60 protein-coding genes (2 of these 60 only partly in view) are annotated in these 55,258 nt (G+C 64.0%); 19 read left to right on the plus strand and 41 right to left on the minus strand.

The features are described 5' to 3' along the window. The 6 genes in view from flgG to flgB are tightly spaced (at most 49 nt apart) and all read right to left on the minus strand, a layout consistent with a single transcriptional unit that may run on beyond the window. Positions 1–12, minus strand: partial view of a flagellar basal-body rod protein FlgG gene (gene flgG / locus J7347_RS08125; protein WP_067682169.1) — the 5' portion only. The gene continues 777 nt to the left of window position 1, outside the view; the window shows 12 of its 789 coding nt (coding positions 1–12); its start codon is at positions 10–12; its stop codon lies off the left edge, out of view. Positions 13–45: 33 nt separating this feature from the next. Continuing rightward, positions 46–786, minus strand: a complete 741-nt coding sequence (flgF, locus tag J7347_RS08130; RefSeq protein ID WP_209161600.1) for a flagellar basal body rod protein FlgF — start codon at positions 784–786, stop codon at positions 46–48. A 49-nt stretch (positions 787–835) separates the two neighbouring features. Beyond that, a complete protein-coding gene (locus J7347_RS08135) occupies positions 836–1,648 on the minus strand; it encodes a flagellar hook basal-body protein (RefSeq protein ID WP_067682164.1) in 813 nt (270 codons plus the stop codon). Positions 1,649–1,676: 28 nt separating this feature from the next. Further along, positions 1,677–1,976: a flagellar hook capping FlgD N-terminal domain-containing protein gene (locus tag J7347_RS08140; RefSeq protein ID WP_209161735.1), complete on the minus strand. Its 300-nt coding sequence runs from the start codon at positions 1,974–1,976 to the stop codon at positions 1,677–1,679. Beyond that, positions 1,976–2,380: a flagellar basal body rod protein FlgC gene (gene flgC / locus J7347_RS08145; RefSeq protein ID WP_067682947.1), complete on the minus strand. Its 405-nt coding sequence runs from the start codon at positions 2,378–2,380 to the stop codon at positions 1,976–1,978. Before flgC ends, J7347_RS08140 begins: the two co-directional genes overlap by 1 nt. A 3-nt stretch (positions 2,381–2,383) precedes the next feature. Beyond that, on the minus strand, positions 2,384–2,731 hold the full coding sequence (gene flgB / locus J7347_RS08150) for a flagellar basal body rod protein FlgB (RefSeq protein ID WP_067682945.1): 348 nt from the start codon (positions 2,729–2,731) through the stop codon (positions 2,384–2,386). A gap of 252 nt (positions 2,732–2,983) precedes the next feature. Here flgB and J7347_RS08155 point away from each other — a divergent pair, with 252 nt between their 5' ends. The 8 genes from J7347_RS08155 (at position 2,984) to J7347_RS08190 (ending at position 9,218) form a co-directional block, all read left to right on the plus strand. Next, positions 2,984–3,691 (plus strand): MotA/TolQ/ExbB proton channel family protein, encoded by a 708-nt coding sequence (locus J7347_RS08155; RefSeq protein ID WP_067682943.1) that lies wholly within the window; start codon positions 2,984–2,986, stop codon positions 3,689–3,691. After that, positions 3,688–4,113, plus strand: coding sequence for a hypothetical protein (locus tag J7347_RS08160; protein WP_209161601.1), 426 nt, complete (start codon positions 3,688–3,690; stop codon positions 4,111–4,113). The genes J7347_RS08155 and J7347_RS08160 overlap by 4 nt, the downstream gene beginning before the upstream one ends. Positions 4,114–4,184: 71 nt before the next feature. Further along, entirely contained in the window at positions 4,185–4,733 is a 549-nt protein-coding gene (locus tag J7347_RS08165) for a flagella basal body P-ring formation protein FlgA (RefSeq protein WP_067682939.1), read from the plus strand. 79 nt (positions 4,734–4,812) lie between these two features. After that, positions 4,813–5,097, plus strand: coding sequence for a flagellar biosynthesis anti-sigma factor FlgM (locus J7347_RS08170; RefSeq protein WP_209161602.1), 285 nt, complete (start codon positions 4,813–4,815; stop codon positions 5,095–5,097). Beyond that, positions 5,094–5,429 (plus strand): hypothetical protein, encoded by a 336-nt coding sequence (locus J7347_RS08175; RefSeq protein ID WP_245173905.1) that lies wholly within the window; start codon positions 5,094–5,096, stop codon positions 5,427–5,429. Before J7347_RS08170 ends, J7347_RS08175 begins: the two co-directional genes overlap by 4 nt. Before the next feature lie 71 nt (positions 5,430–5,500). Beyond that, positions 5,501–6,361, plus strand: a complete 861-nt coding sequence (locus tag J7347_RS08180; protein ID WP_348521588.1) for a transglycosylase SLT domain-containing protein — start codon at positions 5,501–5,503, stop codon at positions 6,359–6,361. After that, positions 6,358–8,484 (plus strand): flagellar biosynthesis protein FlhA, encoded by a 2,127-nt coding sequence (locus J7347_RS08185; RefSeq protein WP_209161603.1) that lies wholly within the window; start codon positions 6,358–6,360, stop codon positions 8,482–8,484. Before J7347_RS08180 ends, J7347_RS08185 begins: the two co-directional genes overlap by 4 nt. After that, the gene (locus J7347_RS08190) at positions 8,481–9,218 is read left to right on the plus strand and encodes a sigma-70 family RNA polymerase sigma factor (RefSeq protein ID WP_209161604.1); all 738 of its coding nucleotides are present in this window, start codon (positions 8,481–8,483) and stop codon (positions 9,216–9,218) included. Before J7347_RS08185 ends, J7347_RS08190 begins: the two co-directional genes overlap by 4 nt. Before the next feature lie 4 nt (positions 9,219–9,222). Here J7347_RS08190 and J7347_RS08195 read toward each other — a convergent pair whose 3' ends face one another. From J7347_RS08195 to J7347_RS08285, 19 genes are all read right to left on the minus strand, one after another. After that, positions 9,223–9,861: a LuxR C-terminal-related transcriptional regulator gene (locus tag J7347_RS08195; protein ID WP_209161605.1), complete on the minus strand. Its 639-nt coding sequence runs from the start codon at positions 9,859–9,861 to the stop codon at positions 9,223–9,225. 168 nt (positions 9,862–10,029) lie between these two features. Then, positions 10,030–10,398: a flagellar protein FliS gene (locus tag J7347_RS08200; RefSeq protein ID WP_209161606.1), complete on the minus strand. Its 369-nt coding sequence runs from the start codon at positions 10,396–10,398 to the stop codon at positions 10,030–10,032. A 1-nt stretch (position 10,399) separates the two neighbouring features. Continuing rightward, a complete protein-coding gene (gene fliD / locus J7347_RS08205) occupies positions 10,400–11,761 on the minus strand; it encodes a flagellar filament capping protein FliD (RefSeq protein WP_245173907.1) in 1,362 nt (453 codons plus the stop codon). Positions 11,762–11,823: 62 nt separating this feature from the next. After that, the gene (locus J7347_RS08210) at positions 11,824–12,990 is read right to left on the minus strand and encodes an EscU/YscU/HrcU family type III secretion system export apparatus switch protein (RefSeq protein ID WP_209161608.1); all 1,167 of its coding nucleotides are present in this window, start codon (positions 12,988–12,990) and stop codon (positions 11,824–11,826) included. Further along, complete coding sequence (gene fliR, locus J7347_RS08215) at positions 12,987–13,772, minus strand: flagellar biosynthetic protein FliR (RefSeq protein WP_067682918.1); 786 nt, start codon at positions 13,770–13,772, stop codon at positions 12,987–12,989. Before fliR ends, J7347_RS08210 begins: the two co-directional genes overlap by 4 nt. A 10-nt stretch (positions 13,773–13,782) precedes the next feature. Beyond that, positions 13,783–14,055: a flagellar biosynthetic protein FliQ gene (locus J7347_RS08220; protein WP_067682916.1), complete on the minus strand. Its 273-nt coding sequence runs from the start codon at positions 14,053–14,055 to the stop codon at positions 13,783–13,785. 7 nt (positions 14,056–14,062) lie between these two features. Then, positions 14,063–14,851, minus strand: a complete 789-nt coding sequence (gene fliP, locus J7347_RS08225) for a flagellar type III secretion system pore protein FliP (RefSeq protein ID WP_067682915.1) — start codon at positions 14,849–14,851, stop codon at positions 14,063–14,065. After that, complete coding sequence (locus tag J7347_RS08230) at positions 14,848–15,153, minus strand: flagellar biosynthetic protein FliO (RefSeq protein ID WP_209161609.1); 306 nt, start codon at positions 15,151–15,153, stop codon at positions 14,848–14,850. Before J7347_RS08230 ends, fliP begins: the two co-directional genes overlap by 4 nt. Beyond that, positions 15,153–15,476 (minus strand): flagellar motor switch protein FliN, encoded by a 324-nt coding sequence (gene fliN / locus J7347_RS08235; protein ID WP_067682911.1) that lies wholly within the window; start codon positions 15,474–15,476, stop codon positions 15,153–15,155. Before fliN ends, J7347_RS08230 begins: the two co-directional genes overlap by 1 nt. A gap of 1 nt (position 15,477) precedes the next feature. After that, entirely contained in the window at positions 15,478–16,320 is an 843-nt protein-coding gene (locus J7347_RS08240) for a FliM/FliN family flagellar motor C-terminal domain-containing protein (protein WP_209161610.1), read from the minus strand. Positions 16,321–16,382: 62 nt separating this feature from the next. Beyond that, positions 16,383–16,967, minus strand: coding sequence for a flagellar basal body-associated FliL family protein (locus J7347_RS08245; protein WP_209161611.1), 585 nt, complete (start codon positions 16,965–16,967; stop codon positions 16,383–16,385). A gap of 35 nt (positions 16,968–17,002) precedes the next feature. Beyond that, entirely contained in the window at positions 17,003–18,769 is a 1,767-nt protein-coding gene (locus J7347_RS08250; RefSeq protein WP_209161612.1) for a hypothetical protein, read from the minus strand. A gap of 66 nt (positions 18,770–18,835) precedes the next feature. Beyond that, positions 18,836–19,222 (minus strand): hypothetical protein, encoded by a 387-nt coding sequence (locus J7347_RS08255; RefSeq protein WP_067682903.1) that lies wholly within the window; start codon positions 19,220–19,222, stop codon positions 18,836–18,838. Next, positions 19,212–20,546, minus strand: coding sequence for a FliI/YscN family ATPase (locus J7347_RS08260; protein WP_209161613.1), 1,335 nt, complete (start codon positions 20,544–20,546; stop codon positions 19,212–19,214). Before J7347_RS08260 ends, J7347_RS08255 begins: the two co-directional genes overlap by 11 nt. After that, complete coding sequence (locus J7347_RS08265) at positions 20,534–21,112, minus strand: FliH/SctL family protein (RefSeq protein WP_245173908.1); 579 nt, start codon at positions 21,110–21,112, stop codon at positions 20,534–20,536. Before J7347_RS08265 ends, J7347_RS08260 begins: the two co-directional genes overlap by 13 nt. After that, positions 21,105–22,163, minus strand: coding sequence for a flagellar motor switch protein FliG (gene fliG / locus J7347_RS08270; RefSeq protein WP_209161615.1), 1,059 nt, complete (start codon positions 22,161–22,163; stop codon positions 21,105–21,107). Before fliG ends, J7347_RS08265 begins: the two co-directional genes overlap by 8 nt. Beyond that, on the minus strand, positions 22,160–23,785 hold the full coding sequence (fliF, locus tag J7347_RS08275; RefSeq protein ID WP_209161616.1) for a flagellar basal-body MS-ring/collar protein FliF: 1,626 nt from the start codon (positions 23,783–23,785) through the stop codon (positions 22,160–22,162). The genes fliG and fliF overlap by 4 nt, the downstream gene beginning before the upstream one ends. A gap of 3 nt (positions 23,786–23,788) precedes the next feature. Beyond that, the gene (gene fliE / locus J7347_RS08280; RefSeq protein ID WP_067682895.1) at positions 23,789–24,169 is read right to left on the minus strand and encodes a flagellar hook-basal body complex protein FliE; all 381 of its coding nucleotides are present in this window, start codon (positions 24,167–24,169) and stop codon (positions 23,789–23,791) included. Continuing rightward, a complete protein-coding gene (locus J7347_RS08285; protein ID WP_209161617.1) occupies positions 24,166–25,452 on the minus strand; it encodes a sigma 54-interacting transcriptional regulator in 1,287 nt (428 codons plus the stop codon). The genes fliE and J7347_RS08285 overlap by 4 nt, the downstream gene beginning before the upstream one ends. A 219-nt stretch (positions 25,453–25,671) precedes the next feature. Between J7347_RS08285 and J7347_RS08290 the strand changes: the two genes are divergently transcribed. The 4 genes from J7347_RS08290 (at position 25,672) to J7347_RS08305 (ending at position 29,737) form a co-directional block, all read left to right on the plus strand. After that, the gene (locus J7347_RS08290) at positions 25,672–26,496 is read left to right on the plus strand and encodes a flagellin (protein ID WP_209161618.1); all 825 of its coding nucleotides are present in this window, start codon (positions 25,672–25,674) and stop codon (positions 26,494–26,496) included. A gap of 407 nt (positions 26,497–26,903) precedes the next feature. After that, positions 26,904–27,728, plus strand: a complete 825-nt coding sequence (locus J7347_RS08295; RefSeq protein ID WP_209161619.1) for a flagellin — start codon at positions 26,904–26,906, stop codon at positions 27,726–27,728. 178 nt (positions 27,729–27,906) lie between these two features. Then, positions 27,907–28,473: a PilZ domain-containing protein gene (locus J7347_RS08300; RefSeq protein ID WP_209161620.1), complete on the plus strand. Its 567-nt coding sequence runs from the start codon at positions 27,907–27,909 to the stop codon at positions 28,471–28,473. Between the two features lie 115 nt (positions 28,474–28,588). Next, positions 28,589–29,737, plus strand: coding sequence for a CaiB/BaiF CoA-transferase family protein (locus J7347_RS08305; protein ID WP_209161621.1), 1,149 nt, complete (start codon positions 28,589–28,591; stop codon positions 29,735–29,737). Between the two features lie 7 nt (positions 29,738–29,744). Here J7347_RS08305 and ligD read toward each other — a convergent pair whose 3' ends face one another. The 12 genes from ligD to J7347_RS08365 all read right to left on the minus strand — a co-directional run bounded on the left by ligD (position 29,745) and on the right by J7347_RS08365 (position 41,580). After that, positions 29,745–32,255, minus strand: a complete 2,511-nt coding sequence (gene ligD, locus J7347_RS08310) for a DNA ligase D (protein WP_209161622.1) — start codon at positions 32,253–32,255, stop codon at positions 29,745–29,747. 1 nt (position 32,256) lies between these two features. Next, positions 32,257–33,093: a Ku protein gene (locus J7347_RS08315; protein ID WP_209161623.1), complete on the minus strand. Its 837-nt coding sequence runs from the start codon at positions 33,091–33,093 to the stop codon at positions 32,257–32,259. An 83-nt stretch (positions 33,094–33,176) separates the two neighbouring features. Then, positions 33,177–33,482 carry a hypothetical protein gene (locus tag J7347_RS08320; protein WP_209161624.1) on the minus strand — a complete coding sequence of 102 codons (306 nt, stop codon included), beginning with the start codon at positions 33,480–33,482 and terminating at the stop codon, positions 33,177–33,179. After that, on the minus strand, positions 33,479–34,489 hold the full coding sequence (locus J7347_RS08325) for a response regulator (protein ID WP_209161625.1): 1,011 nt from the start codon (positions 34,487–34,489) through the stop codon (positions 33,479–33,481). Before J7347_RS08325 ends, J7347_RS08320 begins: the two co-directional genes overlap by 4 nt. A 32-nt stretch (positions 34,490–34,521) precedes the next feature. Further along, positions 34,522–34,962, minus strand: coding sequence for a chemotaxis protein CheW (locus tag J7347_RS08330; protein ID WP_209161626.1), 441 nt, complete (start codon positions 34,960–34,962; stop codon positions 34,522–34,524). 49 nt (positions 34,963–35,011) lie between these two features. Next, a complete protein-coding gene (locus J7347_RS08335; protein WP_209161627.1) occupies positions 35,012–35,374 on the minus strand; it encodes a response regulator in 363 nt (120 codons plus the stop codon). 28 nt (positions 35,375–35,402) lie between these two features. After that, entirely contained in the window at positions 35,403–35,954 is a 552-nt protein-coding gene (locus J7347_RS08340; protein WP_209161628.1) for a chemotaxis protein CheD, read from the minus strand. Further along, the gene (locus J7347_RS08345; protein WP_209161629.1) at positions 35,951–36,985 is read right to left on the minus strand and encodes a chemotaxis response regulator protein-glutamate methylesterase; all 1,035 of its coding nucleotides are present in this window, start codon (positions 36,983–36,985) and stop codon (positions 35,951–35,953) included. The genes J7347_RS08340 and J7347_RS08345 overlap by 4 nt, the downstream gene beginning before the upstream one ends. After that, the gene (locus tag J7347_RS08350) at positions 36,985–37,842 is read right to left on the minus strand and encodes a CheR family methyltransferase (protein WP_209161630.1); all 858 of its coding nucleotides are present in this window, start codon (positions 37,840–37,842) and stop codon (positions 36,985–36,987) included. The genes J7347_RS08345 and J7347_RS08350 overlap by 1 nt, the downstream gene beginning before the upstream one ends. Continuing rightward, entirely contained in the window at positions 37,839–40,118 is a 2,280-nt protein-coding gene (locus tag J7347_RS08355; RefSeq protein WP_209161631.1) for a chemotaxis protein CheA, read from the minus strand. The genes J7347_RS08350 and J7347_RS08355 overlap by 4 nt, the downstream gene beginning before the upstream one ends. A 16-nt stretch (positions 40,119–40,134) precedes the next feature. Further along, positions 40,135–40,395, minus strand: coding sequence for an STAS domain-containing protein (locus J7347_RS08360; RefSeq protein ID WP_209161632.1), 261 nt, complete (start codon positions 40,393–40,395; stop codon positions 40,135–40,137). A 60-nt stretch (positions 40,396–40,455) separates the two neighbouring features. Then, positions 40,456–41,580: a methyl-accepting chemotaxis protein gene (locus J7347_RS08365; protein ID WP_348521589.1), complete on the minus strand. Its 1,125-nt coding sequence runs from the start codon at positions 41,578–41,580 to the stop codon at positions 40,456–40,458. A gap of 54 nt (positions 41,581–41,634) precedes the next feature. On the opposite strand from J7347_RS08365, the gene J7347_RS13480 reads away from it, so the two are divergent. Then, positions 41,635–41,922, plus strand: coding sequence for a hypothetical protein (locus tag J7347_RS13480; RefSeq protein ID WP_348521590.1), 288 nt, complete (start codon positions 41,635–41,637; stop codon positions 41,920–41,922). Between the two features lie 281 nt (positions 41,923–42,203). Here the strand turns inward: J7347_RS13480 and J7347_RS08370 are convergent, their stop codons facing one another. Then, entirely contained in the window at positions 42,204–43,787 is a 1,584-nt protein-coding gene (locus J7347_RS08370; protein ID WP_245173972.1) for an acyl-CoA dehydrogenase family protein, read from the minus strand. Between the two features lie 208 nt (positions 43,788–43,995). On the opposite strand from J7347_RS08370, the gene J7347_RS08375 reads away from it, so the two are divergent. The 4 genes from J7347_RS08375 to J7347_RS08390 are packed head-to-tail and all read left to right on the plus strand — an operon-like array spanning position 43,996 to position 48,845. After that, positions 43,996–45,237: a CoA transferase gene (locus J7347_RS08375; RefSeq protein WP_209161635.1), complete on the plus strand. Its 1,242-nt coding sequence runs from the start codon at positions 43,996–43,998 to the stop codon at positions 45,235–45,237. Between the two features lie 27 nt (positions 45,238–45,264). Then, on the plus strand, positions 45,265–46,500 hold the full coding sequence (locus J7347_RS08380; RefSeq protein ID WP_067684133.1) for an acetyl-CoA C-acetyltransferase: 1,236 nt from the start codon (positions 45,265–45,267) through the stop codon (positions 46,498–46,500). A gap of 50 nt (positions 46,501–46,550) precedes the next feature. Continuing rightward, positions 46,551–47,762: an acyl-CoA dehydrogenase family protein gene (locus tag J7347_RS08385; RefSeq protein WP_209161636.1), complete on the plus strand. Its 1,212-nt coding sequence runs from the start codon at positions 46,551–46,553 to the stop codon at positions 47,760–47,762. A gap of 12 nt (positions 47,763–47,774) precedes the next feature. Continuing rightward, complete coding sequence (locus J7347_RS08390) at positions 47,775–48,845, plus strand: acyl-CoA dehydrogenase family protein (protein WP_209161637.1); 1,071 nt, start codon at positions 47,775–47,777, stop codon at positions 48,843–48,845. A 19-nt stretch (positions 48,846–48,864) separates the two neighbouring features. On the opposite strand, the gene J7347_RS08395 is transcribed toward J7347_RS08390, so the two are convergent. Then, entirely contained in the window at positions 48,865–50,544 is a 1,680-nt protein-coding gene (locus J7347_RS08395) for a class I adenylate-forming enzyme family protein (RefSeq protein ID WP_245173909.1), read from the minus strand. A 266-nt stretch (positions 50,545–50,810) separates the two neighbouring features. Here J7347_RS08395 and J7347_RS08400 point away from each other — a divergent pair, with 266 nt between their 5' ends. Together J7347_RS08400 and J7347_RS08405 are read left to right on the plus strand one after the other, a co-directional pair. After that, a complete protein-coding gene (locus J7347_RS08400; RefSeq protein ID WP_209161638.1) occupies positions 50,811–52,046 on the plus strand; it encodes a serine hydrolase domain-containing protein in 1,236 nt (411 codons plus the stop codon). Between the two features lie 156 nt (positions 52,047–52,202). Continuing rightward, a complete protein-coding gene (locus J7347_RS08405; protein WP_209161639.1) occupies positions 52,203–53,504 on the plus strand; it encodes an MFS transporter in 1,302 nt (433 codons plus the stop codon). Positions 53,505–53,540: 36 nt separating this feature from the next. Here the strand turns inward: J7347_RS08405 and J7347_RS08410 are convergent, their stop codons facing one another. Together J7347_RS08410 and J7347_RS08415 are read right to left on the minus strand one after the other, a co-directional pair. Beyond that, the gene (locus J7347_RS08410) at positions 53,541–54,947 is read right to left on the minus strand and encodes an efflux transporter outer membrane subunit (RefSeq protein ID WP_348521591.1); all 1,407 of its coding nucleotides are present in this window, start codon (positions 54,945–54,947) and stop codon (positions 53,541–53,543) included. Next, positions 54,944–55,258, minus strand: the 3' portion of a protein-coding gene (locus tag J7347_RS08415; protein ID WP_209161640.1) for an efflux RND transporter periplasmic adaptor subunit. The gene runs 711 nt beyond the window's last position; only the last 315 of its 1,026 coding nucleotides appear in the window; its start codon lies beyond the right edge, outside the window; its stop codon occupies positions 54,944–54,946. The genes J7347_RS08410 and J7347_RS08415 overlap by 4 nt, the downstream gene beginning before the upstream one ends.

Genomic DNA, 55,258 nt, shown 5'->3' on the forward strand with positions numbered 1-55,258 from the left:
TGATGTGGGCATTGTCTAATCCCTTTTCGAAATGTCCGGGGTCGATTAACCGAGGCGCATCAGTTGCGCGCCGCTCTGGTCGAGATCCTTGGCGGTGGAGAGGAGCTTGCTGCGCATTGCGAACAGGCGCTGCGCATCGATCATGTCGACCAGGACCTCGGTCGATTTGACATTGGATTGTTCGAGGGCGCCGACCTGGACCGTGGCTTCCTGGTCGGTCGGCAGGATGCCGCCGCCTTCCACTCGAAACAGGCCGTCCAGCCCCTTCGCGATCGGCGAGCCCTGCCAGGTGGCGAGCTTGATCCGGCCCACTTCGGCGGGCGGCGCATCGGGCGCGGCCAGATTGGCGACCGTGATCGTGCCATCGGGCGAAATCTCAGGATTGGCGCCCGGAGGGATCGTGATCGGCCCGGTCTCGCCCATGACCGTGCGCCCGTCCCCATTGACCAGCAGGCCGGTGGCCGAAACCGAGAGATCGCCGCGGCGGGTATAGGCTTCGGTGCCGTCTTCGGCCTGCACCGCCATTAAGGCTTCGTTGGCGATCGCGATATCGAGCGACTTGCCCGTTTCTATGAATTCGCCCTGTGCCATGTCCGCCCCGCGCACGGCTGCGGTCTGCATGGCGCGCGCTTCGTTGGGCATGCCCTGCAAGGTGACGGGGCGCTGATCGAGCAATTCGGCGCGGAAGCCCAACGTGTTGGCGTTCGCCATATTGCTGGCGACCACGCGCTGGCGATCCATCGACGCTTTCATGCCGGACAAGGCGGTGTAGATCAGGCGATCCATTGATAATCTCCGATTGCGGGAGCCCGGTCAGCCGGGCTCCCGCGAAGGATCAGGTCCGCAGGTTGATGACGGTCTGCGAGATCTGGGTGGCGGTATCGATCGCCTTGGCATTGGCCTGGAAGTTGCGCTGGGCGGTGATCAGCCCGACGAGTTCTTCCGCGATATCCACGTTCGAACGCTCCAGCGCGCCCGATGCGATCTTGCCGAACGCACCCGATCCGCCCGTGCCGTAAACCGCCCCGCCCGAAAGGCCGGTGGCTTCCCAATTGGCATCGCCCACCTTCTTGAGGCCGGTCGGTGCGATGAAGCTGCCGAGAGCGATCGCGCCCACGGGTTCGGACGTGCCGTCCGCATAAGACGCCGAGACGATCCCGACTTCATTCACCGTGACCCCAACGAAATCGGAACCGTCCGCGTTCTGAGCCGGCAGGACCGCGTCCTGCAGCGTGTTGATATCGGGATCGCCATTTCCGTCCAGCGCGAACAATTGCAGCCTGTTGTTGGAGGAATCCACAATTTCGCCTTCGCCGTTGAGCGAGAACGATCCCGCTCGGGTATATTGCGTCGTATCGTCGATGGGAGAGCGGGTGGTGAAGAAACCGTCGCCGGTGATCGCCAGGTCGAGCGCGGAACCGGTCTGTTCCACCGGGCCGAGCGCGAAGTTCTGCGTGATCGACTTCACCGAAGCCCCGATCCCCTGGATCATCTTGGGATTGCTGAGCGAGGTGCCCGCGACGATTTCGGAAAACTCGGTCCGGCTGCGCTTGAAGCCGTAGGTTTCCGAGTTGGCGATGTTGTGCGCCAGCGTGCCGAGCGAGGTCTGCGCGTTCTTGAGGCCGTTCAGCGAGGTATAAAAGGACATCGAATTACTCCTGTCGGAAAAAGGGGGCTCAGAGGCCGGAAGCGGATTGAGCGGATTCGGTGGTGACGATCAGCTGGTCGAGCTTGTCCGCGATCCGCTCGAGCATTTCGTTGGTTTCGGCCGACCCGGCGAGCGCGGAAAACTGCGCCATCTGCGCCAGCATGTCCTTGTTATCGACCGGTTCGAACGGATCCTGCTGCTGCATCTGCACGGTCAGCAGCTTGAGGAAATCGCCCTGGCCGAGCGCGTCCATGCCGCGGCCCTGCGTCTGACCCAGCGTGCTGGATGCCGCATTGGAGATTGCGGGGTTGTTGGAGATGGCAACCATCACTTCATCCTCATCGTTTCAAGCATCAGCTGCTTGGCGGTCGAGAGAGCCTCGACCATGTTGGAGTATTGGCGCGAGGCTTCGAGCATCTCGACCATTTCGGCGTTCTCATCGACCGGGGCTTCCCAGACGTCGCCGTTCTCGTCGGCCAGGGGATGGCCGGGATCGTGGCGGCGGATCGGCGCGACATCTTCGCGCACCACGCCGCCCACGCGAACCGACGACATGCCGGTGGCGTTGTTCAATTCTTCGGCGAAGACGGTGCGCATGGGGCGATAGGCTTCCGCCTCGCTGCCCGCGACCGAGCCGGCGTTGGCGAGGTTGGAGGCCGCCGTGTTCATACGGACGAGCTGCGCGGACATGGCGCGGTGGCCCATGTCGAAGAAGGAGGTTGGACCGGCCATCTCTTATTCTCCCCTGATCGCGCGCGTGACGGTTTCGACCCGTCCACGCAGGAAGTTGAGCGTGGCGGTGTAGGCGACGGCGTTTTCCGCAAAGGCGGTCTGCTCGGTCGCCATTTCGACGGTATTGCCATCGAGGCTCGCCATGGTGGGGATGCGGTACTTGACCGCGCCTTCACTGGCGCGCTCCGCTTCCACGCCGCCGAGACGCGCCTGAAGCGCGCTGCCGAAATCGACGTCGCGCGCTTTGTAGCCCGGCGTCGCCGCGTTCGCGATGTTGGAGCCCAGCACGCTCATGCGCTGCGACCGGATTTCCAGGGCAGCGCCGTGGATACCGAACAGTCCTTCGCTCATATGTGCCTCCCGAATGATGCCCGAACGAGCCAGGCGCGATTGATTACGCGAAAGGGGTAAGCAACAGGCGTGCCAAACCCTGCCACGGGCAGTGAAAGCGGCATTCGGCAAGGAGAAACGGCAAGGGTTTGCCGGAAGGCGGCAAATGTCGGCCACGGGGTAAATCGCCCGTTTTCCGGGCCGTTCTTCCTCCCGAGATTTTGTCGCGTACGTCCAATCGCGTACGTTCAGGGGGCAGGGAGATCGCCCGTCATGCAACACTGGTTCGATCCCATCGCGATCGCTATCGTTTTTCTGGGTACGCTGGCCGCGGCCGTGCTGCGCTGTGGGCTCGTCGATGCGCGTTTCGCGCTCGCCACCCTGCGCAGCCTGACGCAGCCCGCCTTCGATCCCGTCAAGGCCAAGGCCGAAGTCGCCAAGCAGCTCAACGATATCGCCACCGACGGATTCCTTCGGGCCGAGGCCCATCAGTTCGGTGACACGGAATTCGACCGGCTTGCCGAAATCATGATCAGCCAGCGTTCGGCGGAATCGCTCCACGGGGAACATACCAAATATCGCCTCCGCCGTGCCGACGTGGCCAACCGCGCGACCCGCTTCCTCGACTGCGCTGCGGAACTCGCGCCGGTCATGGGTCTTGCAGGTACCCTGATCGCGCTCGGATCGGCGCGCGGCGGCGCGGTCGTGACCGAAGCGGTCGCCGGAGCACCGGCGAGCGGCCTGGTCGATTCCATCGCCATGGCGGTCGTGACGACGCTTTATGGCCTTCTTGCTGCCAATTTCCTGTTCGCCCCCCTTTCAAACGCCGTCCAGCGGCGCGCCCGGGCTGAAGAGCGCGACCGCGATGCCGTGCTCGACTGGCTCGAAAAGGGCGTGCGCCGCATCGACAGGGGCGCCGCCTCTCTGGACAAGAAAAGCGATACCAAACCGGGCAAGGGCAGCGAGGCGAAGGCCGCATGATCGCGCGTCTGGGATCGGGCTGGCAGACGATCACCGCCGATCTGGCGTTGATCCTGTTTCTGGTGACCGCGCAGGCAAGCATCGCCGATGCGGAACGCCCAAGCGCGCCCCCTGCCCCCTCGGTTGCGAAGAGCGAGACCAAACCGCTCGTGCCGCACGCCGTCGAAGGATCGGGCACTGCGGTATTCCGTCCCGGCACCGGGCTCGACCTTGCTGCATGGCTGGCCGAAACCCATACCGACGACCGCCAGAGCGTGACTGCGATTGTGCGCTTTCCTGCAGACGGACGCGCCGCCGCGCTCGACCGGGCGGAAACGCTGATGACGGCGCTGGACGCTGCGGGCGCACGTGCCCGTCTGGTCGTCGAACCTGCGCGAGAAGCCGAAAGCCTGGTCGTCATAGGCTATGAAGGCGCGCCCTGACCGAATTCGATCGAAGCTGGCACGTCTCTTGCTGTAATCCGCGCATATCCCTTTCACGCAAAGGATCAGACATGCGCCTTCTCCATTCCCGTTTCCGGCATGCCGCCATCGGCGCTGCCATTTTCGCCGCGCCTGCGTTTGCTGCCACCCCGATGGATCTTTCGATCATCGACCGCGCGGTGGCGGATTTCACCGGCGCGGCCCAGGGCCAGCCGGGCGGCGCCAAGCTGCCGGTCGATCGCCGCCTGCGTCTCGATCCCTGCGACGGTCCGCTCGATCTCAGCTGGTTCGGGCGCGATCAACGCTCGGTCCAGGTGGTCTGCCCGCAGCGCGGCTGGAAGATATACGTCGCCGTCGATGGGGCGTCGTCGGCCCCCGTCTACGGCAACGGCTACGGCAATGGCCAAGCACGATCCGCTTCGGGGCAGACGCTGGTCAATCGCGGCGAAGGCGTGACGATCCTCGCACGCGGCAGCGGCTTTACTCTGACCCGCCAGGGCGAAGCTTTGGAGTCCGGCGCACAGGGCGATTGGATCAAGATCCGCCCGGTCGGCGACAAGAAGGCGACCCTGCGCGCGCAGGTCTTGCGGCCGGGTCAGGTCGGCATGGAATTGCCGTAGCGGCAAAAAAGATTGCCGGGCCGTTAAAATCGGTTCGGCGGTGCCGTTCTACTGATCGAACAGACAGCGGAGCGTTACCATGCGTATCGGATCAGTGGACCTTTCGGGAGTTATAGCGCGTACCAACGCGAACGTGACTCCCGCTGCCCGCGCCGCCTCTACTCAGAATGCGGCCAGCGACACCCGTGGGGCCCAGGCCCCGATCTCGACCTCGGTTTCGAATGCCGGACCTTCCGCGCCGATCGATCAGGATCGCGTAAAGGAAATCCGCAAGGCGCTCGAAACCGATAGCTACCCTCTCGTTCCCGCCGAGATCGCCGATGCGCTGATCGCGGCCGAACTTTACGGAAAGATCGCACGATGAGCCGCACCAAGGAAGTGATTGCCACGCTGCGGCAAATGATTGCCCTTCTCGAAGGCGAACGGCAGGCGCTTGCCGCCATGGATCTCGACCGGATTTCGAACTGCACGTCCGGCAAGCTGCAAATCTGCGAAAAGCTGGAAGCGGTGGAACGCGGCGACTTGGACGAGGAATGCCTTGGCCTGCTCGACGCGGTCAAGCGCCTCAACGAGATCAACCGTCGCCTGCGCAATCTGATCGCGACGAACGTGCAGAGCCGCCTCAGCGCGCTCACCGGTTCGGGCCAGGCCTATGCCGCGGCGCCGCGCACCGCCTATCTGGCGGCCCACGCCTGATCCCTTCCGCCCATCAGGCGATTTGGCACGTCTTTTGCTGACATGTCCCGGCAACCAAACCGGGAGGCCCTGTGCCAACTATCAGTCCAGTTCAGACCAGCAGCGTCCAGTCCGCGATCTCGCGGGCGTCGCAGCGCACCGGAGTCGATTTCGACTATCTGGTGGCGCAGGCGCGCCTGGAATCGGGGCTCGATCCGTCCGCCAAGGCGCGCACCTCCAGCGCGTCGGGCCTCTACCAATTCATCGATTCCACCTGGCTTAGCACGCTCGACCGGCATGGCGCGAAGCATGGCATGGCCTGGGCGGACGATGCGATCGGTCCCGGCGGCCGCGTCGCCGATCCCGCCACGCGATCGCACCTGCTCTCGCTTCGCTACGATGCCGACACCGCATCGCTCATGGCGGCGGAGCTGACGCGCGACAACGCCAACGGCCTGCGCGCGCATCTGGGGCGCGAGCCGCAGCCGCCCGAACTCTACCTTGCCCATTTCCTCGGCCTTGGCGGCGCGCAGCGCTTCCTCGGCGCCCTCGACAGCAATCCGAACCAGTCCGCCGCCGCGCTGATGCCGCAGGCGGCAAGCGCCAATCGGTCGATCTTCTATTCGGGCGGTGCCCCGCGCTCGGTCGGCGAAGTCATGCAGGTGATGCGCGACAAGGTCGCCGCCGCTTACGGGCAGGAGGGCTTCCCGCAGACCTTCTCCGCCAGTCAGCCGCAATTTGCAGGGTTCGTGCCGCCTGCCAGCTATACCGCGCACAGCGCAGCCTTCGCCAATGGCGGCAAGGCGCCCGCACCGGCTCCGTCCGGCCCAGTCCAGCGCGCCTCCATGGCGGATACGCTGCGCGCCACCTTCGCCGGCAGCGATCCCATCTCCAACCGCGCGACCGAAAAAGTCGCCGCGGCCTACGGTAAATTCAAGGCCTTCGGATTATGACATTGCGCACCGCCTTCAGCCCGGCGCTCGCGCTGCCGATCGGGATCCTCACCATCATCCTGTTGATGGTGATGCCGATCCCGGCGATCCTGCTCGACCTCTTCTTCGTACTCAACATCGCGCTGTCGGTCTCCGTCCTGATGGCGGCGATGAATGCGCAGAAGCCGCTCGATTTCTCCTCCTTCCCATCGGTGCTGCTGTTCGCGACGCTGCTGAGGCTCGCGCTCAACGTCGCCTCGACCCGCATCGTGCTCCTGAATGGGCATGAAGGCGGCGCGGCGGCGGGCAAGGTGATCGAGGCATTCGGCGAATTTCTGATCGGCGGCAATTTCGCCGTGGGCATCTTCGTCTTCCTGATCCTGATGATCATCAATCTGATGGTCGTCACGAAGGGCGCGGGCCGCGTGTCGGAAGTGTCGGCGCGCTTCACGCTCGATGCCCTCCCCGGCAAGCAGATGGCGATCGACAGCGATCTGGCCGCAGGGCTGATGACCGCCGAAGAGGCCAAGGCCCGTCGGCGCGAAGTCGCGACAGAGGCCGATTTCTACGGTTCGATGGACGGTGCCAGCAAGTTCGTGAAGGGCGATGCGGTCGCAGCCCTGTTGATCCTGCTTATCAACGTCATCGCAGGGCTGGTGCTCGGCATGACCAGCCACGGCCTGTCCGCGGGCGAAGCGGGCGCGCTCTACGTGACGCTGGCCGTCGGCGATGCGCTGGTCGCCTCGGTCCCGGCTCTCCTCCTCTCGATCGCCGCCGCCGTGATCGTGACTCGCGTTTCCGACACGCGCGACCTTACCGGACAGATCGGCGGCCAGTTCGCCGACCCCAAGATCTGGCTGCCGGTCGCTTGCATCCTGTTCGCCATAGGCTGCATCCCGGCCATGCCGCAGATGATCTTTCTGCCCCTGTCAGGCGGGGCCTTCCTGCTCTGGCGCGGCCTGAAGAACCGCAAAGCGATCCAGGAAGCCTATGTCGAGCCGGTCGCCGCACCCGATCCTTCGAAGATCACGATCGACGAAGTGACCGACCAGACGCTGGTGACGATCCAGCTCGGCTATGGCCTGATCCATCTCACGGACGAAAAGCATGGCGCCCCGCTGATCGCGCGGCTCACCGGCCTGCGCAAACAGATGTGCCAGAATTTCGGCTTCGTCGTTCCGCCCTTCCGGATCGAGGACAGTTTCGACGTCGATCCCGAAGCCTATCGCATCACGCTCGGCGGGACGCCGATCGGCAACGGGAAATTGCGTGCCAACCGGATGCTCGCCATCGACACCGGCGACGTCATGCACAGCCACGCCGTTCCGGGGGAAGCGACCGTCGATCCCAGCTTCGGATGCCCGGCGCTGTGGATCGAAGCGGGCTCTCGCGATCTCGCCGTGGCGGAAGGCTATCTGGTGGTCGATGCCGAAAGCGTCATCGCCACGCAGCTCAGCCAGTTGCTGGCCGGCCGCGCACACGACCTGCTTGGTCCGGATCAGGTCCGCGATCTGGTCGATTTCCTGCGCGATCGCCATGGCCAGCTGATAGAGACCGTGACGCCGCAGCCGCTGTCGCTCGCCGCCCTCACCCGCGTGCTGAAATCGCTGTTGCTCGACGGAATATCCCTGCGCCATGCGCTGCGCATCTTCTCCAGCCTGTCGCAGGCCGCCCAGCAGACGGCGGAGCACGACCGCCTGATCGACCTCATCCGGTCCGATCTCGGCTCGATGCTGGTCGGCGACGTGTGTCCGCCCGACGCGAAACTGCCCGTCATCACCCTCGCCGCCCAGCTCGAGGAGATGGTGGTCAGCGGAATGCAGGATCCTGCAAGCGGAGAGATCATCATCGAACCCGACCTCGCCCGATCCATCGGCGAGCGGATCGGCGCCATCCTTCAGCAGCGCCATCCCGACGACACGCGGCCCGCCCTGATCGTCCAGCCGCGCGCCCGCCGCGCTCTGACGAGCCTGCTGAAGCTACGCGCGCCGGGCGTGCTGGTGCTCTCGATCAACGAACTTCCCTCGGCCCAGCCGATCGAGGTGATCGCGGTCATCGGCGGCGAAAGCCCCGAAATCCCGGCTGACCAACCCGGCACCGACCCCACGGCCTACAGCCCCGAAATGGAGACACTCGCGGCATGAAGCACGACCATTCCTCCTTCACCGCGCAGACCACCGCGAAGCGGGCTTACGGCACCGATGCGACGGCGCGGATCGCGCAGTTCATGCCGATGGTCCGCAAGCTGGCCTGGTATTACGAAAGCAGTTGCGGCGGATCGCTCGACGTCGACGACTTGCAGCAGGCGGGCCTGATCGCGCTGACGGAATGCGCCCAGCGGCACGACCGGCCCAATGACGACGGATTTGCCGCCTACGCCAAGATGCGCGTGCGCGGCGCCATGATCGATCTGTTGCGCAGCCAGTCGAATCTGGCGCGCGGAGCCGCGGCGCTTGGCCGCCGTATCGAGCGCATGGCGGACGAATTGCGATCCGAATTGAAGCGCGAGCCTTCACCCAGGGAACTGGCGCGCGCTCTCGGCCTCTCGCTCGATGAATTGCACGAGGCGCGACTGCAGCTTTCGACATCGACCCACTCCATCGATGACATGTATTCCGACAGCGATGCCGCGTTCAGCAGCGACGAGCCCGACGCCGAAGCCAATCTGTTGCAGGACGAGGACCGCGAGGAACTGATCCACGCGATCGCCGCCCTACCCGAGCGCCTGCAACTGGTCATCAAGCTGCACTTTGTCGAGGAATTGAACCTTACCGAAATCGCCGCGATTCTCGACATCAGCGTGCCGCGCGTGCACCAGCTGAAATCCTCCGCGCTCGACAAACTGCGCTTGAAGATCGCGGGCGATAGCGAGGACTGACGTCCTATCTCGCAATAGGCTGTCCGGTTCCTTCGGGCCGGGAGGAAGTAAGCAAATCCAAGGCGTCGCCTTCGACGGCGATGCGGATCGCCTCGCTGGTGCTCGTCACGTCCAGCCGCGCCATGAGATTGGCGCGATGCGCCTCCACCGTGCGAGGACTGATATCGAGGTGGCGCGCGATCGCTTTGCTGGTGCCGTGATCGAGCATGCAGGCAAGGATTTCGTGTTCGCGCCGGCTCAACCGTTCGATCTGCGCGCGTGCCAGCGCGGCGCGCCGGCGCTTTTCGATCCTGGCGGGCAAATCCGGAGCAATTGCACGATATTCGCTGAGCACGTCTTCAGCCGCCAGAGGGAGCGAAAGATAGGACGCGGCCCCCGCCTGCATCGCCCGCACTATTTTCAGCCGACCGGGCCTCTCCGAATACGCGATGGCCGGAAGGCAGGAGGTGCGATCGACATGCTCCATCACCATCGGGACCGAATTGTCCCGGTCATGGACGAGGATGAGCCCGTCATCGGGCGTATAGGCTTCGAATTCCGCAAGCGACTCGAACGGTTCGGCATGGGCATCGTGCTCGGCCAGAGCGCGTCCGATCTGCGTGCGCCGGGCGGAATCGCCATCGATGACGAATATCTTGAGCATGCTCGCCTCCCCTCCTTCGCCTGCCGTCCGGCAGCGCAGTTGGCATGCGAACGCGCCTTTGCGCCACGCAGCGCACGAGGCTCAATTTCCTTTTTTTGATGAATTTTCAAGCAAAAGCTCGACCGAAGGGCCGCAATCGGCTGGGACGAGAGGTCTCCCGGCCCGCGTTCAAGCCGCGAACGCAGTGGCGATATCGCGGAAATCCTGCTTGAGTTCGGCGATGCGCTGCAGATCGACTGTGCGGATCGAATCGAGCAACAGGAATTTGGCCGCGCCGTAGAAATGCAGCAGGCTATCGGCCATCGCAGCGTTGCGATCGATACCCAGCTCGAGCGCGGTCAGCGCCGTGATCGCGCGAGTCAGCGACCGGCTGCGCGCGGCACGATCTCCGCGCATTTCGGCAAATTCCAGGGCCCCCAGCGTCTGAATGAAATCCTCGATGCAGAACAGGACCAGGTTCTCGCGCGAGCTGCCCATCAGGCGCGCGTCGAAATCGGCTTCGCGATAGGCGTCACGGGGTTTGGTGCGGGCCAGCATATCAGTTCTTCTGCGAATTCCAGACGTCGATCTGCGATTGCAGGAACGACAGTGTGGATTGCGATGCGGCGACCTTGCTGTCGACCTTGGCGAAGCGGGCGACCATGGTGCTGCGCAGCGTCTCCATTTGTTCGGTAAGCTTTTCGAGATCGCGATCCACGGTCTTCGCTTGCGACTGGTAGCGCGCGATCGAGCCGCCCAGCGAGCCGGGATTGGTCGATGTCGTATTCGCGCGGGCGATCCGGTCGATGGTCGAAAAGACGCCGTTGATCCCGGTGGTGAACATGGCCGAGACGCCGGCGGCATCGCGTTCGATCGTTTCCGTCAGACGCTTGGTATCGAGCGTGAAGCTGCCGTCCCGACCGATCGACAGGCCCAGTTCGGCCAGCGTGCGCGGCGATCCGGCAGGCGCATTGGGCATGATCTCGATCGTACCGAGACCCGACAGGGTCCGGCTGAGCCCGCGCGCGCCTGTGTCGCGGGCCAGGTCGCCGCTCTTGGGATCGACCGCTTCGCGCAAGCTGCCCACGATTTCATTCAACGCGCCGGTGATGTCCTGCATCACGCTGGTCAGCGCGGATTTGGAATTGGAAAACGATATCGTCGTGGGCGCGCCAATATTGGTGGCCGTCAGTTCCAGCGACAGGCCCGGCGCAGCGCTGGCGATCGTGTTGCTGGCGCTGCTGCGCGCAACGCCGTCGAGCGTGTATTTCGCATCGGCCGAGGCCTGCACCAATCGCGCGGGATCGTCCCCCGGACGCCAGGCAAGCGCGGAAAGGCCGGGCTCTGCGGCATCCTCCGCGACATCGATCACGAAGCCGTTCTTTTCCCCTTCCGCCCCCTTGATGACGAGCTGCGCGCCCGCATCGGTCTGGGCGACATAGGCCGAAAGCCCGGCATTCTGCGAATTGATGGCCCCCGCCACTTCGGACAGGGTCGCGCCGGGCGCGAAGGTGAGTTCCAGCGGCGTGCGCGCCGTATCCTCGGTAAAGCCGGCATTGGTGGTCGCGCCGAAGCGGATCGTCATCGTGCCCGCACCCACGCTCGCCGTCGCGCTGGCATAGCTGGGGGTGGTCATGGTCTGGGTCTTGGCGATCTGGGTGACTTCGAGCGAGTAAATGCCCTTGCCCTGCCCGCCGACGGGTGCCGAGACCTTCGCGACGGCGGAATTCGTAATGCTCGGCGTGGGCGCCAGATCGCCGGTCCGCAGTCGATCGCCCAGCGCGCTGGCAAACTGGCTCAGGGAGCTTCGGATCGATCCCGCAAGCGAGATCTGGCGTTCCAGCGTTTCCGATTTCTGCGTCAGCCGCGCATTGCGTCCGGCAAACTGCGCCTCCGCCAATTGCGAGGCGAGCCCGGTCATGTCGATACCGCTGCCTATGCCCAGCGAATTGGCGATGTTTGAGGCGGAGACATTCATAGGTTCTATAACGGCGCTGCCGCTTCAGGATTAACCGCCTGAGCCACCGATACCCGCCCTTCTGTATCGAAGCGCAGCGCTTCGGGCACGTCGATTTCAGGCATCAGCGGCGTCTCGCCGCGCTTGAGGCTCATGACATAGGCGAGGACAGAAGCGATCGCGCCATAGAGATCCTCGCAGATCACCTGGCGTTCGCGCGTGGTGTAATAGACGGAACGCGCCAGCTGCGGATATTCCAGCGTCGGCAATTCCATCTCGCGCGCCAGTTCCTTCATCGCCATCGCCTTGTCGCCGCGTCCCTTGGCAAGGACGATGGGTGCGGACGCCTTCATGGGATCGTAGGTCAGCGCGACCGCGAAATGGGTCGGGTTGGTGATGACGAACTGGGCATCGCGCATGGCGCCCGCGACGGAGCCGGTGGCGATATCGCGCTGGCGCTGGCGGCGCGCGGCCTTCATTTCGGGCGAGCCTTCGCTTTCCTTGTTTTCGTCGCGCATTTCCTGATGCGTCATCTTGAGGCGGCCCTGCTGGCGCACCCACTGAATCGGCAGATCGACCAGCGCGATGATGACCAGCCCACCCGACAGCGCGAAGATCAGCGAGACGATCGCGTCCCAGGCGGCCGATAGCTGGGCGGACAGATTGCCCCGCCCCAATCCGATCAGCGTCTCCATGCTGGAATACCACCACCACACGGCGATCGCGCCCAGAAGAACGATCTTGAGCAGGCCCTTGCCCATCTCGATCGCGCCCTGGGGGCCGAACATGCGCTTCAGCCCGTTCAACGGATTGATGCGATTGCCCTTGGCCTTGAGATTGTCGGTCACGAAACGGCCTCGTCCGAAAGCGAGCTGGGAAATCAGCGTAACGATGATGACCGGCACGGCCAGCGTCAGGATGGCGGGGACCGTCAGCAGAAGGCCTTCCATCAGCAGCGTCTCGGGTCCGAAATCGCGCAGGTCGCGCACGTCGAACTGGAACGCCTCGCGCGCCAGGCCCTGCAGGTCGCCCAGTAGCCATGGTCCGGCGAATGCCAGCCAGGCTCCGCCCAAGATCATCACCGCTGCCGTGCCCGCATCCTTGGAGCGCAGGACGTCGCCCTTCTTGGCGGCATCGGTCAGCCGCTTTTCTGTCGGTGCGAAAGTCTTTTCGCCTGCGGGCTGCTCGCTCATGGTGCCAAGATACTTTCGGTCTGATCGAGCCCGTCGGCAACGAGGCCGGTGAACTGATCGTAGATCAGCGGCGCGGAAATGATCAGCGCCGCCATTCCGGCCAGAACGCCTGCAGGCAGACCCAGCGCGAACAGGTTAAGCGAAGGAGCGGAGCGGCTCAGAATGCCGGTGAGGACCTGCACCAGTAACAGGATCAGCGTGACGGGCAGCGCGATCCGAAGCGCGGTCTCGAACATGAAACTGGCGAAACCGGCGATGGCGGCGAAGCGTTCGGGACCGAGCCAGGTCTGACCGGGCGGAAAAGCGTTATAACTTTCGGTTACAAGGGCGATCCAGTGCAGGTGCGCACCCGTTGCAAGGAAGATGAGCGTCAGCACGATGATGAAATACTGGCCGAAGGCCGTGGTCGACCCGCCCGAGCTCGGATCGGTCGTCATCGCCATGCTCATCCCCATGCCCCCGCTGATGAGTTCGGCGGCCACGGTCGGCGCGGCGAAAGCGAGCTGGAGGATGAAACCGAGGGCAAGGCCCACGATCACTTCGCCCGCGATCGCGAGCATGCCTTCGGCGCTGATCAGCGCTTCGGGCGTCTGCACGTTCGGCATCCAGATCGACACGAAGATGGCAAGCGCCCCCGTCATCGCGACGCGCACTGCCACGGGTACGGCGGACGCTCCGAAAAAGGGCGCGGCAAGCAGGGCGGCACCGAGGCGCGTCATCAGGAAGACAACCCGCCACATGTCCTGCTCGAGAGCACCAAGTCCGAAGTCGAGCCCGATCACGCGTCTGGTCTCAGCCGCCCATCCGCGCGATTTCGGCGAAGATATCCTGCGTGAAATCGCCCACCAGCGCCATCATCGAAGCGCCCAGGATGACGAGCACGAAGGCCACCGCACCCAGCTTGGGGACGAAGGTCAGCGTCTGTTCGTTGACCGAGGTCGCAGCCTGAACGAGGCCGATCACGAGGCCGATGGCGAGGCTCGCCAGCAGGATCGGAGCCGCTACGAGCGCTGCAATCCAAAGCATGCGATCGGCCATAGAGAGAAGAAGGGCACTTTCATCCATTGTCGGATCATCCAAAACTTGAGGCGAGCGAACCCATCAGCAGCGCCCATCCGTCGACCAGGACGAAGAGCAGGAGCTTGAAGGGCAGCGAAACGATCATCGGGCTCATCATCATCATACCCAGGCTCATCAGAACGCTGGACACGACGAGGTCGATCACGAGGAAGGGAAGGAACAGCATGAAGCCGATCTGGAAAGCGGTCTTCAATTCGCTGGTCACGAAGGCGGGCAGCAGGATCGAAAACGGAACGTCCTGGGGCGAAGCGAACTGGCCCGCATCGGCGATGTCCGCGAACATTTCGAGGTCGTATTCGCGCGTCTGGCGGATCATGAACGCATGGAACTGGTCGCCCGCCCGCTCGATCGCGACTTCCGCGCCGATCTGGCCTGCGGAATAGGGCGCGATGGCGGCTTCGTTCACGCGGTCCAGCGTCGGCGCCATGATGAAGAGCGAGAGAAACAGGCTGATCCCGATCAGCACCTGATTGGGCGGCGATTGCTGTAGGCCTAGGGCCTGGCGCAGGATCGCGAGGACCACGATAATACGCGTGAAGCTGGTCATCATCAAAAGAAGCGCCGGCAGAATCGTCAGCAGGCCCATCACCAGCAGCAGCTGGAGCGACAGGCTCAGCGGTTCACCACCGGCGCCCGAAAGCTGGCCGAACGCACGGTCGAGCGCGCCCGAGACGGCGGTATCGCCGCCGGTGGCCGCAGCGGTGCCGACCTGCGCGTTGACCAGCGTGGGGTAGCTCAGCGCGACGAGAGCCGCGCCCGCTTTCCAAAGGCGTGCGATCACTGGACGATTTCCTGCGAGATGGCGGGTTCGGCCGAGTGCTCGGATGGGCGAGCAGGCGCTTCGGCGAGGCGGGTGAGGCCGCCCTTGGAGGTGGAGACGAGGATTTCGCGGCCGTGAAATTCGATCACCGCGAGACGCAGCGTGGGCGAAAGCATGGTCGTCTCGACGATACGCACCGCCTTGGTTCCGCCCGAAGGCGCACCGAACTGGCCCTGCATCTTCTTGGCGAGCTTCAGCGTGCCCCAGATCATGAGGCCGATCAGCGGCAGCAGGACCAGAAGCTTGAGGACGTACCAGAACATCAGATGGCTTCTTCCGGGTTCTGGACGGGCGCGGCAGTGATGGGAGGAGCGCGGCGCTCGGACGAGGCTTCACCCGATGCGCCCACCAGCTCCAGCACTCGGATGGCGAAGCGATTGCCCTGCGCCACGACTTCGCCGCGCGCGATAAGCTTGCCGTTAACCATAATATCCAACGGGTCGTCGGTAAGCCGGTCGAGTTCGATCACGCTGGATTCGCCCAGTGCAAGAACATCGCGCAGGCGCATGTTCTTGCGGCCCAGTTCCACCGTCAGGCGGACGTCGATATCCTGGATCAGGCTGAAGCCGTCGTTCAAAAAGGACATGTCAGAGATTCCCCGTAAAGTTCGTATGCGTGAGTTCCATGGCGACCCGGTCGTCGAGTTCGCCGACGGTGCCATGGGCGATGGTGGTGTTGCCGATCAGGACCGGAACGTTGCGCTGGAGGGCGACCGGGATCATCGATCCTTCGGCCAGCTGCGCGATGCGCGAGATCGCCATCGGCACGTCGACCAGCACCGCACGCAGCGGCAGATCGACATTGCCGATCGCCGATCCATCCAGCCCCCGCGCCCCGATGGAACGACCGGTAGCAGGCGAGACGGCGCGCGAGCCGACCAGCTCGATCAGCGTCGACTGGCACAGTGCGAACCGGATTTCCCAGCCGGTGGCCGCGCCCTTGGGCGTCGCGGTGAGCGTGGCGGTCCAGACCTTTTCCGTCCCCGCGATGGGCATGATTTCGTGCGCGTGTTCGCCGGTCGCGCTGAGCGCGAATTCGCGGCGGTCGCTGGCGCGCTGGAGAAGGGAATTGATCTTGCCTTCGAACTGGCGCGCGAAGCAGGCCGCCGAAGAAGGCAGGGTGTCGCACAACTCGTCGACTTCGCCCGTACCGCCAAGGATCCGTTCGAACTGAGCGACCAGCGCGCCCACATTCGTCGAGACCAGTGCGCCGCGCGTATCCTGGCCGAGCGAATAGAAGCCGTGCAATCCGCCCGCGCCCAACTGGGCCAGCCAGTCTGCGGCGGGAACCGTCGCGATCGATCCCATCGCCACCGTCAGGCCGCGATTGTCGCACAATTCGGCCAGCAGCGGCTGCGCCTGATCGCTGATCTGGCGAACGAGGCGTGCGAATTCGGTCTCGAGATCGACCGGCGTCGCGGCGCGGCTCAACAACTCGTCGCAATGACGGGCAGCGCGCTTCGCTGTCGCGGTATCGGGGAAGTTTTCGGAGATCATTGGACGATGAAGGACCGGAAGTAGACGTTCTCGACGCCGCCGAAGCCCTCACGCTCCTCCAGCACCTCGTTCATCGCCTTCGTCAGGCGCTGTTGCAGCTCTTCCTTGCCGCGCACATCGATGAGTTGCATCTCGTCGGTGGTGGCCAGTTCGGCCAGCACGCGCGAGCGCAGCGCCGTCTCGTGCTCCTGCAGCCACATCAGCACACGCCCGTCGTAATTCGTCGAGGCGGCCAGGCTGACCTGAACCAGAGCGCTGCCACCGGCGAGGTTCGAGGTGAATTCGTCAGTGAAGTTGTAATAGGCGGTGCGATACTTGCTGCCGCCCGTGCCATGGACGACCTTGACCTTGTCCTTCTCGGCTTCGGCAGCACCGAAGGGATAGGGATCCTCCTCGCCCTTCAGGACGAGCTTGGGAGTGTCGTCTTCCTTCTCATGGCCGGCATCGCCCAGCATACCCATGGCGAAAGCGCCGTAAGTGCCACCGCCGCCCGCCCCGAGCAGGACGAGCGCGATCAGCGCTTTCTTCATGAAGCCCCCCTTCTTCTTGGGCTCTGCGGTGTCAGTTTTCGCGTCGGACATGATCAATCCCTGTGTTTAAACGTGTCTATCTGTGGTCAGGCGTAGCGGCCGTCATCGCTGGCGGACGGACGGTCGGAAGCGGCGGGGTTGCGAGCATGAAGCGGCTGGCCTTCGGGCCGGGTGCGCTCGCGGCCCTGGCCCTCGCGCTGCGACTGCCCATTGTTCGAAGCGGCCTGACCCGAAGTGTCGGCGGTGCCGCGATCGGCTCCGGCAGCGGACTGGCCCGCACCATTGCCATTGGTATGACCCTGCGCCGCACCCTGCTGCGCTTCGAAGCTGCGCTGCGGGCCGCGATCGCCGGCAAGGGCGGCGGCGCGCTCATTGGCAAGCGCCGCGGCAAGGGCGCGCTGCGCCTCGCCATCCTTGGCTGCGACTTCGACCTGAAGCGTATCGCTGATCCGGTCGATGGCGATCGAAAGCTCGCCGAATTCCTTGTGCATCACAGCCATGGCCGCCGTCGGCACGACGCCGAAATCGCGGGCGGCGGAGAGGCGATCGACCATGCGGGCGATCGAGTCGATGGCTGCGAAGGCGTCGGGACGGGCAAGATCGGCGGCGCGCGTAATCGCCTCGGTCCCGGTCGGCGTACTGGCCGGAGCATTCGGCGCGGCGATCGCGGGTTCGACACGGGGCATCTCGGCAGGGGCAGCGAGACGGGTGGGAGCCTGGACGGCTTCGACCGGACGCGCGGTGTCCGCCTCGCCTTCGGTTTTCGCGGAAGCGACGGGTGCGAGGGCGGCGGCCTGGGCGACAGGGCCCGGCTTCGCATCGCTCTTGGCCACCATCGGGGAAAGCGCCGTCGCTGCGGCGGCGGTCTGCGCCCCGGTTTCGGACGAGGTCGCGAGGACGGCGCGGGTAGCGGGAACCGGCGCGGGTGTCGGAGCATCTTCGCCCGTGCTGAGAATACGGCGCGCAGTTTCGCTGGCCGACACCGGAAGGTCCACCACAGCAGCTTTCTCGACGCGTGCGGACATGGCCACCGAAGTCGTCGGTGCGGCTGCGATAGTGATGGCGGAAACCGGCGTGTCGGTGAGCGATTGCGTCGAGGCGGTCGACAGGGCCGAAGCGGCAGCAAGAGTGCCGACAGGCGACGCGGTAGCAACAGTGGCGAAGGGCGAAACGGCGGCAGGAATGCCGACAGGCGAAGCGGTCGTCGAGGCGGTCGACACAGCCGAAGCGGCAACAAGAGCGGCGACGGGCGAGGCAGCGCCAGGAGCGCCAAAAGACGAGGCGGCAGGAAGCGTTGCGAGGTTCGCGGCCGGAGAGATCTTCGATTCGACCGGCAGGACATTTGCTGTCGGCGTCGTCAAATCCGCCGCGGGATTCTGCGCAGATACCGAAGGCGTTGCCTGCGCTAGGGCCGCGCCTTGCGCCAGGCGCGCCGCGTCGAGGCGTCCGACGGGCAGTTCGACGATTTTCGCCGTCATGGAGGCCGGTGTGTCCAAGATAGTCTTGGGAGTGCCAGACGCATCAAGCGGTGCATCGTCTTCCGCCCCAAAAGCCTGCAACGAAGCGAGGCCCGGCAGCGAGACCGGCAAGACCGGCAAGACCGGCAAAATCTTGCCGCTTTCTTTGCCGCTTTCCTTGCCGCTTGCCGCCAGCGCTTCCTGAGCTGCCGGCGGAAGGAGGCCGACAGCTTTGCCGTCGCCTTCGATCGGCGCGATCTGGACCAATTGATCGAGCAGGTTCGCAAACCCGTCGAAAGCGCTCTTTCCAGCCTCTTCTTCGCCCGAAAATTCGGCGGAAAAGCTCAGCTTGGAAGGCGTTTCGAGCGAGGTCAGAAAGGAGAGCGAGTTGATCATCGTATATCCGTGTGGCTGTCACGGATATTCTATCAAGAAGCGTGCCAAACCGGCACGGCCCACCCTCTAAGACTGGGAAAGATGAGAGACGATGGCCTTGACCAGATCGCGGCGATCCTCGAACGCGCGCTTGCGTCGCCGTTCCGCCGCCGCCAGATCGCCCAGTGTCGCGTCGGATCTTTTCTCCGCTTCGGCGGCTTGTTTTGAACTTACGGCGACGAGATGTTCGAGCTGGTCCTGCATCGCCTTTCCGCTGCGCAGGTCCATGCCGGTCAGCGCATCGTCCTTTTCGGCGTAATAACGCGCCAGCGATCGGGTGCGCTCGGCCACCCCGAACAGACGTTCCCGCAGGGCTTCCGCCTCCGACGCCGCGAGCGCGGAGCGGCTTTTTTCGACCGTACGGACGCGCTCGATCAGTCTGGCGCGCTTCAGCTTGCGCTTGTCAGGCGGCATGGGCGAGCAATTCCAGCATCTGATCGGCCGCTTGCGACAGCGTCACCTGGTCTCGCGTTCCCTGCGACAGAAAATCGACCATGCGCGGATGCAGCGCGATGGCCTCGTCCAGCAGCTTGTCCGTTCCCGGGCGATAGGCGCCCATCATCACCAGATCGCGGTTCGCCTCGTAGGCTGCGGTCAGCGCGCGGAAACGGCGCGCGATCTTCTCGTGATCGGGCGGCACGATGTCGTTCATGACGCGGCTCAGCGATGCGCCGATATCGACCGCCGGATATTGTCCGCGCTGCGCGATCTCCCGCGAAAGCACGATATGTCCGTCGAGAATGGCGCGCGCCGTATCCACGACCGGATCGTTCTGATCGTCTCCATCGGCAAGGACGGTGTAGATGCCCGTTATCGATCCGCCGCTTTCGGCGGAGTTTCCGGCGCGTTCGATCAGCTTGGTGATCGTCGCCAGGGCGGAAGGAGGATAGCCCCTCGCCGCGCCAGGCTCGCCCAGCAGGATGCCGATCTCGCGCGCAGCGTGCGCCACGCGTGTGAGGCTGTCCAATATAAGGAGCACGCGCTTACCCTTGGACCGCAGATGTTCGGCCATGCTGGTCGCCAGCATCGCTCCGCGTAAACGCAGATTGGCTGCATGATCGGCGGGTACGGCCACGATGGCGGTGCGCGCGGCGCGTTCCCCGCCCATATAGCGGTTGACGAAATCGGAGACTTCGCGCGCGCGTTCCCCGATCAGGCCGACAACGATCGCATCGGCATCCGCCCCGTGGACGATCATGTCCATCAGCACCGATTTGCCGACGCCCGATCCGGCCATGATCCCGATCCTCTGCCCCACTCCGAACGTGGTCAGTGCGTTCAGAGAGCGGATCCCGACATCCATCGGTTCGGTCACGCTTGCCCGGTCGAGCGCATCGACCCGGTAGCCACCTGCGGGCCAGGACACGGTCGCGCCGACCGGCCCTTTGCCGTCGATGGGGCGCCCTGCCCCGTCCACCGAACGACCGAGAAAATCCTCGCCCACGGCCAGCATTCCGGGACTGCCTTCGGGCCTGACCACCGCACCTGGACGCAGCAGGACCGTATCGCCCAGCATCATCATCATGGTGTGGCCGTTGCGAAATCCGATCGTCTCGGCCCGATGTTCGACCCCGCGGCCCTGTGCGATGGCGCAGAGCGTGCCGATCGGAACGCCCAGGCCGGACACTTCGATCAAACCCCCGTCGCAGGCCACGACACGACCGAAGCGGCGCGGCGCGAGATCGAAACTCCCGCCGCCGGCGCATTCTTCCAGTGTCGCCTCTATCAGGGCACGCATGAATCGAGCGCCTCCGCAATTGCACGGCGCCATTGTTCGGGACCGTCCTCGACACCGCCATCCTCGGTTTCGACCCGCAGCCCTCCGCGCTCGACGCTGGGATCGGGCACGAGTTCGAGGGCATCGGAGACACTGTCCTTGACCAGCGCGAGATCGTCCGGGTGGATGAGGATCGTCCTCTCGTCATGGCGGCGCTGGAACATCGCCGCAGCCGCTTCGATCCGGCGAGCGAGCCCGTCTCGATCGAGCGCCAGCGGCAGAACCGCATCCTCGCAAAGGGCAAGAACGGTGGTCCTCAGATTTTCGCGCAACGCAAGCGCGCTTTCGGCATCGAAGCGGGCAAAGGCCAATTCGATACGAGCGCGCTCCTGACGTTCGCGCATCAGTTCCGCCTCGGCTTCGGAACGTGCGGCAGCGTGCCCTTCGCGATATCCAGTGCCATAGGCATCGGCGGCAGGATCGACCGCGACCGGTTCGGGAGCCTCCGCTTGCGGGGTCCGAGTATATCGTACACTCGGCGTGAATGCGCCGGGACGACCAAGGTCCGCGTAGGCGATCCTAGACATAGTCGTCGCCGCCATCGCCCATGATCAGGTCGCCGCTTTCGATCAGCTTCTTGGCGATCGCGACGATATCCTTTTGCGCCACGTCCACTTCCGATTTGCGAACCCGGCCGCGATTTTCGATTTCGTCGCGCAGGCCGTCGGCCGCGCGGCTCGACATGGCCGCGAAGAAGAGGTCGCGCTGCGGCTCTTCCAGCCCCTTCAGGGCCAAAATGAGGACGTCGCTTTCGACTTCGCGCAGAAGCGTTCCGATCATCTTCGTATCGAGCGCGAACAGATGCTCGAACTTGAACATCTCGTTCTCGAGTTCCTTGGCGAGATCCTTGTCGATCTCGCTGATCGAAGGCATCACGCGCTGTTCGACACTGCGATGCGAGCTGTTGATGATCTCCGCGGCCTGGCGAACCCCGCCCATGGTCAGCGGAATCGCACCGTGCAGCCTTTCGATCTTGGCGTTGAGAGTCTGTTCCAAGATGCCGATCGCCTGGCGCGAAACCGGGCCCAGCCGCGCCACGCGGTGCAGCACCGGAGTATGCAGATGCTCGGGCAGCGCCGAAAGCGCAGCCGCCGCCACGTCGCTGTCGAGCTGCAGGAGCAGCACTGCGATCGCCTGGGGGTGTTCGTCGGCCAGGATCTCGCCGATGATCTTGGGTTCCAACCAGCGCAACAGGCCGAGCGCCGGCTGGCTCATTTCCTGTTCCTGGGGCGCAACCTGACGCATCAGGTTTTCGGTCTTCACTTCGCCCACCGCGCCTTCCAGCATACGGCGTACATTGTCGATGCGGCCATGAGCGGAGATGCCCTTGCCTTCTGTCGAATGCGAGAAGCCTGCAATGGCATCGGAAATCGCACGCGGTTCGATTTCGCCCATTTCCACCATGGTGGTGGCGATCTGGCGCAATTCGTCGGGCGTAAGCTGGGACAGGATGCGCGAGGCATCTTCTTCCGACAACAGCATCACCATGATGGCGGCCTTGTCGGCGCCCAGCAGCGCGGGCACCGCAGGTTCGGCGGAGAGCGCGGTATCCGGCTGGGGGATATCTGACTGGATCATGCCGGTTGTCCCTGCTGAGTATTGTCGGCGAGCAGGCGGCGCAGGGCGAGCACCGCGTCGTCCGGATTCTCACGCGCGATCCGCTGGGCGAGTTCGATCTGCGCATCGAGCGCTTCACGATCGAGGCCCGGCTTGCTTTCGGGAACGAAAGTTCCATCCGGTCCCTCGACCAGCAGCGTTTCGTCGCTCTCGCCTTCCTTGACCGGCTCCATCCGGCCCTTCAGCGCCTTGATCGCGGGGCGAACCGCCAGCAGCAGGACCAGCAAAACCGCCAAGATCGCGACTCCATTGCGCACCGCCATGGCGAACCAGCCGGTCTCGTAGAAGGGAATGACTTCCTCCTCGACCTTTTCGAACGGGCGCATGATCACGGTCACCTGATCGCCCCGGTCGGCCCGCGCGCCCACGGCGGCAGTGACCAATTCCTTGACCTTGTTGATATCCGCCGCGCTCGCCTTGGCCAGCGCCGCCTGGTCGATCGCCACGGCGACCGAGAGATATTTGATCGATCCCGGCGTCAGATTGGAGACCGAGACCTCGCGGCCCATCTCGTAAACACGCGTGGCGCTGCTCTCGCCCGTACCACCGGCCTCGGCCTGCTGGCCGTCTTCGGGAGCGCGCTGTTCGGCCTCCGCGTCGGCAGGAGGGGTGTTCGCGAGCACGCCGGGAATGCCGCCCGCCGGGCCGCCCGCAGTTTGAGATTGCTGCGTCGTCTCGCGGCGGATCGTGCCGTCCTTGTCGTAGCTTTCGCGCGCGGAGGTGACCTCGTTCATGTCGAGCTCGACCTGGACCTGTGCCGAGAACGCCTCGGTCCCGAACATCGGGGCGAGCAGCTGATTGACCTGCGCGTTGAGCTTGCTTTCGAGCTGCGCCTGAAGGTCGAGCCGTCCGCTATTGGGATCGCGCGGCTGGGTCAGAAGTTTGCCGTGCTGGTCCACCACCTTGACGGATTCCGTCCCCAGCCCCGGCACCGATGCGGCGACGAGGTTGGTGATGGCGGTGACCTGGCTGTCGGTTAGCTGGCGCCCGCGCGCCATGCGCACCATGACCGATGCCGAAGGATCGACATCTTCGCGCACGAAGACCGAGCGTTCGGCCTTGGCGAGATGGACGCGCACCGCCTCCACCCCGTCGATTTCCATGACGGTAAGCACCAACTCGCGTTCCTGCGCCGCCCGCAGGCGATCGCCTTCCAGCGTCCGGCTGGCGCCCATCGGCAGGTTTTCGAGCATCTGCTGCCCGCTTTCGGGCGCGGCGAGCGAACCGTCCGATGCGACCAGCATGCGCGCACGATACAGATCGTCCTCGCCCACCGTCAGCGCGCCGGAATTGTTGTCGATCGTGTAGGCGATGCCCGCCGTATCGAGCGTTTCGACCACGCTGGCACGTTCGGCATCGTCGAGCGAGGAATACAGCATGCGCTGCGGTGCCGGCGACATGGCCGCCCAGGTCAGCGCCAGAACGCCGAGGCCCGCCGTGCCGGCGAACCAGGGGAGCATCTTCTTTACGCCCGGCTGCGCCGTCAGCGCCTTGGCGCGATCGACGATCGTGCCGCCGCTGAGATTGGCCGACATGCCCCCGTTACCTTGTGCGGGCATCGTGGCGGGAACGAGGTCGCTCATCTATCAGATCCCCATTCGCATGGTTTCCTGGTACGCGGACAACAGCTTGTTGCGCACCTGGAGAGTTGCTTCGAAGGCCACGCCCGCTTCCTGGCGAGCCAGCATGACCTTGGCGATGTCGGTCGTCTCGCCGCGCTCGTAGGCTGCGGTAAGTTCGCCCGAGCGGCTCTGTGCCGCATTGACGCTGTCGAGCGCACCTTTGAGCGAATCTCCGAAACTGGTCGGCTGGGCCTGCGTTGCGCCAACGCCGCCTGCCTCGGTCGGCGCCGCCGGCTTGGCCTGGTGGAGATCGGTCAGAACCTTCGACCGATCGATGATCTGCTGGCGCATGGCGATGATCTGTTCGATCGATCCGCCGCCGCCGATGCCGCCTACCGGGTTCATCGTGCCGCTCCCATAGCGATGCCGGCTTCACGGAAGGACGCCAGACGATAGCGCAGGGTGCGCTCGCTGATGCCCAGCGCACGCGCGGCATTCGCGCGGTGTCCGCCGACCGATTCAAGAGTGTCCATGATCGCGCGCGCTTCGCTGAGCTTCACGATCTTCGAAAGTTTCGCCGGAGCGGCTTGGCCCTTCGCGTCGGCCACCGCCTCCATGGCGTCTGGCATGGTAGCGGCCGGGGCCGTCTCGCAGGCGACCGGGCGCGCGGCCATGTCGAACACGATGTGTTCGGGCGCGATCTCGCTCTGGCCCTGTGCAAGCAGAAGCGCGCGCCGCATCACGTTTTCCAGCTCGCGCACATTGCCGGGCCATGCATAGGCACGCAGCGTGTCGAGCGCGGCATCGCCGATCCACGGCATCGCTTCGCCCTTGGGTGCATGGCGCAGCAGCATGGTGAAGGCGAGCGGAGCGATATCAGCCGGACGCTCGCGAAGGGCAGGCATGCTGACGGGAAAGACGTTGAGGCGATAGAAAAGGTCGGCACGGAAGCGGCCCTGCTCGACTTCGTGGGGAAGATCGCGGTTGGCGCAGGCGATAATGCGTACGTCCACCTTCACCGGGCGGGTCGCACCGATGGGGACGACTTCGCCTTCCTGAAGCGCGCGCAGCAGCTTGGCCTGCAGCGACAGCGGCATCTCCGCGATTTCGTCGAGCAGCAGCGTACCGCCGTCGGCCGCGCGGAAGAACCCCTCGCCAGCGGCATTGGCGCCGGTGAACGATCCCTTCTCGTGACCGAACAGCATGGCTTCGAGCATGGTTTCGGGGATCGCAGCGCAATTGACGGCGATGAACGGCTTGTCCGCCCGGTCGCTGCGCGCATGGATAAAGGTCGACAGGACTTCCTTGCCGGTGCCGGTCGGTCCGTTGATCAGGACGGGAATTTCGGTGCGGGCCAGCCGATCGGCCAGCGCGATGATCGAAAGCATGGCGGGATCGGCGGCCACAGGGCCCTGACCGGCATAGATCATCGCGACCAGCGCGGCGATGCTGCTTTCGGCGTTGGGGTCCTTATAATAAAGAGTGCCGCCCTGCCCCGACCGCGAAAACGCCGCCGCGTCCGATCGCGCCACCACGATGCTGCGTGCATCCCGGTTCGCGCTCGTATCGCTGTCATCGGCCAGCGTAACCGGTCGCTTCATGAACAGCGACGACGCGATTCCGGCGAGCCGCGAGTCGAGCGACCCGTGCTTGCGCGAAAAACTCGTGGTCTTGGTCAGTCCGTGCATTGGTGCCCCCGATTGGAATGTCTTAACGACATGAAGGCTTTTGCCCCCTCGACGTCCAAGGAATGGATAATTTTAGACCTCGTATTTTTACGTAGTGGGCTGCGAAACCGGCAAATTTCTGCCCCGGCAAGGCTTAATACCCGGCAAGAATGGTCGGTCTGTGTCTCGGCTGCCGCATCCCGAGGGGGCAGTGATCGATAGACCAGAAGGATTTTTGCCATGAACGTGATCAACACCAATATCGGCGCGATGAAGGCCACCAACTCCGCCAACGCCGCCAGCAAGATGCTCGGTTCGGCGATGGAGCGCCTCTCGACCGGTAAGCGCATCAACTCCGCCAAGGACGACGCCGCCGGCCTCGCCATCGCCACCACCATGACCTCGCAGGTTCGCGGCATGAACCAGGGCATCCGTAACTCGAACGACGGTATCTCGATGGCGCAGACGGCCGAAGGCGCACTGAGCGAAGTCACCAACATGCTGCAGCGCGTTCGTGAACTGTCGGTTCAGGCCGCTTCGGAAACCTATTCCGCCGACGACCGCAACAACCTGCAGACGGAAATCGACGCGCTTCAGACGCAGATGACCAACGTCCTCACCAACACCGAATTCAACGGCAATAAGCTGTTCGACGGTTCGGCCGGTACCTCTGGCGTCGTGAAGATCCAGACTGGCGCGAACTCCACCGACACGGTCAGCATGACCTTCTCCGACCTCTCGGCCGTTTCGGGTGCCACCTACAGCGTGGCCGGTGCCGACGGTACGGCAGCGACCACCACGATGGCCACCGTCGATACGCAGCTCGACACCATCAGCAGCGCCCGTGCAAGCCTCGGTGCCTCGCAGAACCAGCTCGAATCCGCCGTCAACACCATGACAACCGGCGCGACCAACCTGTCCGACGCCCGTTCGCGGATCGAAGACACGGACTATTCGGCCGAGACGACCTCTCTCGCCAAGGCGCAGATCCTGAGCCAGGCTTCGAGCGCCATGCTGGCCCAGGCAAACCAGAGCCAGCAGAGCGTCCTGTCGCTGCTGCGTTAATAACACATCGATCACCCGATTGGCGAAAGGGCCCGTCACTCGAAAGAGTGGCGGGCCTTTTGGCATGTCTACTCCTAAAGCGGGGTTTCCTTGGTGCCCTCGTAATTCTACCAAAGCAGCTTTGCGGACGGAGCCAATCCGACATGTCGCTCGCGATCGGCGGGACCGAAAATTCGCTACGCATGGCTTGCGCTTAAGCCTTCCGCGGAAATTTTTTCAGCTTTCGGAAAGCGCAGCCATAAGATTGTTTTTAAAGGAAAATAAGGATCGCCTTGGCGGTCTTTTGGTTAACCGACGCGGGAAATTTGTAAACCATAGGGTTAAACCACGTTCGATCCTGCCGGTCTGGGTTCTGATCGCGGCGTCCAGACCGAAGCCGTGATCTATTAGATCAAAGGATTTTCGCCATGAACGTGATCAATACCAATATCGGTTCGATGAAGGCCGCCAACGCAGCGACCGCCGCCAGCAAGACGCTCGGCACTGCGATGGAGCGCCTGTCGACCGGCAAACGCATCAATTCCGCCAAGGACGACGCCGCAGGCCTCGCCATCGCCACCACCATGACCTCGCAGGTGCGCGGCATGAACCAGGGCATCCGCAACGCGAATGACGGCATCTCAATGGCGCAGACCGCCGAAGGCGCGCTGGGCGAGATCACCAACATGCTCCAGCGCGTCCGCGAACTGGCAGTCCAGGCCGCTTCGGAAACCTATTCCGGCGCCGACCGTGCCAATCTCCAGACGGAAATCACCGCGCTGACGGACCAGATGACCAACGTCCTCGCCAGCACCGAATTCAACGGCAACAAGCTTTTCGACGGGACCGCCGGCACCAGTGGATCGGTCCAGATCCAGACCGGTGCGAACGCTTCGGACACGGTGACGATGACTTTCAGCGATCTCACCCCGGTTTCCGGCGCGACCTACGACGTCACGGGTACGAACGGTACCAACGCGACCAACACTATGGCGACCGTCGATACGCAGCTCGGCGTCATCAGCGGCGCGCGCGCCGGTCTCGGTGCGGCGCAGAACCAGCTCGAATCCGCCATCAACACCATGACGACCGGATCGACCAACCTGTCAGATGCGCGCTCGCGAATCGAAGACACGGACTATTCGGCCGAGACGACCGCTCTCGCCAAGGCCCAGATTCTGAGCCAGGCTTCGAGCGCGATGCTGGCCCAGGCCAACCAGAGCCAGCAGAACGTCCTGTCGCTGCTGAAATAAGTTACGATCGGTCACCCGATTGGCGAAGGGGCTCGTCGCTCGAAAGGGCGGCGGGCCTCTACGCGTAGACGACGCTTTCGCTGACCAACCCGGACCCACTACGTAGGATTACGTAAGCCTCGGGAAGCCAACCTTGGGGATGATCTGGCAGATATCGAGCTGGAGAACCGGAACATCCATGCTTTCGACCGCTTATCAATCCCTGCCGGATCGTCCGGACTGTTCGCGCCGCGCACCGCGCACGAACATGTTCGTGATAGCCGACCTCGCCAGCACCACGGCGAGCGGGAAGGTCAAGATCCGCAACATGTCGGCAAGCGGCGCGATGATCGAAGGACCTGCCCTGCCGCCATCTTCCGCGCATTGCCGCATACGACGCGGCGGCCTCGAACTGGAAGGCGAAGTCGTCTGGGTGGTCGGCAATCGCGCAGGGATACGCTTCGATGGGACTGCCCATGTCGCCGACTGGCTGCCCAATGGAGGGCGCACCCAGAGCGACGTCGATCGCGCGGTCGCCGAAGCGAAGAACGGCTGTGCCACGCACCAGGCCTCCGAACCCCGCCAGCCCGCGCCGCTGATTTCCCGCCCGGTCGATGCCGATCAGGCCGCAGAAGTTGCAGACCAGCTCGAAAGGCTGGCCGATGCACTGTCTGGCGATGCCGAGGTCGTGATGCGCCACATGAACAGGCTGCAAGCGCTCGATCTCGCCGTGCAGACCCTTCGCAAGCTTGCCGATCAACGCTGATTTCTCGGTCGGAACGGCTACGAGCATCTCCAACTCTTGGCCCAGCCCGCCTGCACTGCCATGATCGCTCCCGAAAGCCCTCCAACGCGAAGTGGCTAACGATCGGGAGAAAGACATGGCCGGGCCGCTGACGGGATTGCGCATCGTGGAATTTGCCGGGATCGGGCCGGGTCCGTTCTGCGGCATGATGCTGGCCGATCACGGCGCTCAAGTGATCCGGATCGACCGCGCGAGCGGATCGCGTGGCGGATCCTCTCCGGTCAGCCGGGCGGACGTGCTGGCACGCGGACGCAAATCCATCGCGCTCGATTTGAAAAACGCCGAGGGCGTCGCGCTGGCGCGCAAGCTCTGCGCGACGGCGGACGGCGTGATCGAAGGGTTTCGCCCCGGCGTGATGGAGCGGCTGGGCCTTGGCCCCGACGAGCTGCTCGGCGACAACCCCAAACTCGTTTACGGACGGATGACCGGCTGGGGACAGACCGGCCCCTACGCGCCCTATGCCGGGCACGACATCAATTACATCGCGCTTGCGGGCGCACTGGCGCATTTCGGGCGCGAGGGTGAGAAGCCGACGCCGCCAATCAATATGGTCGGCGATTTCGGCGGCGGCGGGATGATGCTCGCCTTCGGGATGGTCAGCGCTCTGCTGAATGTCGCGCGCGGCGGGAAAGGACAGGTGATCGACGCCGCGATGACCGACGGGACGGCAGTGCTGATGGGCATGATCCACGGCATGAAGAATGCCGGGGTCTGGAAAGAAGAGCTGGGCGTCAACACGCTCGATACCGGCGCGCATTTCTACGACACGTACGAGACCGCGGACGGGAAATACGTTTCGGTCGGATCGATCGAACCGCAATTCTACGCCCAATTGCGCGAGCTTGCGGGACTGACCGAAGACCGGGATTTCGACGCGCAGCACGATCCGTCCAAATGGCCGACGCTGAAAGCCAAGCTGACTGACCTGTTCAAGACCAGGACCCGCGCGGAGTGGGACGCGCTGATGGAGCACACCGATGTCTGCTACGCGCCGGTGCTGACGATGAGCGAGGCGGCAGAACATCCCCACAACCGCGCCCGCGAAGCCTTCGTGACGATCGCCGACCACGTCCAGCCCGCCCCCGCCCCGCGCTATTCCGAAACCCGCCCCGAAACGCCCGAACCGGCTCCGATGCCGGGTGACGATAGCGAGGCGGTGTTGAAGGATATCGGCCTGAACGCGGACGAGATCGCGAGATTACGCGAAGCGGGCGCGGTCGGCTGAAGCGTATTCAGACGTCGGGCAGGTTCTGTTCGGCGAAGCCCCAGCCCGACAAGGCCTTGGATTGCGCGCGGTCGAGCAGGCGCTTCGCGTCACCGATGCGGAATTCCTGCGGGGTTGCCATGTCTTTCAGCTCGTTCCAGCTGACCGGCGCCGCCACCGGCGCGCCGCTGCGGGCGCGGACGGAATACGGGACGACCGCCGTCGCGCCGCGCTGATTGCGCAGCCAGTCGATGAAGATTTTCCCCTTGCGCTGGGCCTTGCTCATCGTCGCCGTGAAGCGTTCGGGCTGGGCCAGGCTAAGCGCTTCGGCGAAGCGGCTGGCGAAATCCTTGTGCCTTTCCCAATCGTGTCGCGGCGTAAGCGGGACGACGACATGCACGCCCTTCCCGCCTGAAAGCATGGCGAAGCTCGTAAGACCCAGATCGGCCAACCGGTCGCGAATGTCGCGCGCGGCCTTCTTGACGTCGCCGAAACCGAGCCCCTCGTCGGGATCGAGATCGAAGATCATCCTATCCGGCTTTTCGACATCGCCGGTGCGCGCAGCCCAGCCGTGGAACTCGATCGTGCCCATCTGCACGCATTGCAGAAGCCCGCGCCGGTCCTCGATATAGAGATAATCCTCATGCCCCCCGTCCTTCTCGCGGATGGGCACATGCAGCACGCCATCGCCCATGCCGCCGCTGTCGTGCTTCTGGAAGAAGCATTTCTTTGCCCGGCCCTGCGGACAGCGCACCAGGCTGATCGGACGGCGTGCGGCGAAAGGCAGCATCAGGCCGGAAACAGCCGCATAATAATCGGCCAGATCGCCCTTGGTCTCGCCGCCGTCGGGAAAGACGACCCGGTCGCGGCTCGAAATCTCCGGAAGCGTATCGTCTCGAGATTGAGCGACGGGCTTTTCAGGCACGACCTCCTCGGCTTTCTTATCGCTTCGAAGGCCCAGAAAACTTCCGTGGCGCACATTCCCGTCGGCGGTGAACTCGGCAAAGGCGATTTCGGCCACCAATTTCGGCGTGAGCCAGGTCACTCCGCGCGCGCTGGCCTTGTCCGTTTCGACCGGCGGCGTCTTGCGCTCCAGCCGCTTCATCTTCGCGGCCAGATCGTCCAGATCGTCGTTGGAAAAGCCCGTTCCGACATTACCCTTGTAAATCAGCTCCTCCCCCTCGTGCTGCGCGAGCAACAGCGAGGCGAAGGGCCGTCCCTTGGCGGACGATTTCTTCCACCCCACCACCACGAATTCCTGCCGCCGCGTGCATTTGACTTTCACCCAGCCCTTGCTGCGCCGCCCCTTGTAAGGCGCGCCGACGAGCTTGGAGATGATCCCCTCCTGCCCCGCATCGCACATCGCCCGGTAGAGCTTCTCGCCCGCGCCGATGACGTGGTCCGCGACATGGATCGGCGGCTCCGCCTCGGCCAGCAGCGCTTCGAGGCGTTCCTTGCGCTCGATATTGGACATATCTGACAGGTCCTCGCCGCCGAGTTCGAGCAGATCGAAGGCGTGCAGCGCCAGCTTATCGCCCTTCGCCTGCGCGCCCTTCCCACGCTTCAGGACCTTTTGCAGGGTAGAAAAATCGGGATTGCCGGAGCTGTCGTAAGCGACGATCTCGCCATCGATCAGGCAGCTCGGCAGGTCGAGTTCGGCCAGTGCTTCTATCAGAGGCGCGAATTTGTCGGTCCAGTCTTTCCCGCTGCGCGTGTAGACGCGGACGTCTTCGCCCTTTGCGGCGACGAGCGCGCGGTAACCGTCGAATTTGATCTCGTGCATCCAGCGATTGCCGGTCGGCACGTCGTCGACCAGCGTGGCGAGCTGGGGCTTGCGGAATTTCGGAAGCGGCGCATCCGGTCGGGCACGTTTGGCCTTGCCCGCATTGCGGTCCGACGCCTTTTCCATCTGTTCGAGAAAGGCCTGTTTTCCTTTCCCTTCGAGCGAATATTCGCCCTCCTTGTCGGCGGCGATTTCCGCCATCGAGCGACCGGTGAGGACGCTCGTCAATTCGCGGTCGACCAGAGCATCGCCCTCTTCGGCATGCTCGTCGTCCAGCTTGCGCAGCAGCCAATTCTCGCGTTTTTCACCCGATTTCTTTTTCAGGCGGATCAGCAGCCATTCGCCCTTCATGCGCTCGCCATCGAGAGTGAAATGGAGATGGCCCTTATCGATATCCTTGGCGCTCTTGCCCTCGACCGGCGCCCAGCTCCCGCGATCCCACAGCATCACGGTGCCGCCGCCATATTCGCCCTTGGGGATCGTGCCTTCGAATTCGGCATAGGCCATCGGGTGGTCCTCGGTCCGCACCGCCAGCCGCTTGATATCGGGATCGGGCGACGGGCCTTTCGTCACCGCCCAGCTTTTGAGGACCCCGTCCACCTCCAGCCGAAGATCCCAGTGCAGCCGCGTCGCATCGTGCTTCTGGACGATGAAGAGATCGCCGCTCTCGCTCGGTTTGGCCTTGCCCGCAGGCTCGCTCGTCTTCGCGAAATCGCGCTTCGCGTTATAGGCGCCGAGCGGATCGGTCTTCGCCATGTCAGGCGGACTTCTTGGCCTTGCTCTTGGATTTCGAGCTGCCCTTGTCGTCCCCAACCGATTTCTTCAGCGCCGCCATCAGATCGATCACGTTGCCGCCCGAACCGCCCTCGGGCTCGTCGACGTCTTCGATCACCTTCTTGCCGCTCTTCGACTTTGCCTTCTTGTCGATCAGCTTCTTCAGCGCCTCGACATAGCGATCCTCGAATTCGCCCGCATCGAAGGGGGCGCTTTTCTGGTCGATCAGCGTTTGGGCGAGGTCGAGCAATTCCTTCTTGGGCTTTGCCTCTTCGATCTCGGAGAAGAAGGACTGGCCCTTCCTCACCTCGTCGGCATAGCGCAGCGTTTCGAGGAGCAGGCCCTTGCCGCATGGTTTCAGAGCGACGAGCTTTTCGCTCCCCCTGATCGAGAGCTGCCCCAGCCCCACCTTGCCCGCCTTGCGCAGCGCTTCGCGCAGCACGATGAAGGCTTCTTCCGCCAACTCGTCCTTGGGCGCGACGTAATAGGGTTTTTCGAAATAGAGCGGGTCGATCTCGCACGCATCGACGAACTGGACGAGTTCGAGCGTGCGCTTGCTCTCGATCTTGACCGCTTCGATCTCTTCGTCGTCCAGAAGGACGTATTCGCCCTTCGAAACTTCGTACCCCTTGATGATATCGTCGCGGTCGATGGGCCCGATGCCGGGCACGACCTTTTCATAGGAGATGCGCTTGCCGCTTGGCTCGTGGATCTGGTTGAAGCGGATCTTGGCGCCGGATTTCGTCGCGCTGTACATTTCGACCGGGATCGAGACGAGCGCCAGCCTGATCTGCCCCTGCCAATAAGCCCGTGCCGCCATATCCCGTTTCCTCGCGCGTCTGTCCTTCAGCCGGATAAGCGCGCAGGCTGAGCGATAGGTTCCTCGCAGGCGCAAAGGCGCAATCAGTTATTTGCCGCCTCCGCCCGCGCGGAGCGGAGCCGCTGCGCCATATCCTCCAGCCCCACGAAGACCTGCTCCTCGTCTGTCTGCCCGCTTTCGAGCACGCTCGCGACGGAAAGCTGGATCTGCGTAACAAGGTCGACCTTTTGCAGGCTTTCCATGTGCGCGCGGATAACCGCGGGATCGCGCGCCAGCTCATAGGCGAGATCGTTGAGCAAGCGCGAGGCGATCCGCAGCTCTTCGGCCAGAGCGATATGAAGCGGGTCCGCGCCCTGAGTATCGGGAATGGCAAATTTCTCCTGGATCATTTCGCACACGCCTTCATGACTTCAGCAGCGAGTTGCCCGTCGGGGACCGGCTGGACAGCCTGCCCGCGTTTCAACTCGTATCCCCCGGAGCCGTTAGCGCGGAATACGTGCGAGCGCGCTTCGCCAAGCACGCTGGCCGCGCGATCGGCATCTTCACCCGGAGCGGAGAAGACCACGCCGACCGCTTCCGCGCCGGCCGCCTTGGCAGCGGAGGCGAACAGCAGCGATGCGCTGGGCCGCGCCCCGCCGACCGGGTCGCGCGCCATCAGACGACAGCGGCCACCGGGCCAGGCGTCGATCACCACGTGCTGGTCCGATCCGGGCGAAAGCAGGATCTTGCCCTGCTCCATCGCCGCTCCATCGCTCGCGATCGAAACCGACGGGGCAATTGTGCCTTCGAGTTCTTTCAGCAGCGCATCCACCGCCGCCTGGTCGACGTTCTGGAGCGCCACCAGAATTGGCGGGCAATTGTCCGGAAGCGTCGCCAGAAAGCCCTTCAGTGCGCCCACCCCGCCGCTTTCGCTGCAAGCCAGGAGCAGCCTCCCGTTCCAGTCAATCGGCGAAATCGCGGGATTGGATGAAGCCGCCGACGCATCGATCTTGGTGAGTTCGCTCTCGCGAGCGGTCTTGATGCAGGCGGCGACCTCTTCGATCACCTTTTTCATCATGTCGGGAGGGCCGACGGGCTTCGGAAAGCAGCCGATCGCGCCCAGACGCTTGGCTTCTTCCGTATCTCCCGCACCGTCGGAGGTTCGGGTCGAGAACATGATCACCGGCATGGGCTTGGTAGTCATGAGCTCTTCGAGAAAGGCGATCCCCGACATTCCCGGCATCTCGACGTCGAGCGTCAGGACGTCGGGGCGCAGCTCGGCGATCTTCGCGCGCGCCTCATCGGCGCCATCGGCCTCTCCCACGACGACGATATTTCGGATTTCTTCCAAAGCCGAAGTGATGAGCGTTCGCATCATGCGCGAATCGTCGACGACCAGAACTCGTGTTTCAGACATTTCGGGATCTTTCGATGGACGGCGGATTCAGGTCAGGCAGCGTCGGCGAGGGCGGGCGTGTTCGCGAGGCGATCCAGCGCGATGACCGAGATCACTCGATCGTCGACCGTGGCCAGCGCTTCGAGCATGGTCTGGGTCTGCGACTCGTTCGAACTCGGCGGCGGCTGCAACTGGTCCTGAGACACGGTGACGATATCGTTGACCGCGTCCGCGATAATGCCCTGAAGCTGATCGTTGATCGAGGTGACGATGATGACATGCCGTTCGTCGGTTTCGGTCGCGCCCCAGCCCAGCTTGGACTTGAGATCGATCACCGGCAGCACCACGCCGCGCAGGTTTACCACGCCGCGCACATGCGCATCGACATTGGGGAGCGGAGTTGCAGGCGACCATGCCCGGATTTCCCGAATGGCCATGATATCCATTCCAAGGGTCTGGCCATTGATCTGAAAGGTGATGAGCTGACGGTTCATGAGCGATATCCTGTCGGTGATGCGATCTGTTGACGAATGGGCGAGCCGTTCAGTGAAGGACGCGCCTTATGGCTGCCGCCAGCTTGTCGGGCTGGAAGGGCTTCACGATCCAGCCGGTGGCACCGGCACTGCGCGCGCGCTGCTTCTTTTCGTCGGAACTCTCGGTGGTCAGGACGAGGATCGGCATTTCGCGGCAGCCATTGCCGCGCACAGTCTCGATCAACCCGAACCCATCCATACGCGGCATGTTGATGTCGGTGATCATCAGGTCGGGCGTCAGCCCTTCCAGCTTTTCGAGGGCATGGACGCCATCTTCCGCCTCTTCGATCTCGTAGCCGAGATCGGTCAATGCGGCGCGCAACAGCATGCGCATACTGGGCGAATCATCGACTGTGAGTATCGTCTTTGCCACCGGATGGTCCTCGTTTCGGTAAGATGGATCAGAAAAATTCAACGTCGCCTCCCTCGGTCTCGGCCGCTTTGGGAATGGACGCTGTCGGGATCGGCTGCGGAGGCGCCGAATTGATCGTGCGACAGCGCGACAGGCCAAGACCCGGTCGGAAATCCACGCGACGCGCCAAGGTGCCGCCCACGTCCTCTCCGACCAGGGGGATTTTTTCGTTGCGCAGGAATTCGCGCGCAAACGCGATGTTCGATGCGCCGATATCCTGAAAGGCGGCATGCATGCGCCCGCCTCCGAAGATGCGCGCCTTGAGACGATGGCGCATCGCGCCGACCCGCAACATGTCGTTGATCAGGACTTCCATAGCGTGGACGCCGTACCGCTGGAATGTTCCCGGATTGGCGTCGGTGCCGGTGGCGAGAAGATAGTGATTGAGCCCTCCGATCCGCGCAAACGGATCGTAGAAACAGGTCGCGACGCAGCTTCCAAGGATCGTGGTAAACACCACGTCGTCATCGCCGCTGACGCGGGCTTCCCCTTGCGCGACCGTAATCTTGCGCAGGCCATCGCTCGATCCGGCGCGCGTCATGCCCGACACCATTCGAGAGCCCTGGCGCCGATCTTGCGGAGCGAAAGCTGCTCCGTAACCGCGCCGCGGGCGTGGGCTTCTGCGGGCATGCCGTAAACGACGCTGCTCGCGCGGTCCTGTCCCAGAGTCATCGCTCCAGCCTGTCGCATTGCGAGAAGTCCGGCTGCCCCATCATTGCCCATTCCGGTCAGGATCATGCCGAGGGCGTTGGGCCCCGCATAGCGGGCCAACGAATGAAACAGACGATCCACCGAAGGACGATGGCCGTTGACCTTGTCCCCTTCGAGCAATCGGCAGTGAAGGCGTGCCGAGGAGCCCGCAATTTCGAGATGTTGCAGGCCGCCAGGCGCAAGCAAGACCTTTCCGGGCGTAAGCACTGCCCCCGGACGCGCCTCTTCGACCTTGGGCGGGCACAACCGGTCGAGGCGATTGGCAAAGCTCTTGGTGAAGGTTTCGGGCATGTGCTGAACGATAACCGTCGGCGGGCAGTCGGCCGGAAACTGGCGCAGGATTTCGATCAGCGATTCCACTCCGCCGGTCGAGGCGCCGATGCCGATCAGGCTGTTCGGGCGCGCACGGTAGCCTTCTACAACCTTTTGCGTGGTGGCGCGCCGCTGGCCGAAGCCGGCCGAATTGCGGGCCTGCGCAGCGGTAAGAACGAGGTCGATCAGGGAAGACTTCGATCCGCCATCGCGCCGGGCAAGAAGATCGCTCTTGTCGAAACATCCGATTGCGCCGAGTTCCAGCGCGGTTAGGCTTTCCTCGGCTCCCTCGCTGGTGAGCGAGGACACCATGACCGTCGGCGTCGGACGCAGTGTCATGATCCGTTCGAGGAATTCGAGACCGGACATGCCGTCCATCTCGATATCGAGCGTTATCACGTCCGGATCGAGCGCCTTTATCATCTCGCGCGCTTCCTGCGCGCTCGACGCGACACCGATCACCGAAATCGCATCGCTGCGTTCCAGTTCGGCTTTCACCAGCTGCTGCATGGTGCGGGAATCGTCCACGATGAGGGTGCGGACGGCCATCAGGCGATCTTCCGGAACGATGTGCGGCCGACGCTTTCGAACTGGCCCGCAACCGAGGAATCGAGGCGTTCGGAATGGCCGATGCACAGGAGGCCTCCCGTCTCCAGCCTGTCGGCGAGACGGGTCTGCAACCGGGCCTTGGTCGGGCCGTCGAAATAGATCATCACGTTGCGGCAGAAGATCGCATCGAACTTCGTGCGGATCGGCCATTCCCCAAGCAGGTTCAGCGCGTTGATGGTGAGCGCTTCGCGCAGCATGGGATCGACCTGAAAGCCGGTACCGTGTTGCTTGAGCCAAACCTTGGCGAGGGGCGCAGGAACCGGTTCGACCGTGGCAGCCGGATAGGCGCCTTCGCGAACGGCAGCCAACGCCGTCCCGCAAACGTCAGTCGCCAAAAAGCGAAAATCCTTCGCCAACAGCTTTGCCGCTCCGCTGCGATCGGACCCGAACATGGCCATTAGCCACGTATAAGGCTCTTCCCCGGTGGAGCATGCGGCGGACCACAGCCGGACTCGGCCGCCCACTTCCAGCCGTGATTTCAGCTCGGGCCAGAGCAAGCGGTTGAAATCCTCGAAATGGTGGTTTTCGCGGAAGAAGAAGGTGTGATTGGTCGTCAACGCATCGATCATTCGTCCGCGTTCGGAACTGTCGGTGCCGATCAGGCGGATATAGTCCGCCACGCTATCCAGGCCGCAGGCTCGGACGCGCGGCGCAAGGCGACCGTAGACGAGTTGGGCCTTCGTCTCGGGCAGCAGGATACCGACCTCTCGGTAGGCGATATCCGCCACCGTGGCATGATCGTCCGGGCTGAAGGCGAATTCGCGCTGCCGGGGTGCGAGACTGGCGAGGGCGCTCATGCAGCTTGGGCCAATTTGGCCACACCACCGCGCGTGTTGCAATATCCGGCGACGAGCTCATGGGCGTCCACGATAAGCGCGACCATCCCGTTTCCGAGGATGGTAGCTCCCGCCACACCGTCGATCGGCTGGAAGTTCGCCTCCAGGCTCTTGACCACTACCTGGCGCTGATCGTTGATGGCATCCACCATCAAGGCGACCTGCCCGTTGTCGCTATCGACCACCAGAAGCACGCATTCGAACGGATCGCGTGGCTCATCGTCGATGCCGAGCGCCTGCGCGACCGAAATTATCGGCACGAAATTACCGCGAACGTTCAGCAAGGAGCTCGACTGTCCGTAGGCTTCGATCGTGTCCGGGGTGGGACGCACGTTTTCGATGACATGGGAAAGCGGGATGACCATGGTCTGGCCGCCGACCGTCACCACCATCCCGTCCAGAACCGCAAGAGTCAGCGGCAGGCTGAGCGAAAAGGTCGATCCCTTGCCGGGATTGGAGGAAATGGTGATCCGACCGCCGAGCGCCTGAATGTTCTTGCGGACCACATCCATGCCGACGCCGCGGCCGGAGATATTTGAAACCGTTTCAGCGGTGGAGAAGCCGGGCGCGAAGATCAGCTGGTCGATCTCCTCGTCGCTCAAAGCGGCGTCTCCATGGACGATCCCGCGCTCGATGGCACGCTCCAGAACCTTCGACCGGTTGATACCGCGGCCATCGTCGCTCACCGCGATCACGATGCGTCCCGACTGGTGGGTCGCCGACAGGCGGATGAGGCCTTCGGGGCTCTTGCCCGCTTCCAGGCGGCCTTCGGTCGATTCCAGACCGTGATCGACCGCGTTTCGGATGAGGTGCGTCAATGGTTCGCCGATGCGTTCGATGACCGTCTTGTCGACTTCGGTCATCTCCCCTTCGAATTCGATCCGGACCTTCTTCTTCGTTTCGGCCTCGAGATCGCGTATCAGGCGCGGGATGCGGCTGTAGACGGTCTTCATCGGCTGCGCGCGGATCGCCATGGTCGATTCCTGCAATTCGCGCGTCAGCAGCTCCAGATCGCTCAATTCATCGGCCTGCGCAGCATCGCGATCGAGCAATCTCTGCGACAGCATCGCCTGCGTGATCACGAGTTCGCCTACCAGGTTCATCAAACGGTCCAACCGGTCGAGATCGACACGGATGGTCTGTGAAACCGGGGGAGCAACGGGGGCCGGTGGCGCAGCTTGCGCGATCGGCGCGACCGGTTTCACCTCGGTCTGAGGCTTGCTCGCTTGGGCCACGGCATCGGATGGCGCAGCGACCGCTGGAGCTTCGACGGGGACGGCGGCAGGCTTTTCGACAGGTTCGGTTGCGCCTGTGGGGGCGCTTTCGGCTTCGGTTGCGTTTTCCGCGTCTTCGATTTGCGAAGCCGTAGGCGTCTCGACTTCGCCGGCGACATCACTGTCGGCCTCGATCGCGTTCGAAGCTGGGCCGTGCGTCAGGCTGTAACAATCGCCGTCGAGGAATTCGAACACCGCGCGGATCTCATCTTCGGCGAGCGATGACGGCATTTGCATCGTCCAGCGCAGATATCCGCAGGAAACGTCCAGCTTCTCGAGCGATGGCAGCGCATCGGTCAGACATGTGAGCCCCGTCGCGCCCAATCCATGCAGTTCGCGCAGGACCAGCAAGGGTTCACCGCCATTTGCGAACGCACCGGAGCCGGGCGTGTACTCGAGGTGCCAGCCTTCCTCGTGTGAAACAGTCGCTTGGTCGCCATCCACGCTCTCTTCGGCGGATCCAGCGCCGAAGTCGGGAAGATCGAGCATCGCCATGAGATCGTCGAACCCATCGCCGCCCTGCCCTTCATCCGTGGGAACGTCCGAGACTTCCTCGTCCGCGCCGGAGGCTTGGGCAGGTTCGGACGGTCCCTCGCACCGGGCGGTCAGCCGTTCGAGCATCGCGGCATCGTCCGGGGCCTCGACATGATCGCGTGCGCTGGTCACGTGATCGGAAAGGATGTCGAAGGCGCCAAGCAAAAGGGACAGCAGATCGTCATCGAGCGCGATTGCGCCACTGCGGACCAGGTCGAGAAGCGACTCGTACTGATGAGCGTAGGGTTGCAGCCGCTCCAGCCCGAATGCGCCAGCTCCACCCTTGATGGAATGGACGTGGCGGAAGATCGTGTTGATCGTTTCGGGATCACGCCCGCCGCCGCTCAGTTCAGCGAAGCAGGCTTCCAGGCCGACAAGACCTTCTTCGCATTCCTGAAAGAAGATCGCCTCGATTTCGTTCATATCCATCGTCAGGACCTATCGATCAATGGAGGATTGGGCCGTCGACACCGGCGAGGTTCGCCATGTCGGAGAGCGGGTCGGAGAAGCCTTCGATCGCGAAGGCAAGGCCTGCGTCCGTTGCGGTGTTCCGCCCTGCGAGAAGAACCTGCAGGCCGGCCAGGCCGATGCGCTCGACATTCGATGCGTCGATCGCGATTCGATCCTTCGCATTGATGCGTTCCAGAAGCGCTTCGGCGATCCGCTCCGCCTCTGCGGCGTTAATGACTGCGGGCAATTCGATCATCTTGCGCTCCTGGATTCGAGTTTCACATCGCCTGGCTGCCGGGGCCCGCTCTTGCCGAACCTAGAATTCCGACCAGTCATCCTCCGCCGCAACGGCTCCTCCACCTGCTACCGCACGTTTGGTAACCGACGGGTTAATTGCGGGGGCTGCCGGTGCCGGACGTGCGATCTTGGAGGCGCGGGCCTGCAATTGATGAACCGGATTGGTCGATCGGCTGCGCCGATTGTTATCTGCCGTCCGGAAGTGCGAGATGTGCTCGTTGAGCGCCCGCGCCTCGTCCGCCAGATTGCGTGCCGCAGCAGTGGCCTGCTCAACCATGGCCGCGTTTTGCTGCGTGACCCCATCCATTTCGGACACGGCGGTATTGATCTGCTGAAGGCCGGTGGATTGCTCGTTCGCAGAGCTTGCGATGCCACCCACCAGATTGGCGATCTCGGTAATGCGGGCGATGATTCGCTCGAGCGCCTCGCCAGCCTGGCTGACCAGTGCGACACCATGTTCGACCTGGTCGGTCGACGCCGTGATCTTTTCCTTCACATCCTTGGCCGCTTCGGCAGAACGCTGGGCCAGTGCGCGCACTTCGGACGCGACCACTGCGAAGCCCTTGCCCGCATCGCCCGCCCGTGCCGCTTCCACACCGGCATTGAGAGCCAGGAGATTGGTCTGGAACGCGATACCGTCGATCACGCTGATGATCGCGCCGATTTCGGTGGATGCGCGTTCGATCCCGTTCATCGAATAGACCGCGTTGCGAACGACCTCGCCGGATTTCTCGGCTTCGTCGCGGGTCTCGATGACGATGGTGTTCGCCTGACCGGCGCTGGCGGCCGCCTCGCGGACGATGCCGGTAATCTGGTCCATCGCCGCAGCGGTTTCCTCAAGGCTCGCCGCCTGTTGTTCGGTGCGTTGCGAAAGGTCGTCGGATGCCTGACGGATGTCGTCGGAACCGTTACCGATGCTGTTGGCGGAATCCGTGATGGCCGCCATGGTTTCGCTGAGCGCTTCGAGCGCACCGTTGAAATCCTTGCGCAATTGTTCGAAATTTTCCGGAAATTCCTTGTCGATGCGATAGGTCAGGTCGCCCGCAGCCAGTCTCTCCAGTCCCTTGCCGAGATCCGATACGATGCGCTGGCTGTTTTCCGCGTCCTCGCTCACCTTTTCGGCGTTGCGGCGAAACACCGTCATCGCTCGGGCCATCCGGCCGACGCAATCGCGGTTATCGGTAAAAGAGACAGGGCTATGCAGATCGCCGTCGGCCATGGCTTCCATGCGCTCGACCGTTTCAACATAGGGGTCGCAGATCAGTTTCTTACACCACAAGCCGACCGCGAGGATCACGCCGATCTGTCCAAGATGAACAAACAAATAGGCCGTGGACAGACCATCGTGCAGAATTTTGGAGACGATAGGCACTGCCGCCAGCGCGACCAATATACCGATCACGATATCGAACTTGCGCCGCATGGGGGCGTGCCGGCGGAACCAGGTGAGCATTCGGGTATCTCCTTCGCTATCGCGACCGAGTGAAATTTGTTGTTTCGAATGCCCCCCCCAATCGCTGGGAAAAGAAAAAATCACGTTAATCACGCAATTCTCGAATTTGGGCGATGTCGGCAAATTTTTGGATTTAAATATCTGTCTAAAAAGGATATTTTTTTCAGACCACCCACGGCCTCACCGAAAAAACTTGGACAAAATCGACACCAAATTAACCATAGCGCCCTCGCGGGAGGCAATTCGGTCCAAAATTTTGGGAACCTTCGGAGCCTGTGCGCGTAATGCCGAGTCGCGCAGCCGCTTTGCGAATGTCAGCTGCCCGGCGCCGATCGTCTTGCGGCGTTCAAGAGCCCTCGCCCGATAACATGCGCCTGGATCTCTCCGGCACCTTCGAAGATATTCAATATCCGCGCATCGCACAGGACGCGGCTGATCTCGTATTCCAGCGCATAACCATTGCCGCCATGGATCTGCAGGGCGTTATCCGCCGCCGACCAGGCCGTGCGTGCCGCCAGCAGCTTGGCCATTCCGGCTTCGATATCGCACCGCTTGCCCCAATCTTTGCGCCGCGCGGCATCATAGGTGAGTTCGCGCGCCATGACGATTTCGGCGGCCATCACGGCAAGCTTGTCGGAAACGCGAGGGAAGCCGAGCAGGGGCTGGCCGAACTGGCTGCGCTGGACGGCGTAAGCCAGGCCGAGATCGAGCGCATTCCAGGCCACGCCGATGGCGCGCGCGGCGGTCTGGATGCGGGCTCCTTCGAAAGTGTGCATCAGCTGTTTGAAGCCTTTGCCTTCCTCTGCGCCCAGCAATCCGTCCTGCACAACCGCAAACCCTTCGAAGCCGAGCGTGTATTCGCGCATACCGCGATAGCCGAGGACCGCGATCTCCTCGCCGTCGATACCGGCATCGGGAAATGGATCGTCCTGCGTGCCGCGCGTTTTTTCCGCGAGCAGCATCGAAAGGCCTCCATGCCCGGGCCGGTCGGGATTGGTACGGACCAGTATGGTCATCAGATCGGCACGCGCCGCATGGGTGATCCATGTCTTGGAGCCTTGGATGCGCCAGCCTCCTGCGTCGCTGACTTTTGCCCGCGTCCGAACCGAGGCAAGGTCCGATCCCGCGTCCGGTTCGGTGAACACGGCGGTCGGCAGGATGCTCCCATCGGCGAGACGGGGGAGGAATTTGCGCTTCTGTTCTTGCGTACCGTTGGCAAGGATCAATTCACCGGCAATTTCCGATCGGGTTCCCAGCGAACCGGCACAGATCCATCCGCGCGACAATTCTTCCGAAACGAGACACATCGCCAGCTTGCCGAGGCCGAGGCCGCCGTGCTCGGCCGGAATACACACCCCGAACACGCCCAGCTCGGCCATTCCTTCGATCACTTCGGAAGGGATGAGGTCGTCCGCCAGATGCCAACGATGCGCATGGGGCGCGATCCGCGCTGCGGTAAAGCCGCGTATCTGCGATCGAATCAGGTCGAGCGTCTCGTCCCGAAAGCTTTCGCAAGGCCTTTCCCCCTCCGCCAGTCGACGGGCGAGATCGGCGCGGTTCGTCGCCGCATCCGGATTATTGAGGAACCGGTCGACCGCCGTGTCTCTGGCAAAGTCGGACGCTGCGTCGGCTAAACCGAATTCGGCAGGGCGGACGATTTCGGACTGGCTCATCGCGACGCCATGGGCGATCTGATTGCAGGTTTCGCCGAACCCGACGCGCAGGATCAATTCATCCATCGGAGTCCATTCGCCAGCGTCCCGAACGCTGCGCGCCCACGCGGCGGTGGCGGCCAGCGCCTCAGCCAAAGTCGCATACCATGCGAAACCGTGCAGCGCGCGTTGATGGCGGTCGGCACGCTCGGGCTCGACAGTTCCGGCAGGGGCGACGAACTGCATCGCTGCTTCGCGGATCGCCGAAACGAGGCATTCCGCCTTGCGCGCTACCCTATCCGCTTCCTCGACCCAGTCCGTCATCACTACCTCTCCGCCCATCCCTTCATCGCTAGACCTGCATGATAGACGGCACAAGGAAGGGCTGGCCATCGCGCGTCAAGCTTGGCAACGAACCGTCGCGCGGACTCAAGTCAGGGATACGCTCCAACGCATGTACGATCTTCTCTCCGGCCTCTCCATCGTCGAAGCATCCAGCTTCGTCGCCTCGCCCACCGCAGGTCTTTATTGCGCGCAGATGGGTGCGGAGGTCATTCGGGTGGATCATATCGCGGGCGGGCTCGATTACGATCGCTACATGCTCACCACGGAAGGCCGCTCGCTGAGTTGGGAAAATCTCAACCGGGCGAAGAAATCGGTCGCGCTCGACCTGAGAGGCGAAGAGGGGCGCGAATTGTTGGTCGAACTGGCGGCGCGCACCGCCAATCTGATTACCAATCTGCCCGAAAAAAGCTTCCTGTCGCATGACGCAGTCAAGGCGGCCCAGCCCGACGGAGCGGACGAACTCGTCAGCGTGCGGATCATGGGCTGGCATGACGGGCGCCAGGCAATGGACTTCACCGTCAACGCCGCCAGCGGCTATCCGTTAATGTGCGGGCCGGAGGATTGGGACGATTGCACCGCACCGCCGGTCAATCAAGTGCTCCCCGCCTGGGATTTCATTACCGGGGCCTACAGCGCCTTCGCTCTGCTGGCCGCCCTGCGACGCCGCGACGCCACCGGACAGGGCAGCGAGGTGCGCGTGCCGCTGGGAGACGTGGCCATGGGCACGGTCGCGAATAGCGGGGCGATGGCGGAAATGCTCTATCGCGGGGCAGATCGTGAACGCTTGGGCAATGCCATCTGGGGGGCGTTCGGCCGCGATTTCCGCAGTCGGGACAATGTGCGCTTCATGGTCGCCGCCCTGACCGCCAAGCAATGGGCCGGGCTTGTCGCTGCATTGGGCCTTGCGGACGAGATCGCGACGCTCGAAAGCGAGCTCGGCGTACACTTCGCGGATGGAGATGAGCCGCGCTTCGAACACCGCCATCGCCTGTTCGCCCTGTTTCAGGCCCGCGCGGCCCAAATCGACTGGGCGGACCTGTCCGCGCGCATGACCGAGGCGGGCTGCACGTTCGAACGTTACCGCACCATGCATGAAGCGGCGAACGATCCCGAACTGGTAGCGAACAATCCGCTGTTCGGCCCTTCGCCCGCCAATCCCAGCGGCTTTTCTTATCCCGCGCCGCGCAGCTTCGCCAATCTGCCCGCCGAAGACGCCGGCGATCCCGCGCCCGCGCCGTATCTCGGCCAACACACCGAAGAAGTGCTGGCCGAAAGGCTCGGCCTCGCCTCGGGCACGATCGCCGATCTGGTCGATCGCAAGATCGCCCGCCTGTCCGACGAAACCACCTGATCCCATCCGCCAATCGGAGCCAATCGCATGACCAATCTTCGCCGCGTCGCCATCTGTTCACCCCTGCGCACGCCTGTCGGCGCGTTTCTCGGCACGCTCGCGCCCATCGAGGCGGGCGAATTGGGCGCGATCATTATCAAGGCGCTGGTGGAGCGCAGCGGCGTCGATCCCGAGCGTGTCGAGGATGTCGTCTTCTCTCAAGGCTATGGCAGCGGCGAAGCGCCTGCGATCGGGCGCTGGAGCTGGCTGGCGGCAGGCATGCCCATCGAGGTTCCCGGCTTCCAGCTCGACCGGCGCTGCGGCTCGGGCCTCCAGGCGGTCGCGACTGCGGCGATGATGGTCCAGACCGGCGTTGCCGACTGCGTGCTCGCGGGCGGGGTCGAGAGCATGTCGAACGTCGAACACTACACAACCAAGGCCCGCCACGGGGCGCGCTTGGGCGATATGGTGTTGTGGGACCGGCTGACGCGCGGGCGGTTGATGAGCCAGCCGATCGAACGCTTCGGCGTCATCACCGGCATGATCGAGACGGCGGAAAACCTTGCCAAGGATTACGGCATCTCGCGGGAGGCTGCGGATGAATTCGCCGTGCGATCCCACCGGAACGCCGCCGCCGCGTGGGACGCGGGCCACTTCGACGACCAACTGGTGCCTGTCGAAATCCCACAGCGTCGCGGCGATCCGGTGGTGTTCGCAAAGGACGAAGGCTTCCGCGCCGATGCCAGCATGGAGACGCTCGGCGGATTGCGTGCCATCGATGGCAAACGCGACAAGGACGCCATCGTTACGGCGGGCAATGCCAGCCAGCAGAACGATGCCGCCGCCGCCTGCCTCGTGGTGGCTGAAGACAAGGTCGAAGAACTCGGCCTCGAACCGATCCTGTGGTTCCACAGCTGGAGCGCAGCAGGCTGCGACCCGTCGCGCATGGGGATCGGCCCCGTCCCCGCCGTCGACCGGCTGTTCGCGAAAAACGGGCTCGGCTGGGACGATATCGGCCTGATCGAATTGAACGAGGCTTTCGCGCCCCAAGCGCTCGCCGTGATGAAAGGCTGGGGCTTTTCGGACGACGACAGCCGCCGCGATATCGTCAACGTCAACGGCTCGGGCATCTCGCTCGGCCATCCGATCGGCGCGACGGGCATCCGCATCCTTGCCGACATGGCGTATGAGATGAAGCGACGCGAGGTTCGCTACGGGCTCGAAACCATGTGCATCGGCGGCGGCCAGGGCATGGCCGCCGTGTTCGAACGCGCGAACCCTTGATCCGAGGGGATTAGGCGCGCAACAATGGCGCGCGATAGGAGAGACACATTATGGCGACCCAGCCCGATATCGACCTGCACAGCGAGGACGAAGCGTTCCGCACCGAAGTGCGACAATTCCTTTCGAACCATTTTCCCGACGAGCTGAAGGGCAAGGGCAACCTCCTTTCCGCCGTCGAGGGGCCTACGGATGAAAGCGATGCCGAGCGCAACTGGCGCGAAGCGATGGGCGAGCGCGGCTGGGGCGTGCCGACCTGGCCCAAGGAGTATGGCGGCGGTGGCCTCACGCGCAAACAGGCCGCCATCCTCAACGAGGAGATGGCGAAGGCCGGGGCATACAACCCGATCGGCGGCATGGGCGTGATGATGTTCGGCCCCACCTTGCTCGAATACGGCAACGAGGAACAAAAGCACGAGCATATCCCCCCGATCGCGCGTGGAGAGGTCCGCTGGTGCCAGGGTTATAGCGAACCCAATGCCGGGTCCGATCTCGCCAATCTCCAGACCATGGCAGAAGACAAGGGCGATCATTACCTCGTCAACGGCCAGAAGACATGGACCAGCGGCGGCCAGTGGGCGGACAAGTGCTTCTGCCTCGTCCGCACAGACCGTAGCGACAAACACAAGGGCATCAGCTTCCTGTTGATCGACATGGATGCGCCCGGGGTGGAAGTCCGCCCGATCCAGATGATCAGCGGCGCGAGCCCGTTCTGCGAGACGTTCTTCACCGATGTGAAGGTGCCCAAGGGCAATCTCGTGGGCGAGGAAGGCCAGGGCTGGACCATCGGCAAACGCCTGCTCCAGCACGAGCGCACGAACCTTTCGGGCGGCGGCAGCATGGCGCGCCTGATGGGTGCGAGCCTGTCCGACATCGCGAAGAAATACACCGGGACCGACGCCAATGGCGAGCTTGCGGACAAGGTGCTGCGCGACCGGATCGCGGATTTCGACATTCGCTGGAACGCCTTCCTCCTGACCGCGCGGCGCGCGGGCGAGGAGAGCAAGGCGCAGGGTGGCGTTTCCGAAATCAGCTCGGTTCTCAAGAAGCTCGGCACCAAGCTCGGCCAGGAACGCGCCGAAATGCTGATCGAGATCATGGGGATGCAGGCGCTCGGCTGGGAAGGCGAAGGCTTTTCCGAAAGCGAGCTGTCGGGCACCCGCGCCTGGCTGTTCGGCAAGGCGACGACGATCTACGGCGGATCGACCGAAATTCAGAACAACATCATCGCCAAGCGCGTGCTCGGCATGCTGGACCATCAGTAAGGGAGCGCGATCATGGCGGTACTGAACGAAGAACAGGAAATGCTGCGCGACATGGCGCGCGACTGGGCCACCGAGAAAAGCCCGGTAACCGAATTCCGCAAGGTGCGCCGCGAAGGTGCGCCGGAAGCCTACGACCCCGCCGCCTATGCAACCATGGCGGAAATGGGCTGGACCGGGGTCATAATCCCGGAAGAACACGGTGGGTCCGATTTCGGCTGGCTATCGCTCGGCCTCGTGGTCGAAGAGCTCGGCAAGACGCTGACGGCAAGCCCGCTGATCGCCTCGACCCTGGCTGCGTCCGCGATCCTGCTGGGTGGGAGCGAGGAGCAGAAGGCCAAATGGCTGCCCGGTCTCGCAGGCGGCGAAATCAAGGCGACGCTGGCGATCGATGAAGGGCCCCGGCATGGCCCTACCGACTACAAGACCGGCGTATCGGATGGTCGGATGACCGGCACCAAGGCCTTCGTCCACGAAGCGCACGGTGCGGATCTGTTCGTGGTTGCCGCCGCGGACGGGCTCTATCTGGTCGAAGCTGGCGAGGGTGTTTCGCTATCGACCCGCAGCATGGTCGATAATCGCAATCATGCGGAAGTGACCTTCGACGGCGCGGCTGCCGACAAGCTGGCGAATGGCGGCGAGAGTCTGCTGGACGACGTGCTCGATCGGGCGCGCGTGCTGACGGCCTGCGAGATGCTGGGCATGGCGCAGCAGGTGTTCGACAGCACGCTCGATTATCTGAAGCAGCGCGTGCAGTTCAATCAGGTGCTCGCCACCTTCCAGGCGCTGCAGCACAGGATGGCCGATCTGTTCGGCGATCTGGCAATGATGCGCTCGGCGGTCGAAGGTGGGCTCCAGGCGCTCGACAGCGGCTTCGGCGTTGCGCGCGCGGCGACCATCGCCAAGGCCGAAGCCAATCGCGTGCTCCACACGATCAGCCGCGAAGGCGTGCAATTGCATGGCGGCATGGGGATGACCGACGAATACGATGTCGGTTTCTATCTGAAGCGCGCCCGCGTGCTGGAGGCGAGCTGGGGCGGCACCGCCATGCTCAAGAACCGCTTCGCGACTTTGTCCGGCTATTGAGGAACCGCTTGGCGAGCCTTTAGAACAGGCTCGCCAAGTCCTTTTTCAAAATCTTGCCATTGGCGTTGCGCGGCAGCGTGGCTCGCGTGAACGCGATCCGCACCGGCACCTTGAAGCGGGCGAGGCGCGCCGCGACCCATTCGCGCAACTCCTCCTCGCTCGCGCTCGTACCGGGGGCGAGATGGACCACCGCCGCCGGTTCTTCGCCCAGCTGCTTGTGCGGCAGGCCGATCAAAGCAGCGTCGGTAACGGCGGGGTGATCGTAGAGGACGTTCTCGACTTCGGACGAGTAGATATTCTCCCCACCGCGAATGATCATGTCCTTGGCCCGGTCGGCTATGTAGCACCAGCCTTCCTCGTCCAGCCGGGCGAGATCGCCGGTCCGCACCCAGCCGTCGACGAAGGTCTCCGCGCTCGCTTCGGGCTTGCCCCAATAGCCTTTCACCACCATCGGCCCGCGCGCCCATAATTCGCCGATCGCGCCGGTGGGCAGTTCGGTGCTGCCGTCCTCGCTCATGATCTTCAGGTCCGCCACCGCCACCGGCGGGCCGCAGCTGTCGGGGCGGTTGAGATAGTCTTCGCCCGAATGTCCGGTCACCGTCGCCATGGTTTCGGTCATGCCCCAGCCATTGCCGGGCAGCGCGCCGAATTCCTGGTGGATCCGGCGCACGAGCTCCGGCGCGGCGGGCGCGCCGCCGTAAGCGACCGCTTCGAGGCTGGAAAGGTCGTATTTGTGGCGCTCGGGATGTTCGATCAGCTGCCAGGCGATGGTCGGCACGCCGCCCGTCAGATTGACCTCTTCGCGCTCGATGATCCCGAAGGCCTCCACCGGATCCCATTTGTGCATGAAGATCAGCGTGTTGCCCGCCACGATGGAGCCCATCAGCCCCGCCGAGCAGGCGGTGACGTGAAACAGCGGAATGACGGTGAGGCTGGTGCGCGGCATCGGGTCCGGAAGCGCCTCGCCCCGGCGCAGCACCGAGAAGGCCGAATTATAAGCGCTCGACAGGATGTTGGTGCACAGATTGCGATGCGTACCCAACGCACCTTTCGGACGGCCCGTAGTGCCGCTGGTGTAGAAGATCGTCGCATCGTCGTCCGGCGCGATGTCGACATCCGGCAGGGTATCGCAGGCGAGCGAGGCATACTCTTCCGACCTGCCGATCAGCCTCTCCAGCATGATCGTATCCTCGCCCGGATTGTCCGCGCGGGAGACGATGACCGTTTCGAGCGCCGGGCATTCCGAACGGTACGGCGCAATCCGCTCCCACCGCTCGGCATCGCAGATCAGCAGCCTGGTGCCCGAATCCTGCAGTCCGTAGGCCAGCTCCTCGCCCGTCCACCATGCGTTGAGCGGCACGCAGATCGCCCCGATCGTCACGGCTGCGAAGAATGCGACGGGCCATTCGGGCAGATTGCGCATGGCGAGAGCGACGCGGTCGCCCTTCCCCACGCCCTTCGCCTGCAACTCCGCCGCGAGCGTCGCCACGGCGCGGAACCAGGCATCGTAGGAAACCCGCTCGCTTTCGTAGACGAGGAAGTCCCGCTCCCCATGGGCCTCTCCCGCCTGGGCGACGAGGCGCAAATTAGCGGGTGCGTTCTTCCAGATCCGGGTCGGCACGCCGGAAATCACCGCCTCGCCCATCTCGAAGCGCTGGCCGGGCGCGGTCAGGATATTGCGACACTGCGCGCGGCTCATCGCCGGCCAATTTTCAGGGGCTGCCCACCCGTGAGGTGCCATAAAACTCGCCATATCTCTCTCCGCCTCGTCTCGGCTCTATCCGGTAGCACGCGGTTCGACCATTCCACAGCGCTTGATTTCAGCCTAAGAAATGATCGGGTTAGCGCCGTCAGCTGTAATTTTGCGACAGGACGAGTTCGGAACGCGGCGCGAAAGCAAGTGTGCGGTTGCCGGATACGCGAAGGCGGCCTACCCCTTCGAAAACGCGAGGGGAGAGGGCGCGCATGAAACTGGCGGATGCGGAAAGCCGCGGCTTCGATCCCGAGCGTCTGGCGCGGATCGACGACTTCATCACAGCGCAGTATATCGACACGGGGCGCCTCCCCAATGCGCAGCTGCTGATCGCGCGCGAAGGCGATCCGGTCCATTTTTCGCAGTTCGGCCATCTGCGTGCGGAAGGCACCGCCATGCGCGAGGATGCGCTGTTCCGCATCGCCAGCATGACCAAGCCGGTCACGTCAATCGCGTTCATGCAGCTTGTCGAACAGTGCAAGGTCGCTCTCGACGATCCGGTCGCGCGCGTATTGCCGGAATTCGCGGATTTGCGCGTCTATGCCGGCGGCGGCGGGTCGATCCCCTTCGCGCCGGGCCAGAGGGCCGAGCCGATGCGATTCGTCGATCTGCTGACGCATATGAGCGGGCTGACCTACGGTTTCCAGAACCGCACCAGCATAGATGCCGCCTATCGCGACGCCCGCCTCGACATGCCGCGCCGGGGCCTGGATTCGGACGAATACATCACCGCGCTCGCGAAACTGCCGCTGGAATTCTCACCCGGCGAACGATGGAATTATTCCGTATCGACCGATGTGCTGGGCGTCGCGGTGGAGCGGCTTTCGGGCCTGAAGCTGGGCGACTATTTCGAGCGGCATATCTTCGCCCCGCTCGAAATGACCGATACCGGTTTCGATGCCGCCATCGACCGCGCCGATCGCCTGGGAGATGCCTGGGCCTATACGCCCGGCGGTGCGCCCCGTGTCATCGACAGCGCGGAGCGGAGCCGCATGCTCGAACCGGCCGAATTTCATTCCGGCGGCGGCGGGCTGATCTCGACGATCGGCGATTACCACCGCTTCTGCACGATGCTGCTGAACCGGGGCACGCTGGAGGGAGCCCGGATCGTCGCGCCGAAAACGCTGGATTTGATGACGGCGAACCATCTGCCGGACGATGCCGACCTCACGCGGATCAGCCGAAGCGCCTTCAGCGAAGCCAGCAATGCAGGAAGCGGGTTCGGCCTGGGATTCGCCACCGTCATCGATCCGGCCCGCACGCTAATGCCCGCCAGTCGCGGCGAATTTTATTGGGGCGGCGTCTATTCGACCGCCTTCTTCGTCGATCCGGTGGAGCGGATCACGATGGTGTTCATGACCCAGCTCTACCCATCGTCCACCTATCCCATCCGGCGGCAGCTGAAGACGCTGATCTATTCCGCCCTTGTCCGCAGCAATTCCCGATGAACGCGCAATCGGGGCGGCTTGGCACCACGAGAACTCGGCGTCGGCCCTGTCTGAGGAACACGGCGCATAACGGGAAAAACACAATCGATAAGTCGGCGCTGCAGAAGGCGGAGTGATCCGTCGCGGGCGATTACGGCAGGGAAGGGATACAATCACATGGCGACCACGGCTCCGGCACCGACACCGGCTGGAGTAGCAGAAGAGGTCAGTCCGCGCGCGCGGCAGGTCACTCTGTTCCTCCTCACCGCGACCTATTTCTTCAGCTATATGGACCGGCAGATCCTCGCCATCCTGCTGGAGGACATCAAGGCCGACCTGCTGCTGTCCGACACGCAGCTGGGCCTCCTCTCCGGCCTCGCCTTCGCGATCTTCTACGCCACGCTCGGTATTCCGGTGGCGGCGCTCGCCGACAGAGTGAACCGCGTGAACATCATCTCGGCCGCGCTGGCGGTGTGGAGCGGGATGACCGCGCTGTGCGGCCTGGCGCAGAATTTCACCCATCTGCTGCTGGCGCGGATCGGGGTCGGGATCGGCGAGGCGGGGTCGAGCCCGCCCAGCCATTCGATCATCGCCGATCTGTACCCGGCGGAAAAGCGCGCGCTCGCGCTCTCGATCTATTCGCTCGGCGTGACGCTGGGCGCTGCCGCGGGGCAGATGTTCGGCGGAAATCTCACCTATTTCTTCGATTGGCGCACCGCCTTCATCGCCATCGGCCTGCCGGGCGTCGTTCTCGCCATCGTGGTGAAGCTGTTCGCCACCGAGCCGATGCGAAAGGCCGAACCGGGCGCGGTAGAGGCAACGCGAATGCCTTCGATCCGTGAAGGCTTCCGCTCCATCTTCGCCGACCGCGCGGCAGTCTGGCTGGTCGCCGGCGTGACCCTGACCTCGATGATCGGATACGCGCTGACCGGCTGGACGCCCGCCTATCTGATCCGTTCCTTCGGCCTCAACACGCTGCAGGTCGGCAATATCGTGGCGCCGCTTCTGGCGGTGGCCGGGGTGGCGAGCGGATTGGGCAGCGGCTGGCTGGCGAACCGACTGGCCGATAAGTACGGGATGCAGGCGCAGCCCCTGATGATCGCAGGGCTCAAGACGCTGGCGCTTCCCTTCCTGATTATCTTTTATCTGGTCGACAATGCCTGGATAGCCGTGGGCGTGTACTTCATCGCCGTCCTGTTCCAGTCCTGCTATCTTGGGCCGACCTTCGCGATGATCCAGACGCTCGCCCCGCTTCGGATGCGCGCCGTCTGGGCCGCGATCACGCTGCTGGTGATCAATCTGATCGGCCTCGGCATCGGTCCGACGCTGGTCGGGGTCATATCGGACCTGTTCGAGCCGCGTTTCGGCGATCAATCGCTGCGTTACGCCCTGCTGGTCATCGCGGCGTTCACGCCGATCGCCATCGGATGCTATTGGCGCGCGAGCGTCATACTGCGCAGGAGAGCCGCTGCCGCGTGATGCCGCCAGCCTGCGCGGACGTCCCTGCGCAGACGTTCATGGGCCATAACGAGATCCGCCGAGCGCCTGCCATAACAGCACGCGCGCCCGGCGCGCGCGACCGATTGCCGCAGCGGCGCGCTCGCCACTGGCATCGGCGGCCCGCCGCGCTTCGATGACGGCGAGAAAGTTAGCCAGGCCCGCTTCGAAACGCGTGTTGGCGATGGCCGCTGCGCGCTGGGCGATATCGCGCTCGGCTATGGACGCTGCGGCCTCGGCATCGGCGGCCTCCACCAGACCGTAAGCCGCCTCCGCATCGCCGAGCGCTGTAAATACCGCGCCGCGATACGCTTCGAATGCCGCGCGTTTGGCCGCAACGGCAGTGTCGATCTCGGCTTCGATCCGCCCGAAATCCAGCAAGTTCGCGGCCACCGACGCTACGAGCGATGCGATCACGGAATCCGCCTCGAACAGGTCGCCGACACCGAATGCGAGCAGCCCGATTGCAGCACTGAGATCGAAACGCGGAAAGCGCGTCCGGGCGACCGCTGCGAGATCGGCGTCGGCGGCGGAAAGCTCTGCGGCGGCGCGGACGACGTCGGGCCGATTGGCGAGCAGTTCGGAAGGAAGCGCCGGAGGAGCCGGCGGGAGCGGTACCGCAGGCCCTTCCTGTTGCAGCGCCGCACGCACCTGCGCCCCACCCTGCGCGGTGAGCGTCACCAGTCGGCCGAGAACGCGCGCCCGTTCGCCCGAGAGCCTTTGCAAACGGCTGCGCGAGGCGGCGGCCTGGCTCTCCGCACGCACCCGGTCGAAGCCGGGCGCGATCCCCGCGCGCTCGCGCACTTCGGCGAGCCGGGCCAGTTCGCCCACTGCCGCAAGATCGCTTTCCAACTCGGACTGGCGCGCTGCAAGCGTGCGCCAGTCGATCACTCTCGCCGCGATCTCGGCGATCAGGGCCTGTCGTACTGCCGCCGCCCCGGCGGATGCGGCATCGACACGAAGCAGCGCAGCCAGCTCCTGCGCGCGCAAGGCGCCGAAAATGTCCGGATCCCAGCGCGCGGTCAGATTGGCGGCATAGCCGACACGCTCGTTATCTATTTCGACGCCCGGTGGGAGATCCGTACCGAATTGCGCGGGGTTGGTCCGCTGCCCAGTGACCGAAACGCTTGCGCCGATGTTCGGCAAGCGCTCGCTGCCTGCGCGGTCGGCTCCGCCGCGCGCCTGCTCGATCCGCGCCAGCGCTTCGCCAAGCGTGGGCGATCCGGCCAGCGCCTGTGCCGCAAGACGGTCGAAAGCGGGATCGTCCTTTGGCAGCAGGGCCGCGAGCGATCCGGCCTCGTCCGAAGGCGTTGCGTAAAGATAGCTCGCGGGTAGAACCGGGACCGGTGTCGCGATTTCGGGCGGTGGACCGGCGACGCATCCGGCGAGCGCCGCAGCGGCCAGCAGAGGTACGGCGCGGATCACCGGGCGGACCTCTTTGCCGGGATCCAGGCATCGACCTGCTGGCCGACGCGGAACGTTTCGCGTGCATCGTCCGGCAAGGCGTAGATCACCTGCAACACCCGCACATCGACGCGTTCCGCAGCCGAATTGGTAAGCGAGCGTTTGGGCACGACCAATGGCTCGGCCCGTACGAAGCTCGCCTTCACCCGCGTATCGGATGCCCCGCGCGGATTGACCGTCGCATCAGCCCCAAGATCGGCGCGCGCGGCCTGCTCCTCGTCGATGTCGATCCGCACATGCAGCGGGCGCGTCTCTCCCATCTCGATGAACGG

The sequence above is a fragment of the Erythrobacter sp. A6_0 genome, assembly GCF_017744235.1.
Lineage (GTDB): Bacteria > Pseudomonadota > Alphaproteobacteria > Sphingomonadales > Sphingomonadaceae > Qipengyuania.

What these genes read in the sequence shown, in the direction of transcription:
- J7347_RS08400 (WP_209161638.1), top strand. Translation starts at nt 50,811, where the DNA reads ATGAAACTGGCGGATGCGGAAAGCCGCGGCTTCGATCCCGAGCGTCTG.
- J7347_RS08300 (WP_209161620.1), top strand. Translation starts at nt 27,907, where the DNA reads ATGCTTTCGACCGCTTATCAATCCCTGCCGGATCGTCCGGACTGTTCG.
- J7347_RS08165 (WP_067682939.1), top strand. Translation starts at nt 4,185, where the DNA reads ATGCGCCTTCTCCATTCCCGTTTCCGGCATGCCGCCATCGGCGCTGCC.
- J7347_RS08355 (WP_209161631.1), bottom strand. Translation starts at nt 40,118, where the DNA reads ATGGATATGAACGAAATCGAGGCGATCTTCTTTCAGGAATGCGAAGAA.
- J7347_RS08405 (WP_209161639.1), top strand. Translation starts at nt 52,203, where the DNA reads ATGGCGACCACGGCTCCGGCACCGACACCGGCTGGAGTAGCAGAAGAG.
- flgF (WP_209161600.1), bottom strand. Translation starts at nt 786, where the DNA reads ATGGATCGCCTGATCTACACCGCCTTGTCCGGCATGAAAGCGTCGATG.
- J7347_RS08230 (WP_209161609.1), bottom strand. Translation starts at nt 15,153, where the DNA reads ATGTTCTGGTACGTCCTCAAGCTTCTGGTCCTGCTGCCGCTGATCGGC.
- J7347_RS08290 (WP_209161618.1), top strand. Translation starts at nt 25,672, where the DNA reads ATGAACGTGATCAACACCAATATCGGCGCGATGAAGGCCACCAACTCC.
- J7347_RS08340 (WP_209161628.1), bottom strand. Translation starts at nt 35,954, where the DNA reads ATGACGCGCGCCGGATCGAGCGATGGCCTGCGCAAGATTACGGTCGCG.
- fliE (WP_067682895.1), bottom strand. Translation starts at nt 24,169, where the DNA reads ATGAACCCGGTAGGCGGCATCGGCGGCGGCGGATCGATCGAACAGATC.
- ligD (WP_209161622.1), bottom strand. Translation starts at nt 32,255, where the DNA reads ATGGCGAAGACCGATCCGCTCGGCGCCTATAACGCGAAGCGCGATTTC.
- J7347_RS08245 (WP_209161611.1), bottom strand. Translation starts at nt 16,967, where the DNA reads ATGTCCGACGCGAAAACTGACACCGCAGAGCCCAAGAAGAAGGGGGGC.
- J7347_RS08140 (WP_209161735.1), bottom strand. Translation starts at nt 1,976, where the DNA reads ATGGTTGCCATCTCCAACAACCCCGCAATCTCCAATGCGGCATCCAGC.
- J7347_RS08190 (WP_209161604.1), top strand. Translation starts at nt 8,481, where the DNA reads ATGAAGCACGACCATTCCTCCTTCACCGCGCAGACCACCGCGAAGCGG.
- fliF (WP_209161616.1), bottom strand. Translation starts at nt 23,785, where the DNA reads ATGAGCGACCTCGTTCCCGCCACGATGCCCGCACAAGGTAACGGGGGC.
- J7347_RS08375 (WP_209161635.1), top strand. Translation starts at nt 43,996, where the DNA reads ATGTACGATCTTCTCTCCGGCCTCTCCATCGTCGAAGCATCCAGCTTC.
- J7347_RS08135 (WP_067682164.1), bottom strand. Translation starts at nt 1,648, where the DNA reads ATGTCCTTTTATACCTCGCTGAACGGCCTCAAGAACGCGCAGACCTCG.
- J7347_RS08390 (WP_209161637.1), top strand. Translation starts at nt 47,775, where the DNA reads ATGGCGGTACTGAACGAAGAACAGGAAATGCTGCGCGACATGGCGCGC.
- J7347_RS08385 (WP_209161636.1), top strand. Translation starts at nt 46,551, where the DNA reads ATGGCGACCCAGCCCGATATCGACCTGCACAGCGAGGACGAAGCGTTC.
- J7347_RS08195 (WP_209161605.1), bottom strand. Translation starts at nt 9,861, where the DNA reads ATGCTCAAGATATTCGTCATCGATGGCGATTCCGCCCGGCGCACGCAG.
- J7347_RS08250 (WP_209161612.1), bottom strand. Translation starts at nt 18,769, where the DNA reads ATGATCAACTCGCTCTCCTTTCTGACCTCGCTCGAAACGCCTTCCAAG.
- J7347_RS08350 (WP_209161630.1), bottom strand. Translation starts at nt 37,842, where the DNA reads ATGAGCGCCCTCGCCAGTCTCGCACCCCGGCAGCGCGAATTCGCCTTC.
- J7347_RS08380 (WP_067684133.1), top strand. Translation starts at nt 45,265, where the DNA reads ATGACCAATCTTCGCCGCGTCGCCATCTGTTCACCCCTGCGCACGCCT.
- J7347_RS08315 (WP_209161623.1), bottom strand. Translation starts at nt 33,093, where the DNA reads ATGGCGGCACGGGCTTATTGGCAGGGGCAGATCAGGCTGGCGCTCGTC.
- J7347_RS08285 (WP_209161617.1), bottom strand. Translation starts at nt 25,452, where the DNA reads ATGCACGGACTGACCAAGACCACGAGTTTTTCGCGCAAGCACGGGTCG.
- J7347_RS08365 (WP_348521589.1), bottom strand. Translation starts at nt 41,580, where the DNA reads ATGACGGTGTTTCGCCGCAACGCCGAAAAGGTGAGCGAGGACGCGGAA.
- J7347_RS08160 (WP_209161601.1), top strand. Translation starts at nt 3,688, where the DNA reads ATGATCGCGCGTCTGGGATCGGGCTGGCAGACGATCACCGCCGATCTG.
- flgC (WP_067682947.1), bottom strand. Translation starts at nt 2,380, where the DNA reads ATGGCCGGTCCAACCTCCTTCTTCGACATGGGCCACCGCGCCATGTCC.
- J7347_RS08170 (WP_209161602.1), top strand. Translation starts at nt 4,813, where the DNA reads ATGCGTATCGGATCAGTGGACCTTTCGGGAGTTATAGCGCGTACCAAC.
- J7347_RS08155 (WP_067682943.1), top strand. Translation starts at nt 2,984, where the DNA reads ATGCAACACTGGTTCGATCCCATCGCGATCGCTATCGTTTTTCTGGGT.
- J7347_RS08175 (WP_245173905.1), top strand. Translation starts at nt 5,094, where the DNA reads ATGAGCCGCACCAAGGAAGTGATTGCCACGCTGCGGCAAATGATTGCC.
- J7347_RS08345 (WP_209161629.1), bottom strand. Translation starts at nt 36,985, where the DNA reads ATGGCCGTCCGCACCCTCATCGTGGACGATTCCCGCACCATGCAGCAG.
- fliD (WP_245173907.1), bottom strand. Translation starts at nt 11,761, where the DNA reads ATGACCGGGCTCGCCTCGCAATTGGCGGAGGCGCAGTTTGCCGGACGC.
- J7347_RS08320 (WP_209161624.1), bottom strand. Translation starts at nt 33,482, where the DNA reads ATGATCCAGGAGAAATTTGCCATTCCCGATACTCAGGGCGCGGACCCG.
- J7347_RS08265 (WP_245173908.1), bottom strand. Translation starts at nt 21,112, where the DNA reads ATGTCTAGGATCGCCTACGCGGACCTTGGTCGTCCCGGCGCATTCACG.
- J7347_RS08325 (WP_209161625.1), bottom strand. Translation starts at nt 34,489, where the DNA reads ATGTCTGAAACACGAGTTCTGGTCGTCGACGATTCGCGCATGATGCGA.
- J7347_RS08360 (WP_209161632.1), bottom strand. Translation starts at nt 40,395, where the DNA reads ATGATCGAATTGCCCGCAGTCATTAACGCCGCAGAGGCGGAGCGGATC.
- J7347_RS13480 (WP_348521590.1), top strand. Translation starts at nt 41,635, where the DNA reads ATGCAGATCGCCGTCGGCCATGGCTTCCATGCGCTCGACCGTTTCAAC.
- flgB (WP_067682945.1), bottom strand. Translation starts at nt 2,731, where the DNA reads ATGAGCGAAGGACTGTTCGGTATCCACGGCGCTGCCCTGGAAATCCGG.
- J7347_RS08220 (WP_067682916.1), bottom strand. Translation starts at nt 14,055, where the DNA reads ATGGATGAAAGTGCCCTTCTTCTCTCTATGGCCGATCGCATGCTTTGG.
- J7347_RS08330 (WP_209161626.1), bottom strand. Translation starts at nt 34,962, where the DNA reads ATGAACCGTCAGCTCATCACCTTTCAGATCAATGGCCAGACCCTTGGA.
- J7347_RS08295 (WP_209161619.1), top strand. Translation starts at nt 26,904, where the DNA reads ATGAACGTGATCAATACCAATATCGGTTCGATGAAGGCCGCCAACGCA.
- J7347_RS08260 (WP_209161613.1), bottom strand. Translation starts at nt 20,546, where the DNA reads ATGCGTGCCCTGATAGAGGCGACACTGGAAGAATGCGCCGGCGGCGGG.
- J7347_RS08210 (WP_209161608.1), bottom strand. Translation starts at nt 12,990, where the DNA reads ATGAGCGAGCAGCCCGCAGGCGAAAAGACTTTCGCACCGACAGAAAAG.
- J7347_RS08305 (WP_209161621.1), top strand. Translation starts at nt 28,589, where the DNA reads ATGGCCGGGCCGCTGACGGGATTGCGCATCGTGGAATTTGCCGGGATC.
- J7347_RS08370 (WP_245173972.1), bottom strand. Translation starts at nt 43,787, where the DNA reads ATGCAGTTCGTCGCCCCTGCCGGAACTGTCGAGCCCGAGCGTGCCGAC.
- J7347_RS08255 (WP_067682903.1), bottom strand. Translation starts at nt 19,222, where the DNA reads ATGCCGCCTGACAAGCGCAAGCTGAAGCGCGCCAGACTGATCGAGCGC.
- J7347_RS08395 (WP_245173909.1), bottom strand. Translation starts at nt 50,544, where the DNA reads ATGAGCCGCGCGCAGTGTCGCAATATCCTGACCGCGCCCGGCCAGCGC.
- J7347_RS08185 (WP_209161603.1), top strand. Translation starts at nt 6,358, where the DNA reads ATGACATTGCGCACCGCCTTCAGCCCGGCGCTCGCGCTGCCGATCGGG.
- fliN (WP_067682911.1), bottom strand. Translation starts at nt 15,476, where the DNA reads ATGTCCTTTTTGAACGACGGCTTCAGCCTGATCCAGGATATCGACGTC.
- J7347_RS08200 (WP_209161606.1), bottom strand. Translation starts at nt 10,398, where the DNA reads ATGCTGGCCCGCACCAAACCCCGTGACGCCTATCGCGAAGCCGATTTC.
- fliG (WP_209161615.1), bottom strand. Translation starts at nt 22,163, where the DNA reads ATGATCCAGTCAGATATCCCCCAGCCGGATACCGCGCTCTCCGCCGAA.